The organism is Cellulomonas pasadenensis (genome assembly GCF_047229365.1).
In the GTDB taxonomy this organism is placed as follows: domain Bacteria; phylum Actinomycetota; class Actinomycetes; order Actinomycetales; family Cellulomonadaceae; genus Cellulomonas.
On the sequence record NZ_JBFTEP010000007.1, the window covers coordinates 1 to 53,748 of the forward strand.

Here is a 53,748-nt window from a genome sequence, read left to right on the forward strand (position 1 = left end):
CCGGTGGCGCGTCCGCGGGCCGCGGCCGCCGGCGCGCTGCACCGTCTGGCCGACGCGCTCGCGCCGGAGGCGCGCGACGCCCGGTACGTCGACCAGCACGTCGGCCACGCGGCGCGCTGACGGCCGTGCACGCGGACGGGTGGCGGCCGGCGGGGACCGGGGCGACCTACGCTGGTCCGCATGACGTGCGGGACGGGGCAGCCATGGGTCGCGTGACGCTGCAGACGGTGGCCGACAAGGTCGGCGTGAGCCGCATGACGGTGTCGAACGCGTTCTCGCGTCCCGACCAGCTCTCGCAGGCGCTGCGAGAGCGCGTCCTCGCGGCGGCGGCCGAGCTCGGCTACGTCGGGCCCGACCCCGCCGCGCGGGCGCTCGCGCGGCGCAGCTCGGGCGCCGTGGGGGTCGTGCTGACCGACTCGCTGGGCGAGGCGTTCCTCGACCCGGTCGCGGCGGCGTTCTTCGGCTCGCTCGCCGAGTCGCTGGCGCCGACGGGGCTCGCGGTGTCACTCATCCCCGCGGAGAACGTCGGTGGTCACGTGCCCGCGCGCGACCTGCCCGTGGACGCCGCCGTGGTGTACGCGTGCGCCGGCGACAGCGAGGCGGTCCAGTGGTTGCGCAAGCGGCGCCTGCCGCTCGTGTTCGTCGACCAGGACCCGGTGCCGGGCAGCGCCGGCGTGCTCCTGGACGACCGCGCGGGCGGCCGCGTCGCCGTGGAGCACCTGCTCGCACTGGGGCACCACGACGTCGCCGTCCTCACCATGAACCACCGCCGCGCAGCACCGGGCTGGGTGGAGGACCCCCGGGCCGCCGGGTCGAACCACGTCGCCCGGCAGCGCACCGCCGGGGCGCTGGACGCGCTCGACGCCGCCGGCCTGACCGGCCGCGTCTACGAGGTCGTCGACAACCACGACCACCTCATCCGGCCCGGCGTCGCGGACCTCGTCGCGAGCCCGGACCGCCCGACGGCCGTCGTGTGCTTCTCCGACCTCATGGCCGCGGAGCTGGTCCGGGCCGCGCAGGCCGCGGGGCTGACCGTGCCCGACGACCTGTCGGTGGTGGGCTTCGACGACAGCGTCCACGCGCACACCGTGCGACCCGCGCTGACGACGGTCCGCCAGGACTTCGCCGCCAAGGGCCGGCTCGCCGCGGCGGCGCTGACGGAGGCGATCGCGCGCACGCGGGACGCGGCGCAGGACGAGCGCGACGACCGCGACCCGGTCGTCCGGCACATCCCCGTCGAGCTCGTGGTGCGCGGCAGCACCGCTCCCCCGCGTCCGGCCGGGCAGGGCTGAGCGTGCCGTCGCGACCGCACCGGCGCGGTGCCCGCGCCGCGGCGGCCGTCCTCGGCGTCCGCGGGTGACCGCCTCGACGCGTCCGGTGCGGCCCCACGCCGACACCGTGGGGCTGGGCGGGCACCACACCGACCCGCTCTGGGGCACGGTGACGACGCTGACCCCGCTCGAGCAGGCGCTGCTGCGCACGTGGCCGGTCCGGCGTCTCGGGCACGTGGCGCACGCGGGGGCGGTCGCGACCGTGACGACGCAGACGTTCTCCCGGCTCGAGCACTCGCTCGGCGTGCTCGGGCTGGTCGCGCACCTCGACGGCGCCGACGCGGTCACCCGCGCCGCCGCCCTGCTGCACGACGTCGGGCACGCGCCGCTGAGCCACACGCTCGAGGGGATCGCCGGCATCGACCACCACGTCACGGGACCGGCGCGGGTGCGCGCCCTGGGCGACCTGCTGGGCGCGCACGGGGTGGACGTCGCCGACGTGGTCGCCACCCTCAGCGGCGCGCGGGCGTCGGCACTCCGGCCACGCCCGGGGCTGGTGACGCTCGACCACCTCGACGGGTACGTCCGCAGCGCGCGCGCCCACGGACGGCGCATGCCCGCGCCGGCACGTCTGCTGCGCCGGCTCACCCTGCAGGACGGGGTCGTGCGGACCGACCCTGCGGGCGCCCGGGTGCTGGCGCGACTCGCGGACGCCGAAGTGGCCTACCACCGCTCGTCGCTGAACGTCCTGGCGGTGGGCGTGGTGCGCCACCTCGTGCGCCGGTGGCTCGGGCCGGGCGCGGACGCGGGCCCGGTGGTGGGGATGACGGACGGCGAGCTGGTCGCGGCTCTCCTGCGCGACCCGCGCACGGGCGACGAGACGCGGCGTTTCCTGACCGACCCGCTGGCCTGGTGCGTCGTCCCGGCGCGCCCGGGCCCGGTGCCGGAGGGAGTCGAGCTCGTGCCGGGTGGGCGCTCCTACCACGCCCGCGCGCTCGTGGACGGAGAGCCGCTGCCGGACCGCGTGCCCGTGCCGGACCGGGTGGCCGACCAGTGGGTGCTGCGCCGTGACCACCCGGAGGCGCGGTCCGCCGCAGCGATGCCGTGACCGCGGCGCGGGCTGCCGGTCCCCCTCGGCGACACCGTGCGGGCGGTCACGACGCGCGAGCAGTTGCTGGAGCACGCGCGCTACGTTGACGAGCAGATCGGGCACAGAAATCTACCGCCCGTGAAGTGGGAGACTCCGTGACGGCCTACGAAGTGCGGCCCGAAGTAGCTGGCGGCCTCGGCGATGGCACCTTCATTGCTTTCGACCAGCCGGGTGCACCCGTCACTGTCTTGCACTACGAGTTCCATGGGTGGAACGGCGACGACATCGTCACGACGAGCCCGGAGCACATCGTCACCGCGCAGCTCGCGCAAGCCTTGAACGAGACTGGACTGACCGGCTTCCGGTTTGACGACGTAGTGGTCACCAAGAGCGAGCAGTTCGAGATGTTCCACCCTGAAGTGGTCCTGCCGAGTTGGCGCTGGCTGCGTATCACCGGCGACCCCGGCACCGACGACGCGTGGCGTGGCGAACGCGGGCGCCTGACGGTGTCCGATCGGTTCTACGAGGTGCTCAGCCGTTTCACCATCGCCAACGGCCGAAACCGAGCCCTCGACTGAGCGGCTTCAACCCCCGCCGGTGGAAATCGAGGCCGTTACGACGCGCGCGCGACCGCCTCGGCCTCGAGAGCGATCCCGTCCGACCACGGCGCCATCACCCACGTCAGCAGCGCCGGGCGCGTGACCGCACCCAGCCGCACGACGACGGAGCGCCCGTCCGGCGTCGACGCCTCGAGGACCGTCACGCCGTCCCACCGGGCCGCCTGCTCCGGGTGGTCGGCGACGTAGTCCGTGACCGCCGCGCGGACGCTCGCGTCGGTGAGCGGCACGCCGGCCGGTCCGCGCGCCGCGCCGCCGGCGAAGTACCGGTCGTCGGCCACCTCGTCGGCGGCCGCGAGCGCGGCCAGGTCGGCGAGCGCGAGCAGGCGCTTGCGGTCCAGGTGCACCCCGGTCGCCGACACCGTCACCGTGACGAGCAGGAGCGCGAGCACCGCGAGCCCGAGCGCGAGCACCGTCACCTGGCCGTCGTCCCCGCAGGCCCGCGCGCGGCGAACCGCGCGCCGCAGCGGTCCGGGCACGCGCGCGCCCGTCACGGCTGCGCCACCCGGTACGCATCGACCGCGGCGGTCCGCTCTGCGCGGACCGGCACCTCGAGCGGCACGACGTCACGGACGAAGGACGGCACGAAAGGCAGCGGCACGCGGACCTGCACGGTCGCCGTCACCTCGGCACCCGGCTGCAGGCACGAGTCCGCCGAGCAGCCGACGACGAGAGCACCGGACGGGTCGTCGTCGAACGCCTGGTCCCGCAGCGCCACCCCGACCGCCGTGACCGCGCGCGTCCGGCCCGTCGCGGCGTCCGGCGCCGCCACGTACACGCGCGCCGCCTCCCGCGCCGCCCCCTCGACCGCGAACGTCGCCGCCTGCAGCCGGCCGAGGACGAGCACGAGGTAGATGACCGGCACGAGCAGGACCAGCGCGATCCCGAGGAACTCCACGAGGGCGCTGCCGCGGTCGGCGGCTGCCCCGTGCAGGCGCCGACGCACACGGTCGACGCCGCCCGCGAGCACCCGTCGCAGGCCGCTCACGGATCCTCGACGGGCGCGTGCCCGTCGACCTCCAGCGTGCCCGCCGGGCCGAGCAGCCCGACGAGCGGCAGCGGCGCCCGCACCGTCACGCGGACCAGCGCCAGCCCGTCGACGTCCACCCGCCGGGCGGTGACGTCGCGCCCGTAGCTCTCGGCGAGGGACGACCGCAGCAGCGTCACGGTGCGCGCGGCGCCGTCGGCAGGGGCCCGGCCGGCGTGCGCGCCGTACCGGGCGCCCTCCGCGGCGGCGTCGATGCAGGTGTTGCGCACGTGCTGGACGATCGCCAGCTGCAGCACCGACATGAAGAGCACGACGACGAGCCCGCCGACGAGCACGAAGTCGACGACCGCGGACCCGCGGTCGTCGCTCAGCCGGCCCGCGGTGCGACCGACTGGATGGCCGTCTCGAACAGCTGCGTCAGCGCGTTGCCGGCGACGAACCACAGCACCGAGACGATGCCCGCGGTCATCAGCGTGATGAGCACCCAGCCCGGCACGTCGCCCCGCTCGCCGCGCTCGGTCAGGTCGTCCGTCAGCACGTGCAGCCGCCGCTGCAGCCGCACCGCGCAGGCGCGCGCCCACTCCGTCATCGTGCACTCCCGTCGTCGCGGGACCGCCGGTCGGCGGCCCCTGCACTCCTCCGCGGGTCACAGACCGACCCGCAGGACCACCACGCTGGGGAAGACGGCGAACAGGACGGTCACCGGCAGGATGAGGAACACCACCGGGATCATCATGAGCACCTCCTTGCGCCCACCGGTCTGCATGAGCGCGCGGCGCCCCTCCTCACGCACGTCCTGCGCCTGCGCCCGCAGCACGTCCGCCAGCGGCGACCCGCGCTCGACCGCGACGGCGACGCCCTCGGCGAACCGTGCGAGCGGCGGCATGCCGGTGCGGTCGGCGAGCCCGTGCAGGGCCGTCGTCAGGGGCGCACCGGCGCGCGCCTCGCCGAGCGTGCGCGCGAGCTCGTCGGTCAGCTCGCCGCGGGTCTGCCGCACGACCCGCTCGAGCGCCCCGACGGCCCCCTCGCCGGCGCTGACCGCGAGCGCGAGCAGCTCCGTGACGGTCGGCATCTGCGCGAGCATCCGCTCCTCGCGCCGCCGCACCTGCCGGCCGAGCAGCCAGTCGGGCACGAGCACGGCGGCGAACCCGACCGCGAGGACGAGCCCGACCAGCGCGGGTGCCGCTCCCCCGCGGCTCGCGGCGAGGAGCAGCGCGAGCACCAGGCCGACCGCGAGCCCGAGCGCGCCCCACAGCACCTGCTGCGCGCGGAACTGCTCGACGCTCTCGCGCCGCCCCGCCCGCTCGAGACGTCCGCGCAGCTCCGCGGCGGGCGACCCGATGCGCCCGAGCAGCCGCACCGCGTCGGTGAGGAACGGGGCCACGAGCCGCTCGAGGGTCCCGAGCGGCCCGCGCGCGACGGGCGCGCGCAGCAGGCCGGAGGTGCCGCGCACCCGCAGGTATGGCGCGACGCGCTGGTCGAGCGTGATCCGCCGCGACCCGAGCCGCCACACGACCAGGGCGAGGCCCGTGCCGCCGAGCAGCCCGACGAGCGCCCCGGCCAGCGCCGGGCTCACCGCAGCACCCGCGGGTCGTCGGGGAGCCGCGCGACGCGGAGCATGAACCGGTAGGCGACGACGGTCGCGACGGCACCGGCGAGCAGCACGAGCGCCCCCGCCGTGGAGTCGTACGCGCGCAGCGCCTCCGGGCGGGTCGCGAGCATCGCGAGGACCGCCCAGGGCGCGGCGACGGCGAGCCGGGCGGCGTAGACGGTCCAGCTCTGCCGCGCCTCGATCTCCCCGCGCGTGCGCAGGTCGTCGCGCAGGAACGACGACAGCGTGCGCAGCAGCCGGCCGAGGTCGGTGCCGCCGACGTCGCGCGTGAGCCGCAGCGCCGCCACGACCCGGTCGGCGACCGGGTCGGCGAGTCGCTCCTTCAGCGCGTCGAGGCTGTCGCCGAAGCGGCCGGTCGCGCGGTAGTCCTCGGCGAACGCGCGGAACGGCGCGCGCAGCTCGGCGGGCCCGCGGTCCCCGACCTGCGCGACGGCCTCGGGCAGCGACAGGCCGGCGCGCACGCCGGAGGCCAGGTGGTCCACGACGTCCGGCCACAGCGCCCGTGTGCGGGCGAGGCGCCGCCGCGCGCGCCCGCGCACGAGCGTCCACGGCGCCGCGGCACCGAACGCGCCGAAGCACGCCGCGACCGCCGGCACGGGGACGAGCACGAGCGCGACCGCCGACACCAGCAGCCCGACGAGCGCGCTCACGGCCGCGAACCCGCCCGGGGTCACGCCGGTCACCTCGGCCTGCGTCAGCGTGTCCCGGACGCGCGCCGCCCACCCGGCCGCGCTCTCCTCCCGCCGGACGAGCGGCCAGAACGACCACCACACCGACGCCAGCCCGGCACCCAGCAGCAGCCCCGCGACGACGCCCACGCTCACGCCCTCCGCAGCAGGGCGACGACGTCGATACCGGCGCGCGCGAAGCGCTCGACGTGCGGCGGGAAGCCGTCGGCGCGCACGAGCACGCCGTCCCGGGTCGTGAAGACGTCGGCCGTCTCCACGACGCCGGCCTCGACCCGCCCGGGCACGGCCACGACCTCGCGGGTGCGCCGCCGCCCGTGCCGGTCGAGCTCGAGGTGCACGACGAGGTCGACGGCCGACGCCACCGTGGGCACGACGAACCGGTCGGTGATGTTCTCGCCGGCGAGCAGCGGCAGCGTGCAGAGCTTCGTGATCGCCTCGCGCGCCGAGCTCGCGTGGATGGTGCACATGGCCGGCACGCCCGCGTTGAGGGCGATGAGCAGGTCGAGCGCCTCGGCCTCGCGTACCTCGCCCACCAGCAGGCGGTCGGGGCGCATGCGGAGCGCCTCCTTGACGAGCCGGCGCAGCGGGATCTCGCCGGTGCCCTCGAGGTTCGCCTGCCGGCACTGCATCGCCACCCAGTCGCGGACGGCGGGCCGCAGCTCGAAGACCTCCTCGCAGCTGATCACGCGCTCGCGCGGCGGGATCGCGCCCGCGAGCGCGTTGAGCATCGTCGTCTTGCCCGCCTGCGTGGCGCCGGACACCAGCACGTTGAGACCCGAGCGCACGGCCGCCTGGAGGAACGCGGCGGCCTGCGGCGTCAACGAGCCGAGCCCCACGACGTCGTCGAGGCTCGTCGCCCGCACGACGTACTTGCGGATGTTGACCGACCAGTGCCGCCGCGTCACGTCCGGGATCACGGCGTGCAGTCGCTCCCCGCCCGGCAGCGACGCGTCGACGAACGGCGACGACAGGTCGAGCCGCCGACCGGAGACCTTGAGCATCTGCTCGACGAGGTCGCGCACCTGCGCCTCGGTGAGGATCGTCGTCGTCAGCTCCGCCTCGCCGCGCCGCGCGACGAACACCTGCGTCGGCGCGTTGATCCAGATCTCCTCGACCTCCGGGTCGTCGAGGTACCGCTGCAGCGGCCCCAGCCCCGCGACCGCGTCGAGCACCGCCTTGTGCGCGGCGGCGGCGTCCACGAGCGGCGGCACCGCGCCCAGCAGCGACCGCTCGTCGTAGTCCACGAGCGCGGCCCGCACGAGCTCGTGCACGCCGGCCCGGTCCCGCACGGGGTCGAGGCCACGCCGCCGGATGAGCTCGCGCACCTCGCCCTCGAGTATCGCCACCCCGTCCATGCCTCACCCCCGCGCCCCGGTGCCGGATTCGTCCGTTTCGAGGCGTCAAGGTAGGGCATGCGGGCGACGGCCCGCACCGCCCGTCCACAGGCGGCCGGTGCGCGGCCACGCGACGGGCTACGAGCCGATCGACCCCAGCGTCCACCCGTCCAGGCGGTCGAGCCGCGCGCGCCACAGACCCAGCCACGTGCCCGACGGCACGAGCACCGCGTCCTTGAGGTTGACGTACCCGGTCGACGGCTCCGCGCCACCGGCCCGCTCGGCGGCCTCCCGCCCACGGTCGTCCTGGTCCACCGTGCGCAGCCCCGCCGCCACCTCGTCGCCGAACGGGTCGGGCAGCACCTGCCGGAACTCCTCCCCCAGCAGCTCGGCCCACGTCTCGCGCGGGACGGCGATGCCGGCGACCACCGTGCCGCCGCACGACAGGGTCAGGGGGATCTCGTTGCGGGCGTCGCCGCGCAGGAACATCCGGGCCAGGAACTCGAAGAACGGGTCGGGAGCCGTCATGCGGGCGAACATAGACCACGGCCCCCGCGCGGCGCCGCCCCACACGCCCCCGCTACGGTGGACGCGTGACCAGTCCCTTCCCCACCGGCGACCAGCACGAGCTGCGGCTCGGCGACCAGGTCGCTGTCATCACGTCCGTCGGCGCGAGCATCCGCGAGTACCGGGTGGGCGACCGCGACGTCGTCCTGCCGTTCGCCGCCGAGTCCCTCGCGCCCGCCTTCTCGGGCGCCGTGCTCGCACCGTGGCCCAACCGGATCCGCGACGGCGTGTACCGCTACCGCGGCACGACGTACCAGCTGCACCTGAGCGAGCCGCCGCGGGGCGTCGCGATCCACGGCCTCGTCGCCACGCAGCGCTTCGAGCTCGTCGAGCGGACGCCCGAGTCCGTCACGCTCCGCCACGACCTCGTCCCCACGCCCGGGTACCCGTGGCCGGTCCGCGTCGAGCAGACGTACCGCCTGACCGAGCGCGGGCTCGACGTCACGACGGTGGCCACGAACCTCGGCGCCGACGTCGCGCCGTACGGCGTCGGCTACCACCCGTGGCTGTCCCCGGGCGACGGCACGGTCGACGACTGCACGCTCCAGGTCGACGCGGCCCGCCACGTCGAGGTCGACAACCGGCTGCTCCCGACGGGCAGCGCGCCCGTCTCCGGCGTCTTCGACCTGCGCGAGCCGCGCTCCCTGAAGGACGTCGTCCTCGACGACGCGTGGCTCGAGCCGATCCGCGACGCCGACGGCCTGTCGTGGATCCGTCTCACCGGCGCCGACGGCCGCACGGTCGCGATGTGGGCCGACGAGACCCTGCCCGCGTGGCAGGTGTGCACGGGCGACGGCCTCGAGGGCATCGACCGCGGCGGCGTCGCCGCAGAGCCGATGTCCTGCATCGCCGACGCATTCCGCACGTGCGACCTGCTCGTCGAGCTCGAGCCGGGCGCGACCCACGAGGCGCACTGGGGCGTCGGCCTCCTCTGACCTCGGCACGGCCCGGACGCACGAGGGCCGGCGGTGCACCCGCACCGCCGGCCCTCGTCACGTGGTGGTCCGTGAGGTCACGACCCGTCACCGGCGTCAGCCGTAGAACTCGCCGTCCGCCTTCACGCCCTTGATGTACTCCCAGTGCCACGGCTCGTACGGGCCGGAGCCGCCGCGCTTGGCCCACGTCGGGTTCTCCCACCCGTAGACCGGCGCGTTCTCGTTCATCCACGCGAAGCGCGTGCTGTTGTCCTGCAGGCCGCACAGGTCGACCGCAAGACCCCAGCCGTGGTTGCTCTTGCCGGGCGTGGCCGCGAGGCCGCCCTTGCGCGCCTTGACCGACTTCTGCTCCGCGAGCGTGCGGTAGCCGTCCGTGAGGCAGATGTCCGTGCCGAAGCGGGCGACGTACGCGACGTTGAGCTCGGCGAGCGCGACGGCGGCGTCGGCGCGCATCTGCGTGCGCCCGTCCCACAGCGTGCACAGGTCGGCGGTGGAGAGCTGCCCGTTGGCGCCGGACGGGCGGGCCGCGCCGTCGCAGCCCGGCAGCACCGAGCGCTCGGCGGCACGGGACACGTCCATCGCGGCGCGCACGCGCGAGGAGCCGTCGGCCGAGACGAGCGCCGTGGGCGGCAGGTCCGACAGCGGCAGGGCGGTCAGCGCCGTGACGGTCGACGGGTAGTCCGGCTGCTCGACCGCGCCGAGCACGATCTCGCCCTCGGCGACGCCCTGCGTGACCGGCACCACGACCGTGACGCCCGCGAGGGCGGCCAGCACGCCGAGGCGTCCGACGACGGTGGTGGCCCGGCGCCGGGCCGGTGCCGCGGACCCGCGCGACGCGATCGGCAGGACCTCGACGGTCCCGCTGACGACCGGCAGCTCGACGCGGCGCGACCGGCTGCGGGGGGCGTTCTCCTCACGGAGGGAACGGCGTGTCCGAGGAGTCGGCTCCGCTGCGTGCGACCCCACGACACCTCCGCTCGGACCTGCTGCTCACGCGCTCCTGGCGGAGCGGTCACGGAACCATAACGGCACCGTGGCACCGCGTCCAAGGCCCCGACCGGCACCCATGCCGGGCCAGAACCGGACAGACGGGGCGACACGCCGGTCGACACGCCGCCCGGGAGGTCGAAGGTCACACGACCGGCCGACCTACGGGATCTGCCCCCGCTGCATCGCGTCGCGCACCTCGCCGACCAGCTCCTCGAGGATGTCCTCGAGGAACACCACGCCCACGGCGCGCCCGTCGACGTCGACGCGGGCCAGGTGCGACCCGGACCGCTGCATCGCCGCGAGCGCCGTCTCCACCTCGTCGTCGGGCCCCACCACCGCGAGCGTGCGCACGCGCCAGCTCGGCACCGGCAGCGTGCGCGACACGTCGTCCGCGTACAGCACGTCCTTGATGTGCAGGTACCCGGTGGGCGCGCCGGCGGCGTCCGCGACGGCGAACCGGCTGAAGCCGGTGCGCGCCACGAGGTGCTCGATGTCGTCGGGCGTCGACCCCTCCTGCACGGTGACGAGCTCGCCGACCGGCACCATCACCTGGGCGGCGGTGCGGTCCGAGAACTCGATCGCGCCCGCGAGCAGCCCCTGCTCGTCGGCGAGCAGGCCCTGTGCCTGCGACTGCTCGACGATGTGCTGCACCTCCTCCGCGGTGTACGCGGAGGCGACCTCGTCCTGCGGCTCCACGCGGAACAGGCGCAGCACGTGGTTCGCCAGCCAGTTGAGCGCGAAGATGACCGGCCGCATCACGCGCGCGACCCCGACCAGGGCCGGCCCGAAGACGAGCACGGCACGGTCCGGGCTCGCGACCGCGAGGTTCTTGGGCACCATCTCGCCGAGCACCACGTGCAGGTACACGACGACGAGCAGCGCCACGACGAACGCGATGGGGTGCGTCAGCGAGTCCGGCACGCCGAGGGCGTGCAGCGGGTCCTCGATCAGGTGCGCGATCGCCGGCTCGGCGACCAGGCCCAGGCTCGTCGAGCACACGGTGATGCCCAGCTGGGCCGCGGCGAGCATGAGCGAGACGTGCTCCATCGCCCACAGGACGGTGACCGCCCGCTTGTCGCCCGCCTCGGCGAGCGGCTCGATCGCCGATCGGCGCGCCGACATGAGCGCGAACTCGGCGCCGACGAAGAACGCGTTGGCCGCCAGCAGGACGACCGCGATGAGGAGCGCGAGGGTGCTGTCCATCAGGCGCCCGCCTCCTCGGTCCCGGCGACCTCGACGCGCACGCGTTCGACGCGCCGCCCGTCCATCCGCTCGACGTGCAGCCGCACGGTGCCCTCCACGACCTCGTCACCCTCCGCGGGGATCCGCCCGAGGCGCGCCATGAGCAGGCCGCCGAGCGTCTCGTAGGGGCCGTCGTCGGGGACGCGCAGACCCGTGGCCTCGTGCAGCTCGTCGGGACGCGTGACGCCCGGCAGGACCCACGCGCCGTCGGCCCGGCGCGCGGCGGTGCTGCGCGTCCGGTCGTGCTCGTCCGCGACCTCGCCGACGAGCTCTTCGACGACGTCCTCGAGCGTCACGACGCCCGACGTGCCGCCGTACTCGTCGACGACGACCGCCATCTGCAGGCCCTGCGCGCGCAGCTCGACGAGCAGCGGGCCGAGCCCGACGGTCTCCGGCACGCGCGGCGCCTCGACCATGAGCGCCGGCGCCGGCACCTCGGCGCGGCGGTCGTGCGGCACGGCCATCGCCTTGCGCAGGTGCACGAGCCCGACGACGTCGTCGGTGGAGTCGCCGATGACCGGGAACCGCGAGTGGCCCGTCTGCCGCGCGAGCGCCATGACGTCGGCGGCCGTGTCGTCGCGGCGCACGACGACCATGCGCGTGCGGTCCGTCATCACGTCGACCGCCGTCAGCGTCGAGAAGTCGATGGAGTTGGTGAGCAGCGTCGCGGTGGACGCGTCGAGCGTCCCCCGCTCCGCCGAGCGGCGCACCAGCGACGCGAGCTCGGCCGGCGAGCGCGCGCCGGAGAGCTCCTCGCGCGGCTCGACGCCCACCCGGCGCAGGAGCGCGTTCGCGGTGCCGTTCGTGACCGCGATGACGCCGCGCAGGCCCGTCGTGAACCCGAGCTGGAGCGGCGCGACCAGGCGCGCCGTCGCGAGCGGGCTCGCGATCGCGAAGTTCTTCGGCACGAGCTCGCCGAACAGCATCGAGAAGCCGTTGACGAGCAGGACGGCGAGCGCGCCGGCGACGGCGCCCGCCACGGCGCGGTCGAGCCCCGTCGACCCGAGGGGCACGCCGAGCAGGCGGACCACCGCGGGCTGCGTCGTGTACCCGAGCAGGACGGTCGTCAGCGTGATGCCGACCTGGGCACCGGACAGCTGCGTCGAGAGCCGGCGCAGGGACCGGACCACGGCGCGCCCGCGCGCGTCGTCCTGCCCCTCCTGCTGCTCGACGAGCCCGGGGTCGAGCGTGACGAGGGAGAACTCCGCCGCGACGAACACGGCGGTGCCGACGGTGAGCAGCACGCCCAGGCCGACGAGCAGCCAGTCGGTCAGCACGTGCGCCCCCGCAGGGGTGCGGGCCCGCGCGCGGCGACGCCCGGGGGCGTCACGTCGCGCGACGCGACGGGGGGCGCCGCGCACGCGTAAGCGCGGCAGGACGGGGGGTGGCCGGCACGGTCGCGCCCCGCCCCGGGCCCGGTGGGCCGGGTCGCCCGCGACGTCCGGGGTCGACCCGGGACGATGCGGACGAGGTGGGGGGTGGTGCGACGCCGGCAGCGACTTGAGCTGCTCATGGTGGCGACCATCCTACGGACGCCGCGGCGTGCCGCCCCACGGGACCGGCACGGGTGCGTGTGCCACGCTGGCCCCATGGTGAACAGCGTGCAGCAGCCGAGCTCCACCACGGTCCTCGTGGTGGAGGACGAGCCGGCGATCGCGCAGGCCATCGTGCACCGCCTGTCGGCGGAGGGCTGGCGCGTGGAGTCCGTCGGCGACGGGTACGGCGGCGTCGCCGCGGCGGCGCGCCTGCAGCCCGACGTGGTGGTCCTCGACGTCATGCTGCCCGGCATCGACGGCCTCGAGGTGTGCCGGCAGATCCAGGCGGAGCGCCCGGTCCCGGTGCTCATGCTCACGGCCCGCGACGACGAGACCGACATGCTCGTCGGCCTGGGCGTCGGCGCCGACGACTACATGACGAAGCCGTTCTCGATGCGCGAGCTCGTCGCCCGCACCAAGGTGCTGCTCCGCCGCACCGAGCGCGCCGCGCGCGCCGCCGAGCTGGCCGCGGTGCAGCAGCCCGACCCGCCGCTCGTGGCCGGCGACGTGACGATCGACCGGGCGCAGCGCCGCGTGCTGCGCGGCGAGCGCGAGGTGCACCTGACGCCCACGGAGTTCGACCTGCTGCTCACGCTCGCGCAGACGCCCCGCACGGTCCTCACGCGCGAGAAGCTGCTCGCCGACGTGTGGGACTGGGTCGACGCCAGCGGCACCCGCACCGTCGACTCCCACGTCAAGGCGCTGCGCCGCAAGCTCGGCGCCGACCTCATCCGCACGGTGCACGGCGTCGGGTACGCGTTCGAGCCCGCGGAGGACCCCGCGGCCGAGGCGGCCGGCGAGCCGTCGGGCGCGTGAGCGGGCCGGCCGAGCCGGCCGCGCGCCACGCCCGTGACGGCGCGCGCGGCTGGCAGCTGCCCGACGTGCGCCCGCTGGACCGGCTGCGCAGCATCAAGATCAAGCTGGGCGTGCTCGTCGCGGCCACCGTGACGCTCGCCGCCGTCATCATCTGGCTCGGCTACCTGCAGGCGCTCGGCCCCAGCCGCACCCTGCCGATCGCGATCGCCCTGTCCCTGGTGCTCACGCAGCTGCTCGCGCGCGGCATGACGTCGCCGCTGCGCGAGATGACGGCCGCGGCGCGCGCGATGGCCGCGGGCGACTACAGCCGGCGCGTCCGCTCCACGAGCCGCGACGAGGTGGGCCAGCTCGCCGACGCCTTCAACACGATGGCGGACGACCTGCAGCAGCTCGACACCTTCCGGCGCGAGCTCGTCGCCAACGTGTCGCACGAGCTGCGCACGCCCGTCACGGCGCTGCAGGCGCAGCTGGAGAACATGGTCGACGGCGTCAGCGAGCCGGACCCGGCGACGCTGCAGACGGCGCTCGCGCAGACCGAGCGGCTCTCGCGCCTGGTGTCGTCGCTGCTGGACCTGTCGCGCGTCGAGGCCGGCGCGGTGCCGCTGCGGCTCGAGGAGGTCGAGCTCTCCGCGCTGCTCGGGCAGGCCGCCGACGAGGCCAGCCTCGTGGGCGCGCAGAAGCAGCTGACGTTCGCGGTCGACGTCGAGCCGCCCGGGCTCACGGTGCCGGCCGACCCGGAACGTCTGCACCAGGTCGTCGCGAACCTGCTGCACAACGCCGCCCGGCACTCCCCGCCGGACGACGAGATCCGCATCGAGGCCCGCCGCGCGGGCGGCGACGTCCGCATCGACGTGGTCGACCACGGCCCCGGCATCGCGCGCGAGCAGCGCGCGCACGTCTTCGAGCGGTTCGTGCGCGGCAACACCCCCGCCCGCACCGGCCAGGGCTCGACGGGCGGCACCGGGCTGGGGCTGTCGATCGTGCGCTGGGCGGTCGAGCTGCACGGCGGGCACGTCGAGGTGGCCGACACCGCGACGGGCTGCACGATGCGCGTCACGCTCCCCGCCGGCGCGTCCGGCAAGGGCTCGGCGCGCCGCTGACGCCGGGCGCCGCCACCACCGGTCCCCCGGCCCCGGACGCGCACCAGGCCCGCGACCTGCGCTTGAGCCCCGCCGGGGGCGCGCTTTGGCCGCCGTTGACCGGGGCACCGCGGGCGGGTGAAGAGGTCGCGGAGATCGCCGTCGGCACCCGCGCGCGACTCGGTCGCGGGCGCCCGGAGCACGTAGTGTTGTCGTCAACAGAACTGGCGACGGCGCGGTCCCGGTACCGCGCACCGGAAGTGGGCGATCCCAGCGTGACCCAGAAGGCGCAGTCCGACCCCACCCGTGCCGACTTCGGCGCGAACGAGTGGCTCGTGGACGAGCTGTACGAGCAGTACAAGAAGGACCGGAACGCGGTGGACCCCGCGTGGTGGGACTTCTTCGAGGGCTACCAGCCCGGGACGCCGTCGCCGGCGGGTGACGGCGGGCAGGCCCCCGCCCCGTCGGGCGCGGCCACCCCGCCGGCGGCCGCGACGAACGGCCCCGCGACCGCACCGGCGACGAGCGCCCCGGCGGGCGGCCCCACGGGCACGCCCACCGCACCGGCGGCCCCCGCGTCGGCGGCACCCGCGGACGGCACCCCCGCGACGCCCCGGCAGGCGACCGGCCCGGCGCCCGAGCCGAAGGCCGTCGCGGTCGAGTCCCCCGCCGGCCCCGCGGCACCGAAGGCGCCCACGGCCGCCTCGCCGGTCGCGACGGCCCAGCCCGCCACGGCGCCCTACGCCGAGGTCGCGGCGGCGCGCCGGCCCGAGGACGAGGCGGAGCCCGTCGACGACGTGCAGAAGCTGCGCGGCCCCGCCGCCCGCGTCGTGACGAACATGGAGTCGTCGCTCGAGGTGCCCACGGCCACCTCGGTGCGCGCGGTCCCGGCCAAGCTGATGGTCGACAACCGGATCGTCATCAACAACCACCTGTCGCGCGGGCGCGGCGGCAAGGTGTCGTTCACGCACCTCATCGGCTTCGCGCTCGTCGAGGCGCTCGGCGAGATGCCCGCGATGAACGCCGCGTACACGCTCGTCGACGGCAAGCCCGGCGTCCTGCAGCCCGCGCACGTCAACCTCGGCCTCGCGATCGACCTCGCCAAGCCCGACGGCACCCGTCAGCTGCTCGTGCCCTCCATCAAGAAGGCCGAGACGCTCGACTTCGCGCAGTTCTGGTCGGCGTACGAGGACGTCGTGCGCCGCGCCCGCAACAACAAGCTGACGGTGGACGACTTCGCCGGCACCACGATCTCGCTGACCAACCCCGGCACGATCGGCACGGTGCACTCGGTGCCGCGCCTCATGCAGGGCCAGGGCACCATCGTCGGCGTCGGCGCCATGGACTACCCGGCGGAGTTCGCCGGCACGTCGGCCGAGCAGCTCAACCGCATGGGCGTCTCGAAGATCCTCACGATCACGTCGACGTACGACCACCGGATCATCCAGGGCGCCCAGTCGGGCGACTTCCTGCGGATCCTCGGGCGCAAGCTGCTCGGCGAGGACGGCTTCTACGACCGCGTCTTCGCGTCGCTGCGCGTCCCGTACGAGCCCGTGCGGTGGGTCCGCGACGCGGACCACGACCCGGACGCCGAGGCGATCAAGCCGGCGCGCATCGCCGAGCTCATCCACTCCTACCGCTCGCGCGGGCACCTCATGGCGGACACCGACCCGCTCGCCTATCGCCAGCGCAAGCACCCGGACCTCGACGTGCAGAACCACGGCCTGACGCTGTGGGACCTGGACCGCACGTTCCCGACCGGCGGCTTCACGGGGAAGACCCGCGCCACGCTGCGCGACGTGCTGGGCCTGCTGCGCGACTCGTACTGCCGCACGGTCGGCGTCGAGTACATGCACCTGCAGGACCCGCGCCAGCGCCGCTGGCTCCAGGAGCGCCTCGAGTCCGGCTACGCGCGCACGCCGCGCGAGGACCAGCTGCGGATCCTGCGCCGCCTCAACGCCGCCGAGGCGTTCGAGACGTTCCTGCAGACCAAGTACGTCGGCCAGAAGCGGTTCTCGCTCGAGGGCGGCGAGTCGCTCATCCCGCTGCTCGACGCGGTGCTGTCCAAGGCCGCGAACGGCGGCCTCGACGAGGTGGGCATCGGCATGGCGCACCGCGGGCGCCTCAACGTGCTCGCGAACATCGCCGGCAAGTCCTACGGCCAGATCTTCAGCGAGTTCGAGGGCAACCAGGACCCGAAGTCGGTGCAGGGCTCCGGCGACGTGAAGTACCACCTCGGCACCGAGGGCCGCTTCACCGCCGAGTCCGGCGCGACCACGGCGGTCTACCTCGCGGCGAACCCCTCGCACCTCGAGGCGGTCGACCCGGTGCTCGAGGGCGTCGTGCGCGCCAAGCAGGACCGCATCGACCTGGGCGGCGACGGCTTCTCCGTGCTGCCGATCCTCATCCACGGCGACGCGGCCTTCGCCGGCCAGGGCGTCGTGTTCGAGACGCTCAACCTCGCGCAGCTGCGCGGCTACCGCACCGGCGGCACGATCCACGTGATCGTCAACAACCAGGTCGGCTTCACCACCGGCCCGTCGTCGTCGCGGTCGTCGCAGTACGCCACCGACGTGGTCAAGGGCCTGCAGGTGCCGGTCTTCCACGTCAACGGGGACGACCCCGAGGCGTGCGTGCGCGTCGCCGAGCTGGCGTTCGAGTACCGCGAGCAGTTCGCGCGCGACGTCGTCATCGACATGGTCTGCTACCGCCGCCGCGGCCACAACGAGGGCGACGACCCGTCGATGACGCAGCCCCTCATGTACAACCTCATCGAGGCCAAGCGGTCCGTGCGCAAGCTGTACACCGAGACGCTCGTGGCGCGCGGCGACATCACGCTCGAGGAGGCCGAGCAGGTCCTGCGCGACTACCAGTCGCAGCTGGAGCGGGTCTTCACCGAGACGCGCGAGGACGGCTGGACGCCGCCGCAGACCGACGTCGAGACGGTCGCGGGCCTCGAGCGGCCGGAGTCGCAGCAGGAGGACGCCGGCGTCATGGTCGGCTGGAAGACGGCGGTGCCGTCGTCCGTCCTCGAGCGCATCGGCCAGGCGCACGTGCGCGCGCCCGAGGGCTTCACGATCCACCCGAAGCTCGCGCAGATGCTCGCCAAGCGCGAGCAGATGAGCCGCGACGGCGGGATCGACTGGGGCTTCGGCGAGATCCTCGCGTTCGGGTCCCTGCTCATCGAGGGCACGCCGGTGCGGCTCGCCGGGCAGGACTCGCGCCGCGGCACGTTCGTCCAGCGCCACGCGGTGCTGCACGACCGCGAGACCGGTGCCGAGTGGACGCCGCTGCTGTACCTGTCGGGCGACCAGGCGAAGTTCTGGGTGTACGACTCGTCGCTGTCGGAGTACGCCGCCCTCGGGTTCGAGTACGGCTACTCGGTCGAGCGCCCCGACGCGCTCGTGCTGTGGGAGGCACAGTTCGGCGACTTCGTCAACGGCGCGCAGACGGTCATCGACGAGTTCCTGTCGTCGGCGGAGCAGAAGTGGGGCCAGCGCTCGTCGGTCGTCATGCTGCTCCCCCACGGCTACGAGGGGCAGGGGCCGGACCACTCGTCCGCGCGCATCGAGCGCTTCCTGCAGCTCGCGGCCGAGGACAACATGACGATCGCGCAGCCGTCGAACCCGGCGTCGTACTTCCACCTGCTGCGCCGCCAGGCGTACCAGCGTCCGCGCCGCCCGCTCGTCGTGTTCACGCCCAAGTCGATGCTGCGCCTCAAGGCCGCGACGTCGGGCGTCGAGGACTTCACGACGGGCACGTTCCGCACGGTCGTCGCCGACGAGCTCGCCGCCGCGAAGGCGGACCAGGTCACCCGCGTGCTGCTCTGCTCGGGCAAGGTCTACTGGGACCTGCTCGCGCACCGCGTGTCGTCCGGTGACCAGCAGACCGCGATCCTGCGGTTCGAGCAGCTGTACCCGCTCGAGCCGGACGCGATCCGGGAGGCGCTCGCGCCGTTCGACGGCGCCGAGCTCGTGTGGGTGCAGGACGAGCCGCAGAACCAGGGCCCGTGGACGTACATGTCCTCGCACCTGCCGCAGCTCGTCGAGCGCCCGCTGCGGGTCGTGTCCCGCCCGGAGTCGGCGTCGCCGGCGGCCGGCTCGGCGAAGAAGCACGCGGTCGAGCAGAAGGAGCTCGTCGAGACGGCCTTCCGCCGCTGACGCGCACCGACCGCACCGGCGCCCCGGCTCCGCTCCCCGCGGACGCCGGGGCGTCGTGCGTCAGGCGGTGACGAGCTCGGGTGCGTCCGCGTCCCGGGCGTCGACGTCGTCGTCGCGGCACGCGAACCGGCGGCGGTACGCCTGCGGGCTGGTCCCGAGCGTGCGCGCGAAGTGGTGCCGCAGCTGCGCGGCCGACCCGAGCCCGCACAGCCGCGCCACCTCGTCGACGGGCACGTCGGTGCGCTCGAGCAGCTCCTGCGCGCGCGCCACCCGCTGCCGCGCGACCCACGCGGCCGGCGTCGTGCCGGTCTCCGCACGGAACCGCCGCGCGAACGTGCGCTCCGACATCAGCGCGCGGGCGGCCAGCGCGGGCACGGAGAGCTCGGAGTCGAGGTGCGCCGTCATCCAGGCGAGCAGCGGCGCGAGCGTGTCCGCCTCCGGCAGCGGCACGTCGATGTACTGCGCCTGCCCGCCGTCGCGCTGCGGCGGGACGATCATGCGGCGGGCGACGGCCGTCGCGGCGGCCCCGCCGAGCTCGCGGCGCACGAGGTGCAGGCACGCGTCGATGCCTGCGGCGGTGCCGGCGCCCGTGATGACGCGCCCGTCCTCGACGAAGAGCACCGACGGGTCGACGGTCGCGGTCGGGAACCGCGCCGCGAGCTCCTCGGCGTGCATCCAGTGCGTGGTGCAGCGGCGCCCGTCGAGCAGCCCGGCCTCCCCCAGCGCGAACGCGCCGCTGCAGATGCTCAGCACCCACGCGCCGCGGTCGTGCGCGTCCCGCAGCGCGCGCAGCACGGCCTCGTCCACCCGCGCCGGCCCGCCGTAGGCGGGGACGACGACGAGGTCGACGTCGCGCGTCGCCTCGAGCCCGTGCTCGACGACCAGCGAGAAGCCCGCCTTGGTGCGTACGGGCACACCCGGCCTCGGCCCGCACACGCGGAAGTCGAACGAGGGGCCGCCGGTGTCGGACCGGTCGATGCCGAAGACCTCGCACGCGGTGCCGAGCTCGAAGGGGGCGGCGTCGGGGAGCGCCAGGACGGCGACGGAGCGGAGCACGTGACCAGCGTCGCACGACGATGGCGGGATGTCGACGGTCAGCGACAGAACGGCCACTCGTGGCAGCATCATGACCGGCGCAGGATCTCTGCCATGGACATCGTCTGGCTCGTGCTCTCGCTCCTCGCCCTCGCCGCCTGGTCCGCCTGGCTCTGGCGCGTCGTCGTCGCCGACGGGCTCGGCCACCGCCGGCCGCCCGCGTCCCACGAGACCTGGGACGCGTCCCTCGACCACCGCGCGCCCGCGCCGACCGGCCTCCTCCGCTGAGCCGTCCGCCCCCGGACACGCGCGACGGGCCCCGGCACGCACCCGGCCGGGCCCGGTGCTGCGACACTGTCCCCGGAGCGTCGGCACCGGCCGGCGCGCACGAGGGCAGGAGGACGGGACGTGGGTGAGCTGCCGCTCCGGCTCGCGGTCATCGGTGACGAGCTGGTCGCGGGCGCCGGGGACCCACGCGGTCTCGGCTGGGTCGGCCGGGTCGCCGCACGCACCCCCACGCCGGACCCCCTCACCGTGCTGACGCTCGCCGTACCCGGCGAGAACAGCACCGAGCTCGGCGTCCGCTGGGACCCCGAGGTGTCGCGCCGCCTGTCGCCCGAGGCCGACACCCGCCTCGTCGTGGGCATCGGCCGCGCCGACGTCACCGCCGGTCTCTCGCTCGCGCGCAGCCGCCTCAACCTCGCCAACGTCCTCGACGTCGCCGACCAGCGCCGGATGCCCGCGTTCGTCGTCGGCCCGCCGCCGGGAGCGCCCGAGGACGGTGACAAGATCGCCGAGCTGTCCGCCGCGCTCGGCGACGTCGCCGCCCGCCGCCGGGTGCCGTACGTCGACATGTACTCGCCGCTCGCGGCCCACGACCAGTGGCTCGCCGACATGGCGACGTCGCGCGGCCACCTGCCCGGCCAGGCCGGCTACGGCCTCATGGCGTGGCTCGTGCTGCACACCGGCTGGCACGCGTGGCTCGGGCTGCCGGACGACGCCTGACACCCCGCCGCACCCTGCGCGCCCACGGGCGCACCGACGCCGACGGCCCGGGACGCACCTGCGTCCCGGGCCGTCGGGCGTCCGTGGGAGGTCAGCCGACGAGGCCGGCGGACCGCAGCTCGAGCGTGAGGTCGTGCGGGTTGGACGCCGCCGCGAGGGCGTCCTCGTACGTCACCACGGCGTCGCGCACGAGCGTGAACAGGTGCTGGTCGAACGTCTGCATCTTGTAGAAGTCGCCCTCCTTGATCAGCTCGGTGAGCGGGGGGTTCTCCTGCGGCTCGACGATCGCCTCGGCCGTGCGGCCGGTGTTGACCATCACCTCGATGGCCGACACGCGGCCCGTCCCGTCGGCGCGGCGCAGCAGGCGCTGCGAGACGATGCCGCGCAGCGCCTGCGCGAGCGCGATGCGGACCTGCTTCTGCTCGTGCGGCGGGAAGAAGTCGACGATGCGGTTGACGGTCTCGGCCGCGTCGATGGTGTGCAGGGTCGACAGGACCAGGTGGCCGGTCTCCGCCGCCGACAGCGCCGCGCGCACCGTCTCCACGTCGCGCATCTCGCCGACGAGGATGACGTCGGGGTCCTGCCGCATCGCGGCGCGCAGCGCGACCGTGAAGTTGTCGGTGTCCTGCCGCACCTCGCGCTGCGACACGATCGCCTTCTTGTCGGCGTGCAGGATCTCGATCGGGTCCTCGATCGTGACGATGTTGACCTCGCGCAGCGTGTTGATGAGGTCGACCATCGACGCGAGCGTCGTGGTCTTGCCGGAGCCCGTGGGTCCGGTGACGAGCACGAGGCCGCGCGGCTCGAGCGCGAGCTCGCCGATGACCTCGGGCAGGCCGAGCTCGCCCATCGACTGCGCGCCGATCGCCACGCGCCGGAAGACGAGGCCGAACGTGCCGCGCGCCTGGTAGGCGTTGACGCGGAAGCGGCCGACACCCGGCAGGGAGTACGCGAAGTCCGCCTCCTTGGTCTGGCGGAACGTCTCCACGAGGTCGTCCGGGAGCACCTCGTCGAGCATGCGCTCGGTGTCGGCCGGGCGCAGGTCGGGGGCCTGCAGCCGGCGCAGGCGGCCGTCGACGCGCACGCGCGGCGCGGAGCCGACCTTGCAGTGCAGGTCGGAGCCGTTGGTGCTCGCCAGCGCGTGCAGGAACGGGATCACGGACTGGGTCTCTGCCACGACCGGTGCATCGGCCGGTCGGGGCGCGCACTTGAGCCGGGACGACCGTGGCGGGCGGCACGCGGCGGGCGCCCGGTGTGGGACGATGGGGCGACCCATGGTGCGCGCACGCGTGCGCGCGCCCGCAAGACGCGAGGAGACACCGATGAGCAAGCGTGGCCGCAAGCGCCGTTCGCGCAAGGGCAACGGCGCGAACCACGGCAAGCGTCCCAACGCCTGAGCGTTCGACGCCGACGCACGAGGGCCCCGGAGCAGACGCTCCGGGGCCCTCGTCGTCCGTCCGGGGTGGACCTGCGTCAGGCGTCCGGCTCCGCGGCGGCGCGCAGCCGCAGCACGGAGATCTGCTCGTGGATGCGCACGCGCAGGGTCACGGGCGCCTCCTCCTGGCAGCAGCGCCGCACGAGCTCCTTCATCACGACCTCGACCTGCTCCTCCTCGAGGCACGGCGTGCACTCGGCGAGGTGCGCGGCGACCCGGTCGCGGTCCAGCTCGCCGAGCTCGGCGTCGACGTACTCCCACAGGCGCTCGACGGCCTCGGAGCAGCGCATGTCACCGCTCCCGCACGGGTCGACCGGCGTCGACGCGCCGGCGCGCTCGTCCTCGAACGTGCTCATCGCCCGCCCTCCGGTCCCGTCGGCGCCGCACCGGCCAGGCCGCGCTCGCGCGCGTAGTCGGACAGCAGCTCGCGCAGCTGGCCGCGGCCGCGGTGCAGGCGGGACATCACCGTCCCGATCGGCGTCCCCATGATCTCCGCGATCTCCTTGTAGGCGAACCCCTCGACGTCCGCGAGGTACACCGCGATGCGGAAGTCCTCGGGGATGCGCTGCAGCGCGTCCTTCACGTCCGAGTCGGGCAGGTGGTCGAGGGCCTCCGCCTCGGCGGAGCGCAGGCCGCTCGACGTGTGCGACTCCGCGCGCGCGAGCTGCCAGTCCTCGATCTCCTCCGACCGCGACTGCTGCGGCTCGCGCTGCTTCTTGCGGTAGGAGTTGATGTACGTGTTGGTGAGGATCCGGTACAGCCAGGCCTTGAGGTTCGTGCCCGGGCGGTACTGGTGGAACGCGGCGAACGCCTTGGTGAACGTCTCCTGGACGAGGTCCTCGGCGTCGGCCGGGTTGCGCGTCATGCGCAGGGCAGCGCCGTACAGCTGGTCCAGGTGGACCAGCGCCTCGGCCTCGAACCGGTCCGCGCGGGCGGCGTCGCCCTCCGTCTCCGGCGCGCGGGTCGTCTCGGTGCCGATGTCGATGCCTGCCGTGTCCTCGCTCATCACCCACGAGCCTAGTGCTCCGGGCCGACCGCCACCTGAGAGGGCTGCGAACGGGTGCCCGGGCACGGGTCCGGGCGGACCGAGCACGACGGGTGCCGTCGTGCGGGCCGGGAGGAGGACGCTCATGACGGGGTCAACGCGAGGCGCTCCCCCGGGCATTCCCGGCGCGCCGAGCCGCACCCGCAGGGCTAGCGTGAGGACGTCCGCCCACCCGTGCGTCCGGAGGAACCCGTGCTGCTGCGCCGTGCCGCCCGTCCCATGCTCGCCACCTGGTTCGTCTCGCAGGGCCTCGACGCGCTGCGCCACCCGCAGGGTCACGCGCGCATCGTGCGCGACGCGCTCGACGGCCTGCGCTCCCGCGTGCCCGACCAGACGCGCGCCGGCCTGCCCGGGCCGGTCGGCGACGCGATCGAGGGCCGGGTCTCGGACGAGCAGCTGGCGACGGTCGCGCGCGCGCACGGCGCCGCGCTCGTCGTCGCCGCCGCGGCCCTCGCCGTCGGGCGCGCACCCCGGACGGCCGGCCTCGTGCTCGCGGGGCTGACGCTGCCGGTCGTGGTCGTCAACCTGCCTCTCGGCCGCAAGCGGTCGGAGCAGGAGGAGCGCGAGCGGACCGAGCGGCTGATCCGGGCCGTGGGCTTCACGGGCGGGGCGCTGCTCGTGGGCGCCGACCTCGAGGGGCGGCCCGGCGTCGGCTGGCGCGTGCACCACGCCCGCGAGGACCGGGCCGCGGTCCGCGCGGCACGCGCGAAGTGGGTCGCGAAGCACACCGACGCGTAGCCGGCAGCCGGCCGACGACGCGGACGCGCCCGACGCGTGCGGTGCACGCGCCGATAGCCTGGCCCTCATGACGACCCCTCCCGCGCTCGACCTCTGGGACGCGCCGGCCGCGACCGGCCCGCTCGACGCGACGGTGGAGGTGCCCGGCTCGAAGTCGCTGTCCAACCGGTACCTCGTCCTGGCGGCGCTGGGTGACGCCCCGAGCCGGCTGCGCGGCGTGCTGACGAGCCGCGACACGGCGCTGATGGCCGCGGCGCTGCGGGCCCTCGGGGCACGCGTCGACGAGGACGGGACGGACTGGGCGGTCACGCCGGGCCCCGTGCGCGGCGGTGTCGAGGTGGACTGCGGCCTGGCCGGCACGGTGATGCGCTTCCTGCCGCCCCTGGCCGCGCTCGCGGACGGGCCCGTCCGGTTCGACGGCGACCCGCAGGCGCGCGTGCGCCCCATGGGCCCGGTGCTCGGCGCCCTGGAGGCCCTCGGCGTCCGGGTCGAGTGGCACGGCGAGCCGGGCTTCCTGCCGTTCACGGTGCACGGGCGGGGCGCGCTCGCGGGCGGCGCGGTCGACGTCGACGCGTCCGGCTCCAGCCAGTTCGTCTCCGGTCTGCTGCTGTCCGGCGCGCGCTACGCCGACGGCCTCACGGTGCGGCACACAGGCGCGACGCTGCCGAGCCTGCCCCACGTCGCGATGACGGTGGAGGTGCTGCGCGCCGCCGGCGTCACCGTCGACGACGCGGTGCCTGGGACGTGGCGGGTGGAGCCCGGCGCCGTCGCGGGCCGCGACGTCCGCGTCGAGCCGGACCTGTCGAACGCGGCGCCGTTCCTGTGCGCCGCGCTCGTCGCCGGCGGCACCGTGCGCGTCCCGGGGTGGCCCGCCGCGACGACGCAGCCGGGGGCGCTCCTGCCGGGCATCCTCGAGCGCATGGGCGGCACCGCGTCGCTCGACGGCGACGTCCTCACCGTCACGGGCACGGGCGCCGTCCGGGGCGTCGACCTCGACCTGCACGCCGCGGGCGAGGTCGCGCCGACGATCGCCGCCCTCGCCGTGCTCGCCGACTCCCCCACGCGGCTGCGCGGCATCGCGCACCTGCGCGGGCACGAGACCGACCGGCTGGCCGCGCTCGCCGCCGAGATCACCCGGCTGGGCGGGCACGCCGAGGAGACCGCCGACGGCCTGGTCATCACGCCGCGGCCGCTGACCGGCGGGACGTGGCACTCCTACGCCGACCACCGCATGGCGACAGCGGGGGCGCTCGTCGGCCTGCGCGTGCCCGGCGTCCGGGTCGAGGACGTCGCGACGACGTCGAAGACGCTGCCCGACTTCGTCGGCATGTGGTCCGGCATGCTCGCCGGCACGCACGTGGCGGCCACGGCCTGATGCCCGAGCGGCGCTACGACGAGCGGGACGTGCGGATCCGTCCCGGTCGCGGCTCGCGTCCCCGGACCAAGCAGCGCCCCGCGCACGACGACGCCCGCAGCGCGATGGTCGTGGCGGTGGACCGCGGCCGGTACACCGTCCTCGTCGAGCCCGGGACGCCGGACGAGACGCGCGCGCTCGCCATGAAGGCGCGCGAGCTCGGGCGGCAGCGCGTCGTGCCGGGCGACCGCGTGGACGTCGTCGGCGACACGTCGGGCGGCCGGGACACGCTCGCGCGCATCGTGCGGATCGGCGAGCGGCGCACGGTGCTGCGGCGCACGGCCGACGACACGGACCCCGTCGAGCGCGTCATCGTCGCGAACGCCGACCGGCTCGTCGTCGTCACCGCCCTCGCCGACCCCGAGCCGCGCACGCGCATGATCGACCGCTGCGTCGTCGCGGCGTACGACGCGGGCATGGACGTCCTGCTCGCGCTGACCAAGGCGGACCTCGCGCCGCCCGACGAGCTCGTCGCGATGTACGCGCCGATCGGTGTCGAGGTGGTCGTCACGAGCCGCGCCGAGGACCCCGTGACGGGTGAGCGCGTCCTCACCGGCCTGGACGAGGTGCGCGCGGCCCTCGACGGGCGCGTCTCGGTGCTCGTGGGGCACTCCGGCGTCGGCAAGTCGACGCTCGTCAACGCGCTCGTACCCGACGCGCGCCGGGCCGTCGGCGTGGTCAACGACGTGACGGGCCGGGGCCGGCACACGTCGACGTCGGCCGTCGCGCTCGCGCTGCCCGGCACGACGACACCCACCTGGGTCGTCGACACCCCGGGCGTCCGCTCGTTCGGCCTCGCGCACGTCGAGCCGGACCGGCTGGTCCGCGCGTTCGGCGACCTCGCCGAGGTGGCGCGCGAGTGCCCGCGCGGCTGCACGCACCTGGCCGGCTCGCCGGACTGCGGCCTGGACGACTGGGTGGCCGAGGCGCCCGACGACGCGACCCGCGACGCGCGCAGCGCCCGCGTGGACTCCTTCCGCCGCCTGCTGGTGAGCCGGCTCGGCACCGCGGACCCCGAGGACCCGGTGCGCTGACCGGCGGCGCCCGCACCGGTACGGTGACGCGCGACCACCGACGAAGGAGCACCCATGGCGACCGCGTACGACGACGACCTGCGCCTGGCCCACGTGATCGCGGACCAGGTGGACTCCGTGACCATGGCGCGGTTCAAGGCGCTGGACCTGCAGGTCGAGACGAAGCCGGACCTGACGCCCGTCTCGGACGCGGACCGCGCCGCCGAGGAGCTCGTCCGCACGAGCCTGTCCCGCATGCGCTCGCGCGACGCGGTGCACGGCGAGGAGATGGCCGACACGGGCCACGGGCCGCGGCGCTGGGTGGTCGACCCGATCGACGGCACGAAGAACTTCGTGCGCGGGGTGCCCGTGTGGGCGACGCTGCTCGGGCTCATGGACGGCGACGAGGTCGTGCTGGGCGTGGTGAGCGCCCCGGCGCTGGGCAAGCGGTGGTGGGCGGCGAAGGGCACGGGCGCCTGGACGGGCCGCTCGCTGGCGTCGGCGACGCGGCTGCACGTGTCGTCCGTGTCCCGGCTCGAGGACGCCTCGCTGTCGTACTCCAGCCTCTCCGGGTGGGAGGAGCGCGGCCGCCTCGAGCCGTTCCTCGACCTCACGCGCCGCGTGTGGCGGACGCGGGCCTACGGCGACTTCTGGTCGTACGTGCTGCTCGCCGAGGGCGCCGTGGACGTCGCTACCGAGCCCGAGCTGTCGCTGCACGACATGGCCGCGCTGGTCCCGATCGTCACCGAGGCCGGCGGGCGGTTCACGTCGCTCGACGGCACGCCGGGCCCGCTCGGCGGGGACGCGCTCGCGACCAACGGCCTGCTGCACGACGACGTGCTGGCGGCGCTGGCCCCCGACGCGTGACGGTCGGCCTCAGAGGCCGAGCAGGTCCGGGAGCTGTGCCAGCGACGTGACGACGTGCACGCCGGCCGCGCGCGCGGCGGCGACGGCGGCGCGCGCGTCGACGTCGAGCTCGTCGCCGACGTAGGCGGTGCGCGACGGGTCCGTGCCGAGGCGCCGGCACGCCTCGACGAACACCCGACGATTCGGCTTGCCGAACCCGTCCTCACGACTGTCAGGCTCTAGGGCTCGAAGCCCTGCCTCGTCCGCCAGTCTTCGATCAGAGCCATATCGGGACCGCCAGGGAGCACTCCCCGACTCATCGGCTCCGCGACACCGGGAAGCGGCATGACGAACCGACACCCGACCACGCAATCAAGCTCGACCCGTCCCTTCGTGAGGTCACGGGCCGCCGGCCGCCCAGCAAGCTCCTCGACTGCAAGAAGGCGCTCGAATCCAGCACGCTCCACGAAGGAGACCGTTTCGTGGAGAAGCGATCCCGCCGCTCGTTCGCTTCGGGCCGCCACGAACGCGTAGTACGCGGCTCGGCCCGGTGGGTCATCGAGACGGACGAGCCAGCGCCGCAGCGGCCTTCTACGCAACAGGTGCACGCTTCCCTCTCGGCATCATCCGGGGCGGCGTGAAGCCATCGCCGTGCCCGCGGTCAAAGGCCGAGCGCAGTCGGCAACTCGGAGAGAGACGTGATGATCCGGACACCTGCGGCGCGGGCAGCGACGACGTCGGACTCTGGGATCGCTTGCCGTCGCCCACCGGGTCGATCGATCCACACGGCCGTGAGGCCCGCCGCCGCAGCACCGAGGGCGTCGACGTCGAGCTCGTCGCCGACGTAGGCGGTGCGCGACGGGTCCGTGCCGAGGCGGCCGCACGCCTCGACGAACACCCGCGGGTCGGGCTTGCCGACGCCGAGCGTGTCGACACCGACGAGCACCTCGAGGTGCCCGTCGAGCCCGGCCCGCACGAGCTTGTCGGTCTGGTACGCCGTCGCGGCGTTCGTGAGCGCGCCGACGACCACGCCGGCGTCGAGCAGGGTCGTCGGCGCGGCGACCGCGTCCTCGTGCGCCGTCCAGCCGCCCCGGAACGCCGCGTCGAAGCGCGCGTCCCACGCGTCGAAGGCCGCGTCGTCGAGCACGGGGCCGCCGAAGGCGGCGTGCAGCTCGTTGGCCCGCGCCATGCGCTGCGTGCGGTGGTCGACCTCGCCGCGCGTGTAGGCGCGGTAGTGGCCGTGGACGTCGGCCCGCCACGCGGCGAGCGCGGCGTCGACCGTCGCGTCGTCGACGTCCCCCACGGAGGCGGCGAGCACGTCGGCGATCGCCGTGCGGAACGCCGCCCGCGTGTCGACGAGCGTGTCATCGACGTCGAGCAGGACGCCGTCGACGAGCCGTCCGGTCCCGGCGCCGTCCCTCACGCGTCGAGGCTCGCGCGAAGGCGGCCGATGCGCGCGAGCGTCGCGTCCTTGCCGAGGATCTCCATCGACTCGAACAGCGGCGGGGACACGCGGCGCCCCGTCAGCGCGACCCGCAGCGGCGTGTACGCGAACCGCGGCTTGATGCCGAGCCCGCCCTCGTCGGCGGGCGCGACGAGCGCGGCCGCGAGCGCGGTCTGCGTCGCCTCCGTCGTGAACCCGTCGGCGGGCACGTCGGCCAGCACGCGGGCCGCCGCGTCGAGCACGTCCACCGCCTCGGGCCGCAGCGCACCGCGCGCGTCGTCCGCGACCTCGAGCGCGTCGTCGGAGACGAACAGGAACCCGAGCATGCCGACGACCTCGCCGAGGAGCGTCATGCGCTCCTGCACGAGGGGCGCGCCGGCGTCGAGCAGGGCACGGTGCGCGTCGGACAGCTCCGCGTAGGTCGTGGCCGGGACCAGGCCGGCGGCGTGCAGGTACGGCACGAGCCGGCCGCGGAAGTCCTCGGGCGCGAGCAGCCGCACGTGCGCCGCGTTGATGGCCTCGGCCTTCTTCTGGTCGAAGCGTGCGGGGTTCGGGTTGACGTCGGCGACGTCGAACGCGGCCACCATCTCCTCGACCGTGAACACGTCGCGGTCGGGCGCGATGGACCAGCCGAGCAGCGCGAGGTAGTTGAGCAGGCCCTCGGGCGTGAAGCCGTTGGCGCGGTGCAGGAAGAGGTTCGACTCCGGGTCGCGCTTGGAGAGCTTCTTGTTGCCCTCCCCCATGACGTACGGCAGGTGCCCGAACTGCGGCACGACCTCGGCGACGCCGAGCTCGACGAGCGCGCGGTACAGCACGGCCTGCCGCGGCGTGGAGGACAGCAGGTCCTCGCCGCGCAGCACGTGCGTGATGCCCATCAGCGCGTCGTCGACCGGGTTGACCAGCGTGTACAGCGGGTGGCCGTTCCCGCGGACGACGACGTAGTCCGGCACCGAGCCGGCCTTGAACGTGATCTCCCCGCGCACGAGGTCGGTGAAGGTCACGTCCTCGTCGGGCATGCGCATGCGGATGACGGCCTCGCGGCCCTCGGCGCGGTAGGCCGCCTTCTGCTCGTCGGTGAGGTCGCGGTCGAACCCGTCGTACCCGAGCTTCGGGTCGCGGCCCGCGGCGCGGTGCCGGGCCTCGACCTCCTCGGGCGTCGAGAAGGACTCGTACGCGTACCCGCCCTCGACGAGCCGCGCGACGACGTCGCGGTACAGGTCGTAGCGCTGCGACTGGCGGTACGGCTCGTGCGGGCCGCCGACCTCGACGCCCTCGTCCCAGTCGAGCCCGAGCCAGCGCAGCGCGTCGAGCAGCTGCTCGTAGCTCTCCTGGGAGTCGCGCGCCGGGTCGGTGTCCTCGATGCGGAACACGAACGTGCCGCCGACGTGCCGCGCGTACGCCCAGTTGAACAGCGCGGTGCGGATGAGCCCGACGTGCGGGGTGCCGGTCGGCGAGGGGCAGAAGCGGACGCGGACGGCACTGCTGGGCACGGGTCACCTCGGGGTGGTGCGGGCGGGGTCGTCCTCAGCCTAGCGAGGCGGTGGACCGCACCCCGTCGCGCACGCCGGGCGCCCAGACGTCGCCCGGCACGTCCCCGGGCAGGAGCGGGTTGCCGTGGCCGACGAACCGCGCGTCCGTGCCGGCGGCACGCGCCGCCCGGTAGTCCGCGAGCGCGCCCAGCGCCCACCGCGACAGCAGCACGATCGCCACCAGGTTGACCGTCGCCATCAGCGCCATCGCGATGTCGGCGACCGTCCACACCGTCCGCAGGGCCAGCAGCGCGCCCGCGCCGACCGCCGTGAGCACGAGGGTGCGCAGGGCCGTCAGCGCGCGACCGCGCACGCTCAGGAACGTGAGGTTGACCTCCGCGTACGAGTAGTTGCCCAGCACGGACGAGAACGCGAACGTGAACACGACGACGCTCATGAGCGGCGTCGTCCACGTCCCGAGCTCGTGCGCGACCGCGGCCGACGTCAGCGAGGCGCCGGCGCTGTCGCCCGTCACCCCCGGCCGGTAGACGTCCGGGCCGGCGAGCAGCACCAGCATCGCCGTCGCCGAGCAGACGAGGATCGTGTCGACGAACACGCCGAGCGACTGGATGAGCCCCTGCTTGACCGGGTGGGAGACCGTCGCGGTCGCCGCCGTGTTGGGCGCCGAGCCCATGCCCGCCTCGTTGGAGAACAGCCCGCGCTTGGTGCCGTTGAGCACCGCGGCGAGCACGCCGCCCGCCGTGCCGGCCAGCGCCTCGTCGAGACCGAACGCGCCGCGCAGGATCTGGCCGAAGGCGTCGGGCACGGCCTCGAGGTTGAGCAGCATGACGACGAGCGCGAGCAGCAGGTAGGCGCCCGCCATGATCGGCAGGCCGATCTCCGCGACCCGAGCGACCCGGCGGACGCCGCCGAACAGCACCGGCGCGGCGAGCACGACCAGCCCCACGGCCGTCCACGCGACGGGCACGTCGTGCCCGCCCTCGAGCGTGTCGGCGATCGTGTTCGCCTGCACCATGTTGAAGGCGAACCCGAACGTGAAGACGAGCAGCAGCGCGAACACCACGCCCCAGCGCCGCGAGCCGAGCCCGCGCTGGATGTAGTACGCGGGACCGCCGCGGTAGGACCCGTCGTCCGCCCGGACCTTGAACACCTGCGCGAGCGTCGCCTCGACGAACGCGGTCGCCATGCCGACGAGTGCGACGACCCACATCCAGAAGATCGCGCCCGGCCCGCCGAGCGTCAGCGCGACCGCGACGCCCGCGATGTTGCCCGTGCCGACGCGCGAGGCCAGCCCGACCGCGAACGCCTGGAACGAGGAGATGCCGCCCTCGGCGTCGCTGCGCGAGGACACGACCTGCCGCAGCATGGCGCCGAACAGCCGCACCTGGACGAACCCGGTGCGGACCGTGAACCACACGCCCACGCCGACCAGGACGTACACGAGCCAGTACGAGTACAGCGCGTTCGAGAGCCAGTCGATGACCGTCTGCACGTCCGTCCCCCTCCGCAGCCGATCCGGCGAGCGTAGGAGCGCGCGGGCGCCCGCGCGCGACGGGGGGCCGTCAGCGGCGCACGACGGGGTTGCGCAGCACGCCGATGTCCTCGACCTCGACCTCGACGACGTCGCGGTGGTCGATCCGGCCGACGCCCGCGGGCGTGCCGGTGAGGATCACGTCGCCCGGCAGCAGCGTGAAGACCTCGGACACGTAGGACACGAGGTACGCGGTGTCGAAGATCATCTGCGCCGTGCTGCCGTCCTGCCGCGTCTCGCCGTTGACCCGCGCGGACACCCGCAGGTCGTCGACGTCGAGGCCCGGGACGACCCACGGGCCCAGCGGGCACGACGTGTCGAAGCCCTTGCCGCGCGTCCACTGCGCGTCCGAGCGCTGCACGTCGCGCGCGGTCACGTCGTTCGCGACCGTGAAGCCGAAGACGTGGTCGAGCGCGCGCTCGGGCGCGACGTCCTTGGTCACCTTGCCGATGACGACGGCGAGCTCGGCCTCGTGCTCGACGTGCTCGGTCCAGTCCGGCAGGACGATCGGGTCGTCGGGGCCGACGACCGACGTGTTGGGCTTGAGGAACAGCAGCGGCGCCGTCGGGACCTCGTTGCCCAGCTCGGCGGCGTGCGCGGCGTAGTTGCGGCCGACGCCGACGATCTTCGAGCGCGGGATGACCGGCGCCAGGAGGCGCACCCCGTCCTGGTCCAGGCGGACCCGCTCCCCCGTCGGCTGCACGGGCGTGTAGATGGGGTCGCCGGTGATGACGACGAGCTCCTCCTGGCCGGGCTCGCCCTCGACGAGGGCGTAGCGGGGGTCGGAGCCGGTGGTGAACCTCGCGATGCGCACGGGCCCAGCCTAGGCGGGCTGCGCTCGACGAGCCGTGCGCGCGGCCCGGCACCACGATGGAGGGCGATGACCGACACCACCCGCCCCGCCCCGCTCGACCGCGCGACGCCCCCGTCCCTGCCGCCGGGCTGGACCGCCCGCGCGGCCGGCCCGGCCGACGCGCCGGCGCTGCACGCGCTGCTCACCGCGCACGAGGAGGCCGTCACGGGCGCCGCGTCGAGCCACCGGTCCACCGTGGACGCGGCGCTGTCCCCCGCGGCGGCGCCCGCGCAGCGCCACGTCCTCGCCCTCGACGACCACGGCCGGGTCCGTGCGTGGGCGTCCGCGCAGGACCGCGCCGCCGGCCGGGTCCTCGCGCAGGTCGTCGTCGACCCCGCGCTCGACGCGGCCACGGCCGACGCGGTCGCCGCCACGGCGTTCACGTGGGTGGACGACGCCGCGCGCGCGATCGCCACGGAGCGCGGCCTGACGACGACGCAGGCGGACACCGGCGCCCTCCCGGCCGACGAGCAGCGGCGGCGGTGGCTGGCCGCGGCCGGGTACCGACACACCCGGTCGTGGCTGCAGATGACGCGGCCGACCACCCCGGACGACGTCCACGCCGACACGCCCCCGCCGACGCGGGTCCGCGTCCGCCGCGTCCGCCGCGGCGAGGACGGCATGCCCGACGGCGCCGACCTCATGGCGGTGCACGTCGTCCTCGAGGAGTCCTTCACCGACCACTTCAACTACCACCCGGAGCGGTTCGAGGAGCTCGTCGCGCGCCTGCGGGCCGACCCCGGCCACCGGTGGGACCACTGGTGGCTCGCCGAGTCGGTCGATCCCGACCAGCCGTCCCGCCCGGTCGGTGCCCTCGTCGCGACCGTGTCCCCCGGGCGCGACGGCGCCCCGGACGGCACGTACGTCGCCTACCTCGGGGTGCTGCGCAGCGGGCGCGGCCGCGGCGCCGCCCGTGCGCTGCTCGCCGCGGCCGTGGCCGACGCGGCGCGGCGCGGGCGCGCGCACGTCGCGCTCGAGGTCGACGCGGACTCGCCGACCGGCGCGGACCGGCTGTACGAGTCGCTCGGGTTCCGCACGGCCGCCGTGACGCAGTCGTGGCACCGGGACGTGCGGGTCGACGACCCGTCGTGACGCGGGCGTCCGGCCGGGTGCCGCCGGTCGCCGGGGTGCCGCGGCGTCAGGCGCGCGCGACGACCTCGCCGTGCAGGATCGAGAACCACCCGTCCTCCTGGGCGCCCCAGGCGTGCCACGCGTCCGCGAGCTGCTCCAGACCCACCTCGTCGGCGAGGCCGTGCTCGATCGCCTGTGCCGCGAAGTGCGAGCGCACGCAGCGGTCGGCCCACAGGTCCGCCCACCACACGCGGTCGGTCGGGGTCGCGTAGCACCAGGCGCTGGCCGTCGGGTGGACGTCGGCCGGGTCGAAGCCGGCGGCGCGCACCCACGACAGCAGCTTGCGGCCCGCGTCGGCGTCGGCCCGGTTCGCCTCGGTGACCTCCTGGTAGAGCGTCAGCCAGTCGTCGAGGCCGTCGGACTGCGGGTACCACGCCATGCCGTCGTAGTCGGCGTCGCGCACCGCGACGACACCGCCCGGCTTGGCCACCCGGCGCATCTCGCGCAGCGCGGCGACGGGGTCGGACAGGTGCTGGAGCACCTGGTGGGCGTGCACGACGTCGAACGTGTCGTCCGGGAAGTCCAGCGCGTACGCGTCGCCGACCTCGAACCGCACGTTCGGGGTACCGGCGTCGGCCGCCGCCTTCGCCGCGGCCTCGATGACGGCGGACGAGGTGTCGACGCCGACGACGTCACCGGGCGCGACACGCCCGGCGAGGTCGATCGTCACCGTGCCGGGGCCGCAGCCGACGTCGAGGAGGGACTGGCCTGCGCGCAGGTGCGGCAGCAGGTACCCCGCGGAGTTCTCCGCGGTGCGCCAGCGGTGCGAGCGCAGGACGCTCTCGTGGTGGCCGTGGGTGTAGACGTCGGATCGCGAGGTCACAGGGCACTGTAGAGCCGCACAAGCGTCCAGTTCATCACCCGGTACAGGATCGTCCGGATGCTGGTCGGTGACGTCGGTCGCAACGCGCCGCGACGCACGGCCGGACGGCGGTCGCCCAGGTGCGCCGCCTAGCATGCGCGGGTGCGACGCATCGTGGGGCTCGACACCGCCCGTGGCCTGGCCGTGCTCGGCATGGTCGCCGCGCACGTCGGCCCCGACGACACCTGGCGGACGGTGCCGCCGGGCGGGTTCGCCCAGCTCGCCGACGGCCGTCCGTCCGCACTGTTCGTCGTGCTCGCCGGGGTCGGGCTCGCGCTGCTGTCGGGCGGGGACCGGCCGGTGGTCGGCACGCGGCTCGTGCAGGCGCGGCTGCGCGTCCTCGTGCGGGCCGCGCTGCTCGTGGTGCTCGGCGCCGCCCTCGTGGAGCTCGGCACGCCGGTCGTCGTCATCCTCGTCGTCTACGGCGGCATGTTCGCCGCGGGCACGCTCGCGCTGCGCTGGCCCCGGCCCGTCGTCGTGGCGGCCGCCGTCGCCGTCGCGCTGCTCGGGCCCGTGGTGCGGCCCTGGTTCGACGCGTTCCCGGTGGTCGCGGAGCGCCCCCTCGACCCGCTGACGGTGCTCGTGGGGCACTACTACCCCGCGATCGTGTGGATGTCGTACGTGCTGACCGGCCTCGCCGTCGGCCGCAGCGACCTGCGGTCACCGCGCGTGCACGCCTGGCTCGCCGGGCTCGGCGCGGGCCTCGTCCTGCTGGGCCACGGCGGCGCGGCGGCGCTCACCGCCGCGCTCGGGCGGCGCACCGACCTGACGACCGCGGACCCGCACTCGGCGTCCCCGTTCGAGGTCGCGGGCAACACCGGCACGGCGCTGCTGGTACTGGCGGTGTGCCTCGCCGTCGGCGTGCGGTGGCCGCGCGCGCTCGCGCCGGTGTCCGCGACGGGCGCGCTCGCCCTCACGGCGTACGTCGGCCACCTGCTGGTCATCGCGGCGCTGGGCACGAGGGTCGTGTGGTCGCCGACGACGGCGGGCTGGCTCTGGTTCACGGGCGTGATCGTCGTGACGTGCTGGGCGTGGCGGACGTGGGTCGGCCGGGGCCCGCTCGAGTGGGTGCTGCACGCGGTCTCCACGCGCGCCGCGGACGTCGCGCCCGACGCCCTCCCGCCGCGCGCGGACGCGACCGCGCCGGCGCCCGCTGCCGGTCCGGCGGCTCAGGGCCAGACGAGCGACCGCGTCCAGGACCCGGCGGCGGAGCGGCGGTAGACCAGCCGCACGTGCGCCCGGTCGGGGCTGCCCTGCCAGAACTCGAGGGCGTCCGGCACCACGACCCACGCCTGCCACTGCGGCAGCACGAGACCCGGCTCGTCGTCGACGCGCTCGCGCGCGGCCGACATCGCGTCACGCAGCTGCGCGACGGAACCCAGCGGCTCACCGGGACGCACCGCGAGCGCGGCGGCACGGGACGCGGGCGAGCGGGCGAGGTAGTCGGCCGCCGACGCCTCCGCGCCGAGGTGGTGCGCGGCGCCGGTGACCCGCACCTGCCGCACGACCGGCTGCCACCAGAACGTCAGCGCGGCCCGCGGGTTCACCGCGAGGTCCACCGCCTTGCCGCTGCGTGCGTCCGTCGCGAACGCGAACCCGTCCGGCCCCACGTCCTTGAGCACGAGGACGCGCGCGGACGGCCGTCCGTCGGCCCCCGCCGTCGCGAGGGTCACGGCGTGCGGCTCGGGGACGCCCGCGTCGACGGCGGCGGCGAACCACTCGCCGAACAGCGCGAGCGGGTCGTCCGGCGCCGCGTCAGGGTCGAACGGCAGGACGTCGCCCGACAGGGCCGGCAGGGACCGCAGCAGCTCGCGCACGTGCGCCACGATGCCGTCCCCGGGGTCGCACCGCCAGGCGCGCCGGGCCTCCCCGGCGGCGACCTACCCTGGTGCCGTGCGCGCGACGACCACCCCGGCGACCGCCCCGGCGGACGTCGTCGTGCTGCCCGCCGCCGTGTGGCGGCCCCGCGCCGACGCGCACGCGGCCCGGGCCGACGCCCTGACCGCCGGGCACCGGGAGCGGCGGTCACGGCACGAGCGGCACGCGATCGAGGACTTCCTCTACGAGTACTACCCGACGCGTCCGGCGCAGCTGCGCCGCTGGCACCCCGGTGCGGGCACCGCCCTGGCGCCCGACGCGGTCGGCCCGGCGCCGCAGGGCGCGTGGCGCTGGTACCGCACCGGCGCCGACGGCACGGTGACCCTCGACGTGCCGGCGTTCCTCGCCGACCGCGGGGAGGCCGTGCAGTTCGTCGCCGGGCTGGTCGGCGCGACCGCGTCCCGGCCCGCCGCCACCGGCTGCTTCGGCCTGCACGAGTGGGCGATGGTCTACCGCGAGGCGGACGACGAGCACCGCCACCCGCTGCCGCTGCGCCTCGGCCGCGACGGCACGGACGCCGTCGTCGAGGCGCACCGCATCCGCTGCACCCACGTCGACGCGTTCCGCTTCTTCACGCCGGCGGCGGTGCCGCGCAACACGCTGCAGCCGACGCGCGCGACGCAGGTCGCGCTGGAGCAGCCGGGATGCCTGCACGCCAACATGGATTGCTTCAAATGGGCCCTCAAACTGGGGCCCGCGGTACCAGGCACCCTACTGCTCGACTGCTTCGATCTGGCGCGCGAGATCCGAATCGTAGACATGCGGGCCTCCCCGTACGACGTGACACCGTATGCGCTCACTCCTATCGCAATCGAGACAGCGGCTGGTAAGCGCGAGTACGTTGAATTGCAGCAAACCTTCGCCAACCGAGCAAACGGCCTTCGCCATCGCATTCTCGAGGTGTGCGCGGTCCTGGCCACAGCCGCCCGCACTTACGAATCGTCTACAGTCTTGCGCCAGGCCTCGTACTCGCGCTGACGCTGCTGCTTCATGAGGAACCCAGCGGAACTCAGCTGAAGATGGGGGGTGGTTCCCACTTCCTTCGCTAAACTCTTCATCCGCGTTCGGGCCGTCCGTCGTGCGTCAATTCGACTCCAGGCGGCCGTGGCATGCACGAGTGCTACTAGGAGCATCGACATCCATGGCTCGAACGAGTCCGCTTTCGGGGTGTCTCGTAGGGCCGCCCCTCTCGCACCAATTTCACCTATGCGCGCACTCTCGAGATATAGGTCGACGACTGCAGTACCAGCGTGCGACGTGTGAGAAGCTGCGCGGTACATGGCGTAAATTTGGTCGCCACCAACGAGTTCTCGGCAGCGTTGTTCAAATTTCTCTCCCGCCGCGGTCGCACTCTTCAGTGCTCGCTCCAATTCCTCATTGAGGCGCGCCGTGGATTCTGCGTTGGGCGCCTGCCCTGAACGCACGAAGGCATCGATCACGTTGCGCTGCTGGCGCGTCTGTTCCCGTAACATGGTGAGAACCGCAGGGTAGCCTGCCAATTCGAGCCACACCGCGGTGTATCCGCATTCGATCGCCTGACGAACGAGCGGCAGTGCCGCTTGCTGCCGTCCCTTCTCATCGAGGAGCATCACGGCCTCTGTGAGTGTGTATACATGCGCGACCAGGCCGTAGACAGTTAGGCCGATCAGCATGTGCTCCCGCGTACGCATGGTGATGGAGTCCGCGGCCGCCGCTTCATGCCACTCATCGACGAGAGCGCGCAGTGTCTCCCGCGTGAGATCGAACTCGATCACGTCCACAGCCTAGAACGGCACGCAGCCCCAAAGCGAGTGTCGACGCGTGGGCCGCGCGAGTACGATCCCCGACATGACCCGTCAAAGCGAGGCGCTTGAAATAGCCGACTCCCTGCTCGCTGACATTGAACTGTCGAGATCCACTACATCGAGGCACGTCCTGAAGGCACTACGCATCGCGCGCCTGCTAGGCGATGAATCGGCTCAGGAGTGGCTTACGTTCGAGATTGAGGGCATCCCCGCCACCCCGGCGGGTAAAGAGTGGATGTCGCGAACTCACCGCTGGACGGATAAAGAAAAGGGCACCGGCTATTGGCAGGCAGCGGCCGCTATTGAAGCGGCCCGAGACTCGCGGAAGTCCGTGGTTGAAGCGCACGCGAGCAGCGTGAGCCTATCCGGCGATTATGTGACCATTGCGATGCGTGAGCGATCCAGCGTCATCACGGGTGCCGCCACGGCAGCTTCCGCGCTAGAGAAGGTGCTCACAGCCATTGATGCACGCGTCTACAGGTATGCAGTGGACGTACACTCCGAGTTGACTTACAGCGAGATGCAAGCGGAGCTCTACGCACAATCACGGGAGGCGATTGACGCCACCCTGAGCGAGATGGCTGGCGATGCCCTCCGGTCGATAAGCAGCATCAACGAGCGGCTCGCTGACGGCAGCACCGACGCGCTCAGTCACGCAATGACGACATGCCGCCAATTGATTGATGCCGTCGCGAATCACCTATTTCCAGCATCTGAGGTCCCGTACTCCATCGGCGAACGCGAGTTGGACGTCGGCAACAATCGGGTGCTCAACCGTTTGCAGGCGTACGTTCATAGCGCCGGTGTTGTTGGCGGTCGTGCGACACGCCTCCGCAGGAGCATCAGTGACGTCTACGATCGAGTATCGACCGGCGTGCACTCCGACCGTGTCACAGAGCACGAAGCGCGCTACCTTTTCCTCACGACTTATGTGCTCCTGGGCGAGTTGCTAACCCTGCAGCCGCGGGAGGAAGGGCACGACGCTGATCGCGCGTAGGTGCCTGCAACAGGCGCCACATGGACGTCTACAAGTGGTGCCTCAAGCTCGGCCCTGCCGTGCCGGGCGACCTGCTGCTCGACGCGTTCGACCTCGCCCGCGACATCCGGCTGGTCGACATGCGCGCCTCGCCGTACGACGTGCGGCCGTACGGCCTCGACCCGATCGCCGTCGAGACGCCGGAGGGCAAGGCCGACTACGTGCGCCGCCAGCGCGGTTTCGCGGCGCGCGCGAACGCCCTGCGGACGCGGCTGCTGGCGGTCTGCACGACGCTCCTCCCCTGAGGTCGCCCCGACGTCGACCCGACATCGGCCCGTCACCCGCCGCCGAACCGGCCGTCGCGCAGCACCGCGGCCGGGTGGTGCTGCACGGCGGCCGGTTCGGCGGGCGGTGGTCGGTGGTGGCGGCGGTCGTTGGGAGCGGCGGTCGGTGGGAGCGGTGGTCAGGGGCGGGGCAGCCAGTCCAGCCGGTCGAGCCACGCCGCGCACGCGTCCGTCCAGCGGGCGACGTGCGGGTCCTCCGCCGCGAGGCCGAGGCCGTGGCGGCCCGACGGGTACACGTGCAGCTCGGCCGGGACACCGGCGGCCCACAGCGCCCGCGCGTACAGCAGCGCGTTCGCGACCGGCACGGCGTCGTCGTCGGCCGTGTGCCAGACGAACGCGGGCGGCGTGGCCGGGGTGACGCGCCGCTCGGCGGACAGGGCCGCCCGTGCCTGCGCGGCTGCGCCGACGCCGAGCAGCGCCTCGACCGAGCCCTCGTGGGCGTCGGCACCGAACGAGACGACCGGGTAGCAGAGCACCGTGGCGTCCGGCCGCACCGCCGCGTCGTCGACCGTGGACAGCGTCGCCGCGAGGTGCCCGCCCGCCGAGAACCCCAGCACGCCGACGCGCCCCGGGTCCACGTCGAGCCCCGTCCCGCCCGCGCGTACCCACCGCACCGCGGCGGTCGCGGCGTCGAGCGGCGCCGGGTGCAGCGCCGCGGTCGACCCCTCGGGCGCGACCGGGTAGCGCAGGACGACGGCGTGCACGCCGAGGCCGGCGAGCCACCGCGCGACCGGCTCGGCCTCGTGGTCGGCGGTCATCCGGTACCCGCCGCCGGGCAGCACGAGGACGACGGGCCGCGGACCCGGCGCGTCGCACGCGACGACCGTGACGCGGTCCGCGAGCGCGTCCGGCAGGTCCGCCGCGTCGGGGCGCACCCCGTCGGTGCCGAGCACGTCCGCCCCCGCCACGTCCCCGCCCGCCACGCCGGCGCCCGGCACGTCCCCGCTCGCCACGTCCCCGCTCACAGCGCGCCCGCCCGCACGGCGTCGACGCCCTTGTTCGCGAGCGCGTCGGCGCGCTCGTTGCCCGGGTCGCCGGCGTGCCCCTTCACCCACACCCACGTCACGTGGTGCCGCGCGACCTCGGCGTCGAGCGCCTGCCACAGCTCCTGGTTCTTGACCGGCTTCCTGTCCCCGGTGCGCCAGCCGTTGCGCTTCCAGCCGTGCATCCACGTCGTGACGCCGTTCATGACGTACGTCGAGTCGACGTGCAGCCGCACCACCGACGGACCCTTGAGGGCGCGCAGCCCCTCGATGACGGCGGTGAGCTCCATGCGGTTGTTCGTCGTGAGCTCCTCGCCGCCGAAGAGCTCACGCTCGTGCACGCCGGAGCGCATCCACGCGCCCCAGCCCCCGACGCCCGGGTTGCCCTTGCAGGCGCCGTCCGTCCACATCTCCACGCGGGGCAGGTCGTCGCCCGTCGTCACGTCGTCGCTCACGCGGACACGGTACGGCGGTGCGCGCAGGACCCGGTCACCACGTACGGACGGCGGCGCGTCCGGACGTGCGGACCAGCTCGTCGACGGTCACGAGGGTGGCGTTCTCGGTCACCGCCTGCGCCACGAGCAACCGGTCGAACGGGTCGCGGTGCTCCCACGGCAGCCGCCCGGCGAGGAGCGCGTGGTCGGCGCCGACCGGCAGCTCGGTGCCGCCGATCTCCGCGACGCGGCGCGACCAGAAGTCGACCAGGTCGCCGACCTCCAGCCTCCCGAGCCGCTGCTTCGTCGCCACCTCCAGCGCGGACGCCGCCGACACGAGGAGCGTCACGGCCGGGTCGGCGAGCTCGCCGCGGACGTGCTCCGGCACGCGAGCCGGGTCACCGAGGAGCCACAGCAGGACGTGCGTGTCGAGCAGGTACCTCACTCCCAGGCCGCCAGCTCGGCCTCGTCCAGCGGCTCGTCGAACGTCGGCGGGACGTCGAGCCGCAGCGTGCCGAAGACGCGGCGCCGGGGCTGCACGGGGACGAGGCGGACGACGGGGCGCCCGGCGCGCGCGATGACGACCTCCTCGCCGTCCTCCGCCCGGGCGATCAGGTCGGACAGGCGTGCCTTCGCGTCCTGGACGTTCATGGTCGTCGTCACGGCGCCAGCCTACGCCGCCCGGTCGTACCGGACCAGACCGTCTGGTCCAGGTGCACGACGACCTCAGGACCGTCGCAGCACCGTCTCGCGGACGACCCGGCGCAGCACCTTGCCGACCTGTGAGCGCGGCAGGTCGGGCAGCACGACCATCCGCCGCGGCAGCGCGTACCGCGCCAGACGGGTCTCGCACCACGCCCGCACGGCCGCGAGGTCGACGCCCGACGCGCCCTCGTCGAGCACGACCGCGGCCACGACGCTCTCCCCGAGGTCGCCCGCGGGCTCCCCCACGACCGCGACGTCGCGGATGCCCGGCATGCCGCGCAGGTGGTCCTCGACCTGCGACGGGTACACCTTGAACCCGCCGCTCACGATCATCTCCTTCATGCGGTCGACGAGGACGACGAACCCGTCCTCCTCGACCTGCACGACGTCGCCGGTGCGCAGCCACCCGCCGGGCAGCAGCTGGTGGGCCGTCTCCTCGGGCCGGTCCCAGTAGCCCTGGAAGACCTGCGGCCCGCGGACCAGCAGCTCGCCGCGCTCCCCCGCCGCGACCTCGCGGGTCGGGTCCTCCTGGTCGACGACGCGCACGTACGTGGACGGGAACGGCAGGCCGAGGGCGCCGGGGCGGCGGTCGGCCGTCATCGGGTTGCCGAGCGCCACCGGCGACGTCTCGGTCATGCCGTAGCCCTCGACGACCAGTCCCCGGGTCACGCGCTCCCAGCGCTCGGCGGTCGCGCGCGGCAGGGCCATCGCGCCGCTGATCGCGTAGCGGAACGACGTGAGGTCGGCGCCGGACTCCTCGGCGGCGGCCGCGAGGCGGTCGAGCATCGGCGGCACGGCGGGCAGGAACGTGCCCGGCCGGCGCTTCTGCGCGGCGAGGACGCGCGCGGGGTCGAAGCTGGGCAGCACGACGAGCGTCGCGGCGATGCGGGTCGCGTACGTGAGGCACAGCGTGAGGCCGAAGGCGTGGAAGAACGGCAGCACCGCGTAGACGACCTCGGTGCCGGGGCGCGCCTGCGTCCACGCCTGGCCCTGGATCGCGTTGGCGAGCAGGTTCCGGTGCGTGAGCACGGCGCCCTTGGGGGTGCCCGTGGTGCCGCCGGTGTACTGCAGCAGCGCGACGTCGCCCGCGGCAGGCCCCGGCACGGACGCGTCGACGGGGCGCGCGCCGCGCAGCAGCCGGTGCCAGTGCGGCACGTCCGCGGGCACGGGTCCGCGCATGGCCGCGCGGGTGCGCCGCGCCGACGCGACGGGCAGCCGCAGCGCCAGCCGGGACGCGGTCGGCAGGTCCGCGCTGAGGTCGACCGCCACGACGTGGCGGAGGGCGGTGCGCCCGCGCGCCGCGAGCACGCGCGGCACGGCCTGCTCCCACACCACCGCGACGGTGGCGCCGCTGTCCGCGAGCTGGTGGGCGAGCTCGTCGGCGGTGTAGGTGGGGTTGTGCTCGACGACGACGGCGCCGAGCCGCAGCACGGCCCAGAACGCCACCAGGTGGGTGGTGCAGTTGGGCAGCACGAGCGCGACCCGGTCGCCCGGCCCGACGCCCAGGTCGCGGAGCACGGCGGCGCCGCGGGCGACCTGGTCGGCCACCTGCGCCCACGTCGTCGTGCGGCCGAGGAAGTCGACGGCCACGCGCTGCGGGTGGTCGCGCGCGGTGTGCTCGAGGGTGGCTGTGAGCGGCTCGTCCGGCACGTCGACGTCCCGCGGGACGCCCGTCGGCCAGGCGGCGGGGAGGGCTGCGTCCGGGGTCGGGCTCATCACGTCGTCACCGTAACTTACGGCTCCGTAGGTTACCCACCCGTAGGTCCCGCGCGGCGGCCGCCGGGACGTGCCCGTGGCACGATCGCGACGTGCCCGAGCAGTACGTCCCCGCCGCCGAGGTCCCCACCGGCCCCGTCGACGTCCCCGCGGCGGTCGCGCACCTCGCCGGGACGGCACCGGTCGTCCCGGTGTGGCGCAACGAGCTGGGCGGGCTGACCTTCCGGCTCGGTGCTGACCGGTACGTCAAGTGGGTGGCCGCCGGGACGCCGGGCCTCGACCTCGCCGCCGAGGCGGCGCGCCTCGCGTGGGCGGCACGGTTCACGGCCGTCCCCCGCGTGCTCGACCGCGGCGCCGACGACGACGGCACGTGGCTCGTGACGGAGGCGATCGACGCCCGCAGCGCCGTGGACCCGTACTGGCTCGCGCGCCCGGTCGAGGCCGCCACCGCGATCGGCCGCGGGCTGCGGGCGTTCCACGACGCGCTGCCCGTCGGCGACTGCCCGTTCGCGTGGTCGGCGCGCGACCGCCTCGACCGCGCGCTGGAGAACCTCGACGCCGGCGACACGCCGGCGTCGTGGGCGCCGGAGCACCGCACCATGGGCGTCGCCGAGGCGCGGTACCGCCTCACCGAGCCGCCGGACCCCGACATGCTCGTCGTCTGCCACGCGGACGCGTGCGCGCCGAACACGCTGCTGCAGGACGACGGCACGGTCGCCGGGCACGTCGACCTCGGGCGGCTCGGCGTCGCCGACCGGTGGGCGGACCTCGCGATCGCGGCGTGGAGCGTCGACTGGAACCACGGGCCGGGGTACGACCACCACGTCTACGCGGGCTACGGCGTCGACCCCGACCCCGCCCGGATCGCGTACTACCGGCTGCTGTGGGACGCCTCCTGACGCGTCCGTGCGAGGATCGCCCGGTGTCCGACGCCGTGACCCTGACCGCCCGTCTGCCCCGCGGCGACCAGGCGCACGACCCCGACGCCCTCTACGAGGCGTTCACGGCGTGGGCCGCCGACCAGGGCCTGCGGCTGTACCCGCACCAGGAGGAGGCGCTGCTCGAGCTCGTCTCCGACGCGCACGTGATCCTGTCGACGCCGACGGGCTCGGGGAAGTCGCTCGCCGGCGTCGCCGCGCACGCCGTCGCGCTCGCGCAGGGCCGCCGGTCGTTCTACACCGCGCCCATCAAGGCGCTCGTGAGCGAGAAGTTCTTCGCGCTCGTCGAGGTCTTCGGCTCGGAGAACGTCGGGATGATGACGGGCGACACCGCCGTCAACGCGCAGGCGCCGATCGTGTGCTGCACGGCCGAGATCCTCGCCAACCTCGCGCTGCGCGACGGCGCCGACGCCGACGTCGGCCTCGTCGTGATGGACGAGTTCCACTACTACGCCGACCCGCAGCGCGGCTGGGCGTGGCAGGTGCCGCTGCTCGAGCTGACGCGCACGCAGTTCCTGCTCATGTCGGCCACCCTCGGCGACGTCGCCTTCTTCGAGGACGACCTGCGCCGGCGCACGGGCCGGGACGTGGCGGTCGTCGCCAACGCCGAGCGGCCCGTCCCGCTGACGTTCTCCTACGTCGTGGAGCCGCTGCACGAGCTGCTCGACGAGCTCGTGCAGACGCAGCGCGCGCCCGTGTACGTCGTGCACTTCACGCAGAAGGAGGCCGTCGAGCGCGCGCAGGCGCTGCTGTCGTCGACGCTCGCGAGCCGCGCCCAGCGCGACGCGATCGCCGACGAGCTCGGCGGGTTCCGGTTCGGCCCCGGGTTCGGCAGGACGCTGTCGCGGCTGCTGCGGCACGGCGTCGGCGTGCACCACGCGGGCATGCTGCCCAAGTACCGGCGGGTCGTGGAGCGCCTCACGCAGAAGGGCCTGCTGCCGGTGGTGTGCGGCACCGACACGCTCGGGGTCGGCATCAACGTGCCGATCCGGACCGTCGTGCTCACCTCGCTCGTGAAGTACGACGGGCAGCGGATGCGGCACCTGACGGCGCGCGAGTTCCACCAGATCGCGGGGCGGGCCGGGCGGGCGGGCTTCGACACGGTGGGCGAGGTCGTCGTCATGGCGCCCGAGCACGTCATCGAGAACCGCAAGGCGCTGCTGCGGGCGGGCGACGACCCGAAGAAGCAGAAGAAGATCGTCCGCAAGCAGGCCCCCGCGGGGCACGTGAACTGGACGGACAAGACGTACGAGCGCCTGCGCGACGCCGCCCCCGAGCCGCTGACGTCGAGCTTCCACGTGTCGCACGCGATGGTGCTGCACGTGCTGCAGCGCGGCCGCGACGGGCGCGGCGACCCGATCGCCGTCATGACGCACCTGCTCACCGACAACCACGAGCCCGAGGGCGCCCGCGCCCGGCACGTGCGGCGCGCGGTCGACGTGTACCGCTCGCTGCGCGCCGGCGGCGTCGTCGAGCGGCCGTGGGTCGACGACCCGGCGGCCCCGCGGGGCCGCCGGCGCACCGTCCGGCTCGTCGACGACCTGCCCGCCACGTTCGCGCTCGACCAGGCCCTGTCGCCGTTCGCGTACGCCGCGCTCGACCTGCTGGACCCCGAGGACCCGGGCTTCGCGCACGACGTCGTCTCCGTCATCGAGGCGACGCTCGACGACCCGCGCCAGGTGCTCGCGGCGCAGGAGAACCGTGCGCGCGGCGAGGCCGTGGCAGCCATGAAGGCGGAGGGTCTCGACTACGACGAGCGCATGGCCCTGCTCGAGGACGTCACGTACCCGCGCCCGCTCGCCGAGCTGCTCGAGGCCGCGTTCGCGACGTACCGCCGGACCAACCCGTGGGTCGCGGACCTCGCGCTGTCGCCGAAGTCCGTGGTCCGCGACATGCACGAGCGCGCCGCGTCGTTCGCCGAGTACGTCAGCCTCTACACGCTCGACCGCACCGAGGGCGTGCTGCTGCGCTACCTCGCCGACGCGTACCGCGCGCTGCGCCGCACCGTCCCGGAGGACCGGCGCACCGAGGAGCTCGAGGAGCTCGTCGCGTGGCTCGGCGACCTCGTGCGCCGCACCGACTCGAGCCTCCTCGACGAGTGGGAGCGCCTGGCGAACCCCACCGACGACCCGGCCGCCGGGCCCGCCGTGGACGACGACACCCCGCCGCCCGTCACCGCCGACGCACGGGTGTTCCGCGCGCTCGTGCGGGGCGCCCTGTTCCGCCGCGTCGAGCTGCTCGCGCGTGAGCGGTGGGGCGCGCTCGCCGCGCTCGGCGACGTCGACGGCGACGACCGGCCGTGGGACGCCGACCGGTGGGCCGACGCCCTCGACCCCTACTGGGACGTGCACGACGAGGTGCTCACCGGCCCCGCGGCCCGCGGCCCGGGGCTGTTCCTCGTCACGCCGACGGAGGGGCACGGACCGGCGGCGCGCACGTGGCACGTGCGCCAGCTGCTCGACGACCCGGCGGGCGACCACGACTGGCGGATCGACGCGCTCGTCGACCTCGCGGCGTCGGACGAGGCCGGCGAGGTGCGCCTGCGGGTGCTGGAGGTCGGGCCGCTCTGACGTCCCCGCGGCACGGTGCCCGGCTCGGTCCGGCGAGGTGAGGCAGGCCTACGTCTGTGCAGGTCAGGACAGGCTTCGCTGCGATGACAGGCGGCGGGCACCGGCCTAGCGTGGACGCATGACCACGATCGGCGGGCACCTGACGGGCCTCCTGCACGGGACCGGCGACGGACGCCCCGCGCACTCGGCGCGGGGCCTCAACTGGCTCCGCGCCGGCGTCCTCGGGGCGAACGACGGGATCGTCTCGATCGCCGCCACGGTCGTCGGGGTCGCGGGCGCCGCGACGTCCGCGCGGACCATCGGCCTCGCCGGCGGCGCGGCCCTCGTGGCGGGCGCCCTGTCGATGGCCGCCGGGGAGTACGTGTCCGTGAGCAGCCAGCGCGACGCCGAGCGCGTGGCCGCCGACGCGGGCCGGCCCATCGGCGGTGCCGACGACGAGGACGCCTTCACCAACCCGTGGCACGCCGCGCTCGCCTCGTTCGTCGCCTTCACGATCGGCGGGCTCGCCCCGCTGCTCGTCGTGCTCGCGCCGTGGCCCGTCGCCGCGCGCGTCCCCGTCACGGCCGTCGCCGTCGTCGCCGCGCTCGTCGCGCTCGGCTGGGCGTCCGCGCGGTTCACGGGTGCGGCGACCGGCCGGTCGGTGCTGCGCAACGTGGTCGGCGGGTCCGTCGCGATGGCGGTGACCTACGGGATCGGCACGCTGGTCGGCGTGGCGCTCTAGCGGGTCCGGCCGGCCGCCTCGGGCCCGCCGTCGGCGCCGTCGCGCCCGCCCCGAGCGCCGCGCGGCAGGGTGCGCTCGAGCAGGCGCGCGAACGGTGCCAGCGACGCGACGGCCACGGCCGACGCGATCGCGGCGCCGCCGGGGTGCACGAAGAACAGGCCCAGCAGGAGGGTCAGGACGAGCCACGCCAGCAGGAGCTCCACGGCCAGCGCGAGGACGCGGCGCCCCCGGCTCCGCACCCGTCCCGCCCGCGGCTCGAGCATGCCGACGACGACGAAGAAGACCGGGTAGATCCACAGCAGGTGCAGGAGCCGCCACCCGCCGCCCGCGGTCCGCAGCCGGCCGACCTCCGGCACCAGGCCGGCGAGCACCAGGCCGACGAGCAGCGGCAGCGCCGCGAGCCAGACGACGCCGAGCACGTACAGCACCAGCACCAGCACGCCGGGCACGCCCAGCCGCTCACCCTCGCGCATCGCACCCCCTGCTCCGCGGCCGCCACCGGACCGTGACCCTCGCAGCGCCCGGCGCCGGACGTCAACGGCCGACGGTCGCACCGCCCCCTACCCTGGGCGCCGTGGCACGCAAGGACGCCCGCGCGGCGGGCACACCGGCGCTCGTCGCGCTCGCTGCGGCCGGCGTCCCGCACACCCCGCGCGCCTACGCGCACGACGCGGCGTCCGACCTCGGCTACGGGCTCGAGGCCGCGCACGCGCTGGGCGTCGACCCCGCGCAGGTGTTCAAGACGCTGGTCGCGGACGTCGAGGGCGCGCTGACCGTCGCCGTCGTGCCGGTCACCGGGCGCCTCGACCTCAAGGCGCTCGCGCACGCGGTCGGCGCCAAGCGCGCCGCCATGGCGGACCCGCACGCCGCCGAGCGCGCGACCGGCTACGTCGTCGGGGGCATCTCCCCGCTGGGGCAGCGCACGCGGCTGCGCACGGTCGTCGACGAGACGGTGTGGCTGTTCGACACGGTGCTCGTCTCGGGCGGGCGGCGCGGGCTGGACGTCGAGCTCGCCCCCGACGACCTGGTGCGGCTCACCGACGCCGTGGTCGCGGCGGTCGCGGCCGGCTGAGACCCGTCGTCAGCGGCCGTACGCCGCGAACGGCCGGTCCGTCGGCACGATCTCCTTGCCGAGCGGCACGAGCGAGACCGGGATGAGCTTGAGGTTCGCGATGCCCATCGGGATGCCGATGATCGACACGAACAGCGGGATCGCCGTCGCGACGTGCCCCACCGCGAGCCAGATGCCCGCCACGAGCACCCAGATCACGTTGCCGATGGCCGACAGCGCGCCGGCGGTGGGCTTCTCGACGACCGTCCGCCCGAACGGCCACAGCACGTAGCTGGCGATGCGGAACGACGCGACGCCGAACGGGATCGTGACGACCAGCAGGCAGCACAGCACGCCGGCGACGACGTACCCGAGGGCGAGCCACGCGCCGGCGAAGACGAGCCAGATGACGTTGAGCAGGGTGGTCACCGGACCACCGTCGCACACGCCGCCGCGCGGCGGGATCCGGGACGCCCCTGACGCGACCCCGGTCCGCGGGTCGGCCCGGCGCCGGGTCAGTCCAGCGCCGGGTGAGCCCGGCGCCGGGTCAGTTCAGCGCCGGGTCAGTTCAGCGCCGGGTCGTCCGGCGCGGTCCACAGCAGCGCCACCTCGTCCGGCTGGCGGCGCAGCACCCGGCGCCACAGACCGCCCGGGTCGCGGGCGAACGGGTCGTCCGGCAGCGCGTCGACGACGATCCACCCCTTGGCGGCGATCTCCTGGTCGAGCTGGCCGGCCGACCAGCCGGCGTAGCCGACGAACACGCGCAGCCCCCGCACCCCCTGCGCCACCACCTCGGGCGGCGCGTCGAGGTCGACGAGCCCGAGCCCCGGCGTCAGCGGACGCACGCCCGGCGGGGCCGTCGCCGCCACCGGGACGCCCGCGAGCCCGAGCGCCGCGTCACGACCGACCGGTCCCCCGCCGAACAGCACGCCCGGTGCGCTCACGTGCGGGTGCCAGTCGGGCAGCACCGCGGCCACGTCCACGTCGAGCGGCCGGTCCAGCACGACGCCGAGCGCGCCGCCGTCGGTGTGCTCGAGCACGAGCACGACCGTGCGCCGGAAGCTCGGGTCACGCAGCCCCGGCGTCGCCACCAGCAGTCGTCCCGTCGTGCCGTCCATGCGGCCCATCATGGCCCGGCGGTACGGTCAGGACCCGTGGAGCCGCCCGACGACCCGCACGACCGCGCCCGGCACGTCGCCGAGCGCCTCGCCGCCCTGCGCGCCCGCGTCGCGGCGGCCACCTCCGCCGCCGGTCGTCCGCCCGGTGCGGTGCAGGTGCTGCTCGCCGGCAAGACCATGGACGCCGGCACGGTGCGCGCCGCGCTCGCGGCCGACGCAGCGGCCCGCGCCGCCGGGTCCGGCACGGCGCCCGTCCTGCTCGGCGAGAACCGCGTGCAGGAGCTCGTGGCGAAGGCGCCGGTGCTGGCCGACGTCGCGCCCGTGTGGCACGTCATCGGGCCGCTGCAGTCGAACAAGGTCAACGCGGCGCTGCGCTGGGCCGCGGCCGTGCAGTCCGTCGCCGACGACGACCTGGCGGGACGCCTCAGCGCGCGCGTGGCCGGTCGCACCGTGCCCCTCGACGTGTGGGTGCAGGTGAACGTGTCCGCGGAGCCCACGAAGCACGGCGCCCGCCCCGACGACGCCCGCGACCTCGCCGTGCGCGTCGCCGCGCTGCCGGGTCTGCGCCTCGCCGGCTTCATGACCGTCGGTGCCCGCACGCCCGACGTGGAGCGGGTGCGCGCCGGCTACGCGCTCCTGCGCAGCATCCGGGACGACGTCGTCGCGAGCGGCGCGCCCGGCACCGCCGGCGCCCGCGGGCTGTCGATGGGCATGAGCGACGACCTGGAGGCCGCCGTCGCGGAGGGCGCGACCGTCGTCCGCGTCGGCACGGCCGTCTTCGGCGCGCGGACGCCGCCGCCGGCGGACGCGAGCGCGCCGGCGCGGTAGGCCCGCGCGGCCGCGCGCCGGCGCACCGCGTCGCGTGCGAGCACCTCGCGCCGGGCGAGCACGTCCAGCCGCCGCCGCTCCCGCTCGTCCTGCGTCACCGCGCACCTCCCGGTCCGGTCGTCACCGCCGTCGTCACCGCGCAGGAGCACCGCGGACCGCCCGTGATACGTCCGCGCGCCGCCGCTGCGAGGATGGCGGCATGGACGCCCCCGCGCCGCGCCCCCGCCGCCGCTTCCCCACCTGGGTGTACGCGACCGGCACGGAGCCCGACGCCCGGTTCTCCCTCGCGAACGAGCGCACGTTCCTCGCGTGGGCGCGCACCGCCCTCGCGCTCCTCGCGGGCGGCGTCGCGCTCGAGGCGCTCGACCTGCCGATCGAGCCGCGCCTGCGGCTCGCGGCCGCGGTCCTGCTCGTCGCGCTCGGTGTGCTCGCGCCCGTGCTGGCGTGGGTCGGGTGGGCGCGGGCCGAGCGCGCGATGCGGCGGGCCGAGCCGCTGCCGGCGCCGTCGGCGTTCGGCCTGCTCGTCGTCGGCGTGGCGGCTGCGGGCGTGCTCGTGCTCGTCGGGCTGGTGCTCGCGTGAGCGGTGCCGCGCCGGCCGTCGACCCGCTCGCCGGGGAGCGGACCGCGCTGGCGTGGCGCCGGACGGCGCTGGGCCTGCTCGGCGGCGCCGTCGCGGCCGGCCGCCTGCTCGCGGAGACGTGGGGTCCGGCGGGCTGGTCCGTGGCCGTGGGCGGCACGGTGCTGGCGGTGCTCGTGCTCGTGGCGTCGCGCGAGCGGCGGACCGCCGCCCGGCACGGGTCCGCGGGGACGGGTACGCCCGGCGGGCGGCTCGTGACGGCGTGCGCCGCGGGGCTCGTCGCGATCGGCGCGGCCGCCGTCGCGGTCGTCCTCACCTGGCCGCACTGACCGGTCCCCGACCGAGCAGGGCCGAGGACGTGCCGAGCACGTGCCGAGCAGGGCCGACGGCGGGACGCCGTCAGGGCACGCGGGCGGTCCAGGCCGGGTCGGTGAACTTCGTCGCCACCAGCTCGCGCGCGCGCTCGATCTCCGCCGGCCGCAGGGCGCCGTCCACCGTGCGGTACCGCGCCCGGAAGTGGGCGACGAAGGCCGCGATCACCTGCTCGCGCGGCAGCTGCGTCTGCGACCGCACCGGGTCGACCCGCTTGTTCGCCGACCGCGTGCCCTTGTCGGACATCTTCTCGCGGCCGATCCGCAGCACCTCGAGCATCTTGTCCGCGTCGATGTCGTAGGACATCGTCACGTGGTGCAGCACCGCGCCGCCGCCGCTCGCGAGCCGCTTCTGCGCCGACCCCGCGAGCTTGCCCGCCGGGGACGCGATGTCGTTGAGGCCGGTCGTCGTCGCCCGCACGCCCACGTCCGCGAGCGCGCCGAGCACCCACTGGTTGAGGAACGTGTAGGAGTCCTCGAACGACATGCCGTCGACCAGCGACGGCGGCACGACGAGCGAGAACGTGATGCAGTTGCCGGCCTCCATGAACATGGCGCCGCCGCCGCTGACGCGGCGCACGACCGTGACGCCGTGCCGGGCGGCCGCCTCGGCGTCCACCTCGTTCGCGAGCGACTGGAACGAGCCGATGATCACCGCCGGCTCCCGCCACTCCCAGAACCGCAGCGTCGGGCCGCGCCGGCCTGCCGCGAGCTCCTCGGTGAGCACCTGGTCGAGCGCGGTGTGCATCGCGGGCGGCAGGACACCCGGGTCCAGCAGCGTGAACTCGTGGTCGGACCACCCGGTGGAGAGCCCGAGCGCCCGCCGGACCGCCACGGCGACGGCGCGCGTGTCGAACCCGACCATGGCGACGGGCCCGGCGACGCGGCCCTGCTCCTGCGCGAGCGTCAGGGCGTCGTCGAGGACCTGCACGAGCGAGGCGACCGGCGCGTCGTGCGCCGCACCGGCGAGCGCGTCGCCGAGGACCTCGAGCGCGTCGTCGGGCTCGAGGAAGAAGTCCCCGGACACCCGCACGTCCGCGAGGCGCCCCTCCCGGACGTCGAGGTCGACCACCACGAGCTTGCCGTCGGGCACCTTGTACTCACCGTGCACGGGTCCACCCTAGGCCGGGCGCGCGGACGGACGGCCCCGGGCCGACGGCCGGGGTGCCACGCGTCACGGCAGCGCGCGCACCGCCGCGAGCACGCGCTCCTCGATCATCATGCTGACCTCGCCGGTCGTGCCGAGCACGTCCGCCGCGTTCTCGCGCGCGGCCGGGTCGAGCGCCGTCGCCGTCCAGCTGACGATCGCGTTGCCGACGAGCGCGTGGCCGACGTACCGCGCCCGGGGCTCGTCCTCGCCGGTGCGCACGGTGACCTCCTGGACGATCTCCGGCAGCAGCCCCTGCCCCTCGATCGCCGGCTGCGTCACCCACCGGGTCCGCCCGCCGGCCGCGTCGACGACCGTGTACTCGGTGCACCCGTCGACCGTCGTCACGAGCGCCCGGAACGCCTCCCGTGCCGCGGCGGGGTCGGCCAGGAGCACGACGTCCTGCTCGACGCGGACCTCGTCGTTCGCCCACGCCAGCGCGTCGTGCGCCACGGGCGGGCCGGGCACCACCGTCACCGCGGTCGCGCAGGTCGCGGGCTCGACCGCACCCCCGGGGGGCAGCCCCCACGGCGTCTGCCCGGACGGCGGGCCCGCGCTCACGCCGGGTTCCGCGGCGGGCACGGCGGCCTCGACGTCCGCGCGCGTGAGGAGCAGCCCGGGCAGCGTCGTCGCGTCGAGGACGACGTCGGCGGTCGACGGCCCGGCGGAGGAGGCCGCGGTGGGGGTCGGCTCCCGCGGGGCGGGTGCGGACGACCCGGAGGCGGTCGCGACCGGCGTCGGGACGGGGGCGCCCGCGACCCACGGCTGGACCAGCACGAGGACAGCGACCGCGAGCACGGCGGCGAGCACCCAGGGCCCCCACGGGCGGCGGGACCGCGG

At 75.1% G+C, this 53,748-nt stretch carries 59 protein-coding genes; 26 read left to right on the forward strand and 33 right to left on the reverse strand.

Annotated features, from left to right (window positions below; all coding sequences use genetic code 11):
* Window positions 1-203: 203 nt before the first annotated feature.
* The 3 genes from AB6N23_RS02100 to AB6N23_RS02110 all read left to right on the forward strand — a co-directional run bounded on the left by AB6N23_RS02100 (window position 204) and on the right by AB6N23_RS02110 (window position 2,939).
* A complete protein-coding gene (locus AB6N23_RS02100) occupies window positions 204-1,292 on the forward strand; it encodes a LacI family DNA-binding transcriptional regulator (RefSeq protein WP_412864293.1) in 1,089 nt (362 codons plus the stop codon).
* A 64-nt stretch (window positions 1,293-1,356) separates the two neighbouring features.
* Entirely contained in the window at window positions 1,357-2,379 is a 1,023-nt protein-coding gene (locus AB6N23_RS02105; RefSeq protein WP_412864295.1) for an HD domain-containing protein, read from the forward strand.
* Window positions 2,380-2,516: 137 nt separating this feature from the next.
* The gene (locus tag AB6N23_RS02110; protein ID WP_412864297.1) at window positions 2,517-2,939 is read left to right on the forward strand and encodes a hypothetical protein; all 423 of its coding nucleotides are present in this window, start codon (window positions 2,517-2,519) and stop codon (window positions 2,937-2,939) included.
* 35 nt (window positions 2,940-2,974) lie between these two features.
* Here AB6N23_RS02110 and AB6N23_RS02115 read toward each other — a convergent pair whose 3' ends face one another.
* From AB6N23_RS02115 to AB6N23_RS02150, 8 genes are all read right to left on the reverse strand, one after another.
* Window positions 2,975-3,397, reverse strand: coding sequence for a pilus assembly protein TadG-related protein (locus tag AB6N23_RS02115; RefSeq protein WP_412864299.1), 423 nt, complete (start codon window positions 3,395-3,397; stop codon window positions 2,975-2,977).
* 71 nt (window positions 3,398-3,468) lie between these two features.
* Entirely contained in the window at window positions 3,469-3,966 is a 498-nt protein-coding gene (locus AB6N23_RS02120; protein ID WP_412864301.1) for a pilus assembly protein, read from the reverse strand.
* Complete coding sequence (locus AB6N23_RS02125) at window positions 3,963-4,337, reverse strand: TadE/TadG family type IV pilus assembly protein (RefSeq protein WP_412864391.1); 375 nt, start codon at window positions 4,335-4,337, stop codon at window positions 3,963-3,965. Before AB6N23_RS02125 ends, AB6N23_RS02120 begins: the two co-directional genes overlap by 4 nt.
* Window positions 4,334-4,555, reverse strand: coding sequence for a hypothetical protein (locus tag AB6N23_RS02130; protein WP_412864303.1), 222 nt, complete (start codon window positions 4,553-4,555; stop codon window positions 4,334-4,336). Before AB6N23_RS02130 ends, AB6N23_RS02125 begins: the two co-directional genes overlap by 4 nt.
* A gap of 57 nt (window positions 4,556-4,612) precedes the next feature.
* On the reverse strand, window positions 4,613-5,542 hold the full coding sequence (locus AB6N23_RS02135; RefSeq protein ID WP_412864305.1) for a type II secretion system F family protein: 930 nt from the start codon (window positions 5,540-5,542) through the stop codon (window positions 4,613-4,615).
* The gene (locus tag AB6N23_RS02140; RefSeq protein ID WP_412864393.1) at window positions 5,539-6,396 is read right to left on the reverse strand and encodes a type II secretion system F family protein; all 858 of its coding nucleotides are present in this window, start codon (window positions 6,394-6,396) and stop codon (window positions 5,539-5,541) included. The genes AB6N23_RS02135 and AB6N23_RS02140 overlap by 4 nt, the downstream gene beginning before the upstream one ends.
* Window positions 6,397-6,398: 2 nt before the next feature.
* The gene (locus tag AB6N23_RS02145; protein ID WP_412864307.1) at window positions 6,399-7,622 is read right to left on the reverse strand and encodes a TadA family conjugal transfer-associated ATPase; all 1,224 of its coding nucleotides are present in this window, start codon (window positions 7,620-7,622) and stop codon (window positions 6,399-6,401) included.
* Between the two features lie 117 nt (window positions 7,623-7,739).
* Window positions 7,740-8,129, reverse strand: a complete 390-nt coding sequence (locus tag AB6N23_RS02150; RefSeq protein WP_412864309.1) for a hypothetical protein — start codon at window positions 8,127-8,129, stop codon at window positions 7,740-7,742.
* A 65-nt stretch (window positions 8,130-8,194) separates the two neighbouring features.
* On the opposite strand from AB6N23_RS02150, the gene AB6N23_RS02155 reads away from it, so the two are divergent.
* Entirely contained in the window at window positions 8,195-9,103 is a 909-nt protein-coding gene (locus tag AB6N23_RS02155) for an aldose 1-epimerase family protein (protein WP_412864311.1), read from the forward strand.
* A gap of 96 nt (window positions 9,104-9,199) precedes the next feature.
* On the opposite strand, the gene AB6N23_RS02160 is transcribed toward AB6N23_RS02155, so the two are convergent.
* From AB6N23_RS02160 to AB6N23_RS02170, 3 genes are all read right to left on the reverse strand, one after another.
* On the reverse strand, window positions 9,200-10,069 hold the full coding sequence (locus AB6N23_RS02160; protein WP_412864313.1) for a M15 family metallopeptidase: 870 nt from the start codon (window positions 10,067-10,069) through the stop codon (window positions 9,200-9,202).
* Between the two features lie 183 nt (window positions 10,070-10,252).
* Entirely contained in the window at window positions 10,253-11,296 is a 1,044-nt protein-coding gene (locus tag AB6N23_RS02165; RefSeq protein WP_412864315.1) for a hemolysin family protein, read from the reverse strand.
* Window positions 11,296-12,612 carry a hemolysin family protein gene (locus tag AB6N23_RS02170; protein WP_412864317.1) on the reverse strand — a complete coding sequence of 439 codons (1,317 nt, stop codon included), beginning with the start codon at window positions 12,610-12,612 and terminating at the stop codon, window positions 11,296-11,298. The genes AB6N23_RS02165 and AB6N23_RS02170 overlap by 1 nt, the downstream gene beginning before the upstream one ends.
* A 312-nt stretch (window positions 12,613-12,924) precedes the next feature.
* Between AB6N23_RS02170 and AB6N23_RS02175 the strand changes: the two genes are divergently transcribed.
* The 3 genes from AB6N23_RS02175 (at window position 12,925) to AB6N23_RS02185 (ending at window position 18,925) form a co-directional block, all read left to right on the forward strand.
* Window positions 12,925-13,686, forward strand: a complete 762-nt coding sequence (locus tag AB6N23_RS02175) for a response regulator transcription factor (protein WP_378206769.1) — start codon at window positions 12,925-12,927, stop codon at window positions 13,684-13,686.
* The gene (locus AB6N23_RS02180) at window positions 13,683-14,786 is read left to right on the forward strand and encodes a sensor histidine kinase (RefSeq protein ID WP_412864319.1); all 1,104 of its coding nucleotides are present in this window, start codon (window positions 13,683-13,685) and stop codon (window positions 14,784-14,786) included. Before AB6N23_RS02175 ends, AB6N23_RS02180 begins: the two co-directional genes overlap by 4 nt.
* A 254-nt stretch (window positions 14,787-15,040) precedes the next feature.
* On the forward strand, window positions 15,041-18,925 hold the full coding sequence (locus tag AB6N23_RS02185; protein WP_412864321.1) for a multifunctional oxoglutarate decarboxylase/oxoglutarate dehydrogenase thiamine pyrophosphate-binding subunit/dihydrolipoyllysine-residue succinyltransferase subunit: 3,885 nt from the start codon (window positions 15,041-15,043) through the stop codon (window positions 18,923-18,925).
* A 60-nt stretch (window positions 18,926-18,985) separates the two neighbouring features.
* Here AB6N23_RS02185 and AB6N23_RS02190 read toward each other — a convergent pair whose 3' ends face one another.
* Window positions 18,986-19,981 (reverse strand): GlxA family transcriptional regulator, encoded by a 996-nt coding sequence (locus tag AB6N23_RS02190; RefSeq protein WP_412864323.1) that lies wholly within the window; start codon window positions 19,979-19,981, stop codon window positions 18,986-18,988.
* A gap of 93 nt (window positions 19,982-20,074) precedes the next feature.
* Between AB6N23_RS02190 and AB6N23_RS02195 the strand changes: the two genes are divergently transcribed.
* The gene (locus tag AB6N23_RS02195) at window positions 20,075-20,248 is read left to right on the forward strand and encodes a hypothetical protein (RefSeq protein WP_412864325.1); all 174 of its coding nucleotides are present in this window, start codon (window positions 20,075-20,077) and stop codon (window positions 20,246-20,248) included.
* Window positions 20,249-20,368: 120 nt separating this feature from the next.
* Window positions 20,369-20,965, forward strand: a complete 597-nt coding sequence (locus tag AB6N23_RS02200; RefSeq protein ID WP_378206749.1) for a GDSL-type esterase/lipase family protein — start codon at window positions 20,369-20,371, stop codon at window positions 20,963-20,965.
* Window positions 20,966-21,056: 91 nt separating this feature from the next.
* Here AB6N23_RS02200 and AB6N23_RS02205 read toward each other — a convergent pair whose 3' ends face one another.
* Entirely contained in the window at window positions 21,057-22,142 is a 1,086-nt protein-coding gene (locus tag AB6N23_RS02205) for a type IV pilus twitching motility protein PilT (RefSeq protein ID WP_378206746.1), read from the reverse strand.
* A gap of 145 nt (window positions 22,143-22,287) precedes the next feature.
* Here AB6N23_RS02205 and AB6N23_RS02210 point away from each other — a divergent pair, with 145 nt between their 5' ends.
* Window positions 22,288-22,362 carry a 50S ribosomal protein bL37 gene (locus tag AB6N23_RS02210; RefSeq protein ID WP_375791718.1) on the forward strand — a complete coding sequence of 25 codons (75 nt, stop codon included), beginning with the start codon at window positions 22,288-22,290 and terminating at the stop codon, window positions 22,360-22,362.
* 76 nt (window positions 22,363-22,438) lie between these two features.
* Here AB6N23_RS02210 and rsrA read toward each other — a convergent pair whose 3' ends face one another.
* Complete coding sequence (gene rsrA / locus AB6N23_RS02215) at window positions 22,439-22,756, reverse strand: mycothiol system anti-sigma-R factor (RefSeq protein WP_412864328.1); 318 nt, start codon at window positions 22,754-22,756, stop codon at window positions 22,439-22,441.
* Entirely contained in the window at window positions 22,753-23,532 is a 780-nt protein-coding gene (locus tag AB6N23_RS02220) for a sigma-70 family RNA polymerase sigma factor (protein ID WP_412864330.1), read from the reverse strand. Before AB6N23_RS02220 ends, rsrA begins: the two co-directional genes overlap by 4 nt.
* A 105-nt stretch (window positions 23,533-23,637) precedes the next feature.
* Here AB6N23_RS02220 and AB6N23_RS02225 point away from each other — a divergent pair, with 105 nt between their 5' ends.
* From AB6N23_RS02225 to hisN, 4 genes are all read left to right on the forward strand, one after another.
* Window positions 23,638-24,183, forward strand: coding sequence for a DoxX family protein (locus tag AB6N23_RS02225; protein ID WP_412864332.1), 546 nt, complete (start codon window positions 23,638-23,640; stop codon window positions 24,181-24,183).
* Between the two features lie 67 nt (window positions 24,184-24,250).
* Window positions 24,251-25,558 (forward strand): 3-phosphoshikimate 1-carboxyvinyltransferase, encoded by a 1,308-nt coding sequence (gene aroA, locus AB6N23_RS02230; RefSeq protein WP_412864334.1) that lies wholly within the window; start codon window positions 24,251-24,253, stop codon window positions 25,556-25,558.
* Window positions 25,558-26,631, forward strand: a complete 1,074-nt coding sequence (rsgA, locus tag AB6N23_RS02235; protein WP_412864336.1) for a ribosome small subunit-dependent GTPase A — start codon at window positions 25,558-25,560, stop codon at window positions 26,629-26,631. Before aroA ends, rsgA begins: the two co-directional genes overlap by 1 nt.
* A 54-nt stretch (window positions 26,632-26,685) precedes the next feature.
* Window positions 26,686-27,477, forward strand: coding sequence for a histidinol-phosphatase (gene hisN, locus AB6N23_RS02240; RefSeq protein WP_412864338.1), 792 nt, complete (start codon window positions 26,686-26,688; stop codon window positions 27,475-27,477).
* A gap of 9 nt (window positions 27,478-27,486) precedes the next feature.
* Here hisN and AB6N23_RS02245 read toward each other — a convergent pair whose 3' ends face one another.
* From AB6N23_RS02245 to AB6N23_RS02265, 5 genes are all read right to left on the reverse strand, one after another.
* A complete protein-coding gene (locus AB6N23_RS02245) occupies window positions 27,487-27,816 on the reverse strand; it encodes an HAD family hydrolase (protein WP_412864340.1) in 330 nt (109 codons plus the stop codon).
* A 301-nt stretch (window positions 27,817-28,117) separates the two neighbouring features.
* Window positions 28,118-28,879, reverse strand: a complete 762-nt coding sequence (locus tag AB6N23_RS02250) for an HAD family hydrolase (RefSeq protein ID WP_412864342.1) — start codon at window positions 28,877-28,879, stop codon at window positions 28,118-28,120.
* On the reverse strand, window positions 28,876-30,390 hold the full coding sequence (gene gltX, locus AB6N23_RS02255; RefSeq protein ID WP_412864344.1) for a glutamate--tRNA ligase: 1,515 nt from the start codon (window positions 30,388-30,390) through the stop codon (window positions 28,876-28,878). Before gltX ends, AB6N23_RS02250 begins: the two co-directional genes overlap by 4 nt.
* A gap of 34 nt (window positions 30,391-30,424) precedes the next feature.
* On the reverse strand, window positions 30,425-31,882 hold the full coding sequence (locus tag AB6N23_RS02260; protein ID WP_412864346.1) for an alanine/glycine:cation symporter family protein: 1,458 nt from the start codon (window positions 31,880-31,882) through the stop codon (window positions 30,425-30,427).
* A gap of 70 nt (window positions 31,883-31,952) precedes the next feature.
* A complete protein-coding gene (locus AB6N23_RS02265) occupies window positions 31,953-32,735 on the reverse strand; it encodes a fumarylacetoacetate hydrolase family protein (RefSeq protein ID WP_412864348.1) in 783 nt (260 codons plus the stop codon).
* A 66-nt stretch (window positions 32,736-32,801) separates the two neighbouring features.
* Here AB6N23_RS02265 and AB6N23_RS02270 point away from each other — a divergent pair, with 66 nt between their 5' ends.
* A complete protein-coding gene (locus tag AB6N23_RS02270; RefSeq protein WP_412864350.1) occupies window positions 32,802-33,866 on the forward strand; it encodes a GNAT family N-acetyltransferase in 1,065 nt (354 codons plus the stop codon).
* A gap of 46 nt (window positions 33,867-33,912) precedes the next feature.
* Here the strand turns inward: AB6N23_RS02270 and AB6N23_RS02275 are convergent, their stop codons facing one another.
* Complete coding sequence (locus AB6N23_RS02275) at window positions 33,913-34,728, reverse strand: methyltransferase domain-containing protein (protein ID WP_412864352.1); 816 nt, start codon at window positions 34,726-34,728, stop codon at window positions 33,913-33,915.
* Window positions 34,729-34,869: 141 nt separating this feature from the next.
* Between AB6N23_RS02275 and AB6N23_RS02280 the strand changes: the two genes are divergently transcribed.
* Complete coding sequence (locus AB6N23_RS02280) at window positions 34,870-35,988, forward strand: heparan-alpha-glucosaminide N-acetyltransferase domain-containing protein (RefSeq protein ID WP_412864354.1); 1,119 nt, start codon at window positions 34,870-34,872, stop codon at window positions 35,986-35,988.
* Here the strand turns inward: AB6N23_RS02280 and AB6N23_RS02285 are convergent.
* The gene (locus AB6N23_RS02285) at window positions 35,937-36,584 is read right to left on the reverse strand and encodes a pyridoxine/pyridoxamine 5'-phosphate oxidase (RefSeq protein ID WP_412864356.1); all 648 of its coding nucleotides are present in this window, start codon (window positions 36,582-36,584) and stop codon (window positions 35,937-35,939) included. The genes AB6N23_RS02280 and AB6N23_RS02285 overlap by 52 nt on opposite strands.
* 76 nt (window positions 36,585-36,660) lie before the next feature.
* On the opposite strand from AB6N23_RS02285, the gene AB6N23_RS02290 reads away from it, so the two are divergent.
* A complete protein-coding gene (locus AB6N23_RS02290) occupies window positions 36,661-37,623 on the forward strand; it encodes a 3-methyladenine DNA glycosylase (protein WP_412864358.1) in 963 nt (320 codons plus the stop codon).
* Here AB6N23_RS02290 and AB6N23_RS02295 read toward each other — a convergent pair.
* Entirely contained in the window at window positions 37,578-38,399 is an 822-nt protein-coding gene (locus AB6N23_RS02295) for a DUF5677 domain-containing protein (RefSeq protein ID WP_412864360.1), read from the reverse strand. The genes AB6N23_RS02290 and AB6N23_RS02295 overlap by 46 nt on opposite strands.
* A 73-nt stretch (window positions 38,400-38,472) precedes the next feature.
* Here AB6N23_RS02295 and AB6N23_RS02300 point away from each other — a divergent pair, with 73 nt between their 5' ends.
* Together AB6N23_RS02300 and AB6N23_RS02305 are read left to right on the forward strand one after the other, a co-directional pair.
* On the forward strand, window positions 38,473-39,426 hold the full coding sequence (locus tag AB6N23_RS02300) for an AbiTii domain-containing protein (protein ID WP_412864362.1): 954 nt from the start codon (window positions 38,473-38,475) through the stop codon (window positions 39,424-39,426).
* 20 nt (window positions 39,427-39,446) lie between these two features.
* Window positions 39,447-39,710: a hypothetical protein gene (locus AB6N23_RS02305; RefSeq protein ID WP_412864364.1), complete on the forward strand. Its 264-nt coding sequence runs from the start codon at window positions 39,447-39,449 to the stop codon at window positions 39,708-39,710.
* Window positions 39,711-39,868: 158 nt separating this feature from the next.
* On the opposite strand, the gene AB6N23_RS02310 is transcribed toward AB6N23_RS02305, so the two are convergent.
* The 5 genes from AB6N23_RS02310 to AB6N23_RS02330 all read right to left on the reverse strand — a co-directional run bounded on the left by AB6N23_RS02310 (window position 39,869) and on the right by AB6N23_RS02330 (window position 43,587).
* Window positions 39,869-40,603 carry an alpha/beta hydrolase gene (locus AB6N23_RS02310; protein WP_412864396.1) on the reverse strand — a complete coding sequence of 245 codons (735 nt, stop codon included), beginning with the start codon at window positions 40,601-40,603 and terminating at the stop codon, window positions 39,869-39,871.
* A 107-nt stretch (window positions 40,604-40,710) separates the two neighbouring features.
* Window positions 40,711-41,142 carry a ribonuclease HI gene (gene rnhA, locus AB6N23_RS02315; protein ID WP_412864398.1) on the reverse strand — a complete coding sequence of 144 codons (432 nt, stop codon included), beginning with the start codon at window positions 41,140-41,142 and terminating at the stop codon, window positions 40,711-40,713.
* Between the two features lie 79 nt (window positions 41,143-41,221).
* Window positions 41,222-41,611, reverse strand: coding sequence for a type II toxin-antitoxin system VapC family toxin (locus AB6N23_RS02320; protein ID WP_412864366.1), 390 nt, complete (start codon window positions 41,609-41,611; stop codon window positions 41,222-41,224).
* Window positions 41,608-41,829 carry a type II toxin-antitoxin system Phd/YefM family antitoxin gene (locus tag AB6N23_RS02325; RefSeq protein WP_412864368.1) on the reverse strand — a complete coding sequence of 74 codons (222 nt, stop codon included), beginning with the start codon at window positions 41,827-41,829 and terminating at the stop codon, window positions 41,608-41,610. The genes AB6N23_RS02320 and AB6N23_RS02325 overlap by 4 nt, the downstream gene beginning before the upstream one ends.
* A gap of 63 nt (window positions 41,830-41,892) precedes the next feature.
* Window positions 41,893-43,587 carry an AMP-binding protein gene (locus AB6N23_RS02330; protein ID WP_412864400.1) on the reverse strand — a complete coding sequence of 565 codons (1,695 nt, stop codon included), beginning with the start codon at window positions 43,585-43,587 and terminating at the stop codon, window positions 41,893-41,895.
* Between the two features lie 92 nt (window positions 43,588-43,679).
* On the opposite strand from AB6N23_RS02330, the gene AB6N23_RS02335 reads away from it, so the two are divergent.
* The 3 genes from AB6N23_RS02335 (at window position 43,680) to AB6N23_RS02345 (ending at window position 47,816) form a co-directional block, all read left to right on the forward strand.
* A complete protein-coding gene (locus AB6N23_RS02335) occupies window positions 43,680-44,486 on the forward strand; it encodes a phosphotransferase (RefSeq protein ID WP_412864370.1) in 807 nt (268 codons plus the stop codon).
* A gap of 35 nt (window positions 44,487-44,521) precedes the next feature.
* A complete protein-coding gene (locus AB6N23_RS02340; protein WP_412864401.1) occupies window positions 44,522-47,095 on the forward strand; it encodes a DEAD/DEAH box helicase in 2,574 nt (857 codons plus the stop codon).
* Window positions 47,096-47,213: 118 nt separating this feature from the next.
* Window positions 47,214-47,816, forward strand: a complete 603-nt coding sequence (locus tag AB6N23_RS02345) for a VIT1/CCC1 transporter family protein (protein WP_412864372.1) — start codon at window positions 47,214-47,216, stop codon at window positions 47,814-47,816.
* On the opposite strand, the gene AB6N23_RS02350 is transcribed toward AB6N23_RS02345, so the two are convergent.
* Complete coding sequence (locus tag AB6N23_RS02350) at window positions 47,813-48,289, reverse strand: hypothetical protein (protein ID WP_412864374.1); 477 nt, start codon at window positions 48,287-48,289, stop codon at window positions 47,813-47,815. The genes AB6N23_RS02345 and AB6N23_RS02350 overlap by 4 nt on opposite strands.
* A gap of 101 nt (window positions 48,290-48,390) precedes the next feature.
* On the opposite strand from AB6N23_RS02350, the gene ybaK reads away from it, so the two are divergent.
* Window positions 48,391-48,888, forward strand: a complete 498-nt coding sequence (ybaK, locus tag AB6N23_RS02355) for a Cys-tRNA(Pro) deacylase (RefSeq protein ID WP_412864376.1) — start codon at window positions 48,391-48,393, stop codon at window positions 48,886-48,888.
* Between the two features lie 9 nt (window positions 48,889-48,897).
* Here the strand turns inward: ybaK and AB6N23_RS02360 are convergent, their stop codons facing one another.
* Both AB6N23_RS02360 and AB6N23_RS02365 read right to left on the reverse strand, forming a co-directional pair.
* Window positions 48,898-49,296, reverse strand: coding sequence for a YccF domain-containing protein (locus tag AB6N23_RS02360; protein ID WP_412864377.1), 399 nt, complete (start codon window positions 49,294-49,296; stop codon window positions 48,898-48,900).
* 134 nt (window positions 49,297-49,430) lie between these two features.
* Entirely contained in the window at window positions 49,431-49,985 is a 555-nt protein-coding gene (locus AB6N23_RS02365) for a YqgE/AlgH family protein (protein ID WP_412864379.1), read from the reverse strand.
* 36 nt (window positions 49,986-50,021) lie between these two features.
* Between AB6N23_RS02365 and AB6N23_RS02370 the strand changes: the two genes are divergently transcribed.
* The 3 genes from AB6N23_RS02370 (at window position 50,022) to AB6N23_RS02380 (ending at window position 51,719) form a co-directional block, all read left to right on the forward strand.
* Window positions 50,022-50,813 (forward strand): YggS family pyridoxal phosphate-dependent enzyme, encoded by a 792-nt coding sequence (locus tag AB6N23_RS02370; RefSeq protein ID WP_412864381.1) that lies wholly within the window; start codon window positions 50,022-50,024, stop codon window positions 50,811-50,813.
* Between the two features lie 199 nt (window positions 50,814-51,012).
* Window positions 51,013-51,393 (forward strand): YidH family protein, encoded by a 381-nt coding sequence (locus AB6N23_RS02375; RefSeq protein WP_412864383.1) that lies wholly within the window; start codon window positions 51,013-51,015, stop codon window positions 51,391-51,393.
* Window positions 51,390-51,719 carry a DUF202 domain-containing protein gene (locus tag AB6N23_RS02380; protein WP_412864385.1) on the forward strand — a complete coding sequence of 110 codons (330 nt, stop codon included), beginning with the start codon at window positions 51,390-51,392 and terminating at the stop codon, window positions 51,717-51,719. The genes AB6N23_RS02375 and AB6N23_RS02380 overlap by 4 nt, the downstream gene beginning before the upstream one ends.
* A gap of 70 nt (window positions 51,720-51,789) precedes the next feature.
* On the opposite strand, the gene lplB is transcribed toward AB6N23_RS02380, so the two are convergent.
* Window positions 51,790-52,872: a lipoate-protein ligase small subunit gene (lplB, locus tag AB6N23_RS02385; protein ID WP_412864387.1), complete on the reverse strand. Its 1,083-nt coding sequence runs from the start codon at window positions 52,870-52,872 to the stop codon at window positions 51,790-51,792.
* Window positions 52,873-52,935: 63 nt separating this feature from the next.
* Window positions 52,936-53,748, reverse strand: an 813-nt coding sequence (locus AB6N23_RS02390) for a sensor domain-containing protein (RefSeq protein ID WP_412864389.1), incomplete at its 5' end; no start/stop codon positions are given.

Coding starts and splice junctions, on each gene's coding strand:
- AB6N23_RS02100 (WP_412864293.1), top strand. CDS start 204: ATGGGTCGCGTGACGCTGCAGACGGTGGCCGACAAGGTCGGCGTGAGC.
- AB6N23_RS02130 (WP_412864303.1), bottom strand. CDS start 4,555: ATGACGGAGTGGGCGCGCGCCTGCGCGGTGCGGCTGCAGCGGCGGCTG.
- AB6N23_RS02145 (WP_412864307.1), bottom strand. CDS start 7,622: ATGGACGGGGTGGCGATACTCGAGGGCGAGGTGCGCGAGCTCATCCGG.
- AB6N23_RS02150 (WP_412864309.1), bottom strand. CDS start 8,129: ATGACGGCTCCCGACCCGTTCTTCGAGTTCCTGGCCCGGATGTTCCTG.
- AB6N23_RS02165 (WP_412864315.1), bottom strand. CDS start 11,296: ATGGACAGCACCCTCGCGCTCCTCATCGCGGTCGTCCTGCTGGCGGCC.
- AB6N23_RS02175 (WP_378206769.1), top strand. CDS start 12,925: ATGGTGAACAGCGTGCAGCAGCCGAGCTCCACCACGGTCCTCGTGGTG.
- AB6N23_RS02195 (WP_412864325.1), top strand. CDS start 20,075: ATGGACATCGTCTGGCTCGTGCTCTCGCTCCTCGCCCTCGCCGCCTGG.
- rsrA (WP_412864328.1), bottom strand. CDS start 22,756: ATGAGCACGTTCGAGGACGAGCGCGCCGGCGCGTCGACGCCGGTCGAC.
- AB6N23_RS02220 (WP_412864330.1), bottom strand. CDS start 23,532: ATGAGCGTCCTCCTCCCGGCCCGCACGACGGCACCCGTCGTGCTCGGT.
- aroA (WP_412864334.1), top strand. CDS start 24,251: ATGACGACCCCTCCCGCGCTCGACCTCTGGGACGCGCCGGCCGCGACC.
- rsgA (WP_412864336.1), top strand. CDS start 25,558: ATGCCCGAGCGGCGCTACGACGAGCGGGACGTGCGGATCCGTCCCGGT.
- hisN (WP_412864338.1), top strand. CDS start 26,686: ATGGCGACCGCGTACGACGACGACCTGCGCCTGGCCCACGTGATCGCG.
- AB6N23_RS02270 (WP_412864350.1), top strand. CDS start 32,802: ATGACCGACACCACCCGCCCCGCCCCGCTCGACCGCGCGACGCCCCCG.
- AB6N23_RS02300 (WP_412864362.1), top strand. CDS start 38,473: ATGACCCGTCAAAGCGAGGCGCTTGAAATAGCCGACTCCCTGCTCGCT.
- AB6N23_RS02305 (WP_412864364.1), top strand. CDS start 39,447: ATGGACGTCTACAAGTGGTGCCTCAAGCTCGGCCCTGCCGTGCCGGGC.
- rnhA (WP_412864398.1), bottom strand. CDS start 41,142: ATGTGGACGGACGGCGCCTGCAAGGGCAACCCGGGCGTCGGGGGCTGG.
- AB6N23_RS02330 (WP_412864400.1), bottom strand. CDS start 43,587: ATGAGCCCGACCCCGGACGCAGCCCTCCCCGCCGCCTGGCCGACGGGC.
- AB6N23_RS02345 (WP_412864372.1), top strand. CDS start 47,214: ATGACCACGATCGGCGGGCACCTGACGGGCCTCCTGCACGGGACCGGC.
- AB6N23_RS02350 (WP_412864374.1), bottom strand. CDS start 48,289: ATGCGCGAGGGTGAGCGGCTGGGCGTGCCCGGCGTGCTGGTGCTGGTG.
- AB6N23_RS02365 (WP_412864379.1), bottom strand. CDS start 49,985: ATGGACGGCACGACGGGACGACTGCTGGTGGCGACGCCGGGGCTGCGT.
- AB6N23_RS02375 (WP_412864383.1), top strand. CDS start 51,013: ATGGACGCCCCCGCGCCGCGCCCCCGCCGCCGCTTCCCCACCTGGGTG.